The organism is Paenibacillus sp. J31P190, from assembly GCF_059692075.1.
On the sequence record NZ_JCAUAS010000017.1, the window covers coordinates 57,672 to 115,342 of the forward strand.

At 45.5% G+C, this 57,671-nt stretch carries 39 protein-coding genes (2 of these 39 cut by a window edge); 9 read left to right on the forward strand and 30 right to left on the reverse strand.

Features of this window, described 5'->3' with window-relative positions:
* The 4 genes from AC58U0_RS25300 to AC58U0_RS25315 form a co-directional block, all read right to left on the reverse strand.
* A protein-coding gene (locus AC58U0_RS25300) for a fibronectin type III domain-containing protein (RefSeq protein ID WP_497381763.1) crosses the window boundary here: on the reverse strand, window positions 1-3,241 show its beginning. Its footprint begins 3,932 nt before the window's first position; only the first 3,241 of its 7,173 coding nucleotides appear in the window; its start codon is at window positions 3,239-3,241; the stop codon falls past the left edge of the window.
* A gap of 111 nt (window positions 3,242-3,352) precedes the next feature.
* A complete protein-coding gene (locus tag AC58U0_RS25305; RefSeq protein WP_497381675.1) occupies window positions 3,353-4,273 on the reverse strand; it encodes an ABC transporter permease in 921 nt (306 codons plus the stop codon).
* Window positions 4,274-4,353: 80 nt separating this feature from the next.
* The gene (locus tag AC58U0_RS25310) at window positions 4,354-5,907 is read right to left on the reverse strand and encodes an ABC transporter substrate-binding protein (RefSeq protein ID WP_497381676.1); all 1,554 of its coding nucleotides are present in this window, start codon (window positions 5,905-5,907) and stop codon (window positions 4,354-4,356) included.
* Between the two features lie 57 nt (window positions 5,908-5,964).
* Window positions 5,965-6,855 (reverse strand): carbohydrate ABC transporter permease, encoded by an 891-nt coding sequence (locus tag AC58U0_RS25315; RefSeq protein ID WP_497381677.1) that lies wholly within the window; start codon window positions 6,853-6,855, stop codon window positions 5,965-5,967.
* A gap of 238 nt (window positions 6,856-7,093) precedes the next feature.
* Here AC58U0_RS25315 and AC58U0_RS25320 point away from each other — a divergent pair, with 238 nt between their 5' ends.
* Complete coding sequence (locus tag AC58U0_RS25320) at window positions 7,094-9,337, forward strand: AraC family transcriptional regulator (RefSeq protein WP_497381678.1); 2,244 nt, start codon at window positions 7,094-7,096, stop codon at window positions 9,335-9,337.
* Between the two features lie 59 nt (window positions 9,338-9,396).
* Here AC58U0_RS25320 and AC58U0_RS25325 read toward each other — a convergent pair whose 3' ends face one another.
* The 9 genes from AC58U0_RS25325 to AC58U0_RS25365 all read right to left on the reverse strand — a co-directional run bounded on the left by AC58U0_RS25325 (window position 9,397) and on the right by AC58U0_RS25365 (window position 21,604).
* The gene (locus tag AC58U0_RS25325) at window positions 9,397-10,437 is read right to left on the reverse strand and encodes an alpha/beta hydrolase family protein (protein ID WP_497381679.1); all 1,041 of its coding nucleotides are present in this window, start codon (window positions 10,435-10,437) and stop codon (window positions 9,397-9,399) included.
* A 38-nt stretch (window positions 10,438-10,475) separates the two neighbouring features.
* Window positions 10,476-11,435 carry an alpha/beta fold hydrolase gene (locus AC58U0_RS25330; RefSeq protein WP_497381680.1) on the reverse strand — a complete coding sequence of 320 codons (960 nt, stop codon included), beginning with the start codon at window positions 11,433-11,435 and terminating at the stop codon, window positions 10,476-10,478.
* Between the two features lie 273 nt (window positions 11,436-11,708).
* A complete protein-coding gene (locus AC58U0_RS25335; protein ID WP_497381681.1) occupies window positions 11,709-12,581 on the reverse strand; it encodes an NAD-dependent epimerase/dehydratase family protein in 873 nt (290 codons plus the stop codon).
* A gap of 507 nt (window positions 12,582-13,088) precedes the next feature.
* Window positions 13,089-13,961, reverse strand: a complete 873-nt coding sequence (locus tag AC58U0_RS25340; protein ID WP_497381682.1) for a sugar phosphate isomerase/epimerase family protein — start codon at window positions 13,959-13,961, stop codon at window positions 13,089-13,091.
* Between the two features lie 44 nt (window positions 13,962-14,005).
* Window positions 14,006-15,241: an alpha-L-fucosidase gene (locus AC58U0_RS25345; RefSeq protein WP_497381683.1), complete on the reverse strand. Its 1,236-nt coding sequence runs from the start codon at window positions 15,239-15,241 to the stop codon at window positions 14,006-14,008.
* A 120-nt stretch (window positions 15,242-15,361) separates the two neighbouring features.
* A complete protein-coding gene (locus AC58U0_RS25350) occupies window positions 15,362-17,056 on the reverse strand; it encodes an ABC transporter substrate-binding protein (protein WP_497381684.1) in 1,695 nt (564 codons plus the stop codon).
* 120 nt (window positions 17,057-17,176) lie between these two features.
* Window positions 17,177-18,076, reverse strand: coding sequence for a carbohydrate ABC transporter permease (locus AC58U0_RS25355; protein ID WP_497381685.1), 900 nt, complete (start codon window positions 18,074-18,076; stop codon window positions 17,177-17,179).
* A 74-nt stretch (window positions 18,077-18,150) separates the two neighbouring features.
* Complete coding sequence (locus AC58U0_RS25360) at window positions 18,151-19,077, reverse strand: ABC transporter permease (protein ID WP_497381764.1); 927 nt, start codon at window positions 19,075-19,077, stop codon at window positions 18,151-18,153.
* A gap of 280 nt (window positions 19,078-19,357) precedes the next feature.
* Window positions 19,358-21,604, reverse strand: a complete 2,247-nt coding sequence (locus AC58U0_RS25365) for a helix-turn-helix domain-containing protein (RefSeq protein ID WP_497381686.1) — start codon at window positions 21,602-21,604, stop codon at window positions 19,358-19,360.
* A 141-nt stretch (window positions 21,605-21,745) separates the two neighbouring features.
* On the opposite strand from AC58U0_RS25365, the gene AC58U0_RS25370 reads away from it, so the two are divergent.
* Genes AC58U0_RS25370 through AC58U0_RS25380 form a run of 3 tightly spaced genes read left to right on the forward strand, consistent with a single transcriptional unit; the run spans window position 21,746 to window position 25,430 of the window.
* Window positions 21,746-23,230: a spore germination protein gene (locus AC58U0_RS25370; protein WP_497381687.1), complete on the forward strand. Its 1,485-nt coding sequence runs from the start codon at window positions 21,746-21,748 to the stop codon at window positions 23,228-23,230.
* A gap of 26 nt (window positions 23,231-23,256) precedes the next feature.
* Window positions 23,257-24,318 (forward strand): Ger(x)C family spore germination protein, encoded by a 1,062-nt coding sequence (locus AC58U0_RS25375; RefSeq protein ID WP_497381688.1) that lies wholly within the window; start codon window positions 23,257-23,259, stop codon window positions 24,316-24,318.
* Window positions 24,318-25,430 (forward strand): GerAB/ArcD/ProY family transporter, encoded by a 1,113-nt coding sequence (locus AC58U0_RS25380; RefSeq protein WP_497381689.1) that lies wholly within the window; start codon window positions 24,318-24,320, stop codon window positions 25,428-25,430. The genes AC58U0_RS25375 and AC58U0_RS25380 overlap by 1 nt, the downstream gene beginning before the upstream one ends.
* Before the next feature lie 66 nt (window positions 25,431-25,496).
* Here AC58U0_RS25380 and AC58U0_RS25385 read toward each other — a convergent pair whose 3' ends face one another.
* Window positions 25,497-25,655, reverse strand: a complete 159-nt coding sequence (locus AC58U0_RS25385; RefSeq protein ID WP_497381690.1) for an alpha/beta fold hydrolase — start codon at window positions 25,653-25,655, stop codon at window positions 25,497-25,499.
* Window positions 25,656-25,725: 70 nt separating this feature from the next.
* Window positions 25,726-27,099, reverse strand: coding sequence for an MFS transporter (locus AC58U0_RS25390; RefSeq protein WP_497381691.1), 1,374 nt, complete (start codon window positions 27,097-27,099; stop codon window positions 25,726-25,728).
* Between the two features lie 358 nt (window positions 27,100-27,457).
* Here AC58U0_RS25390 and AC58U0_RS25395 point away from each other — a divergent pair, with 358 nt between their 5' ends.
* On the forward strand, window positions 27,458-28,039 hold the full coding sequence (locus tag AC58U0_RS25395; protein ID WP_497381693.1) for a TetR/AcrR family transcriptional regulator: 582 nt from the start codon (window positions 27,458-27,460) through the stop codon (window positions 28,037-28,039).
* A gap of 245 nt (window positions 28,040-28,284) precedes the next feature.
* Here AC58U0_RS25395 and AC58U0_RS25400 read toward each other — a convergent pair whose 3' ends face one another.
* From AC58U0_RS25400 to AC58U0_RS25435, 8 genes are all read right to left on the reverse strand, one after another.
* Entirely contained in the window at window positions 28,285-29,304 is a 1,020-nt protein-coding gene (locus AC58U0_RS25400) for a M14 family zinc carboxypeptidase (RefSeq protein ID WP_497381694.1), read from the reverse strand.
* Between the two features lie 51 nt (window positions 29,305-29,355).
* The gene (locus AC58U0_RS25405; RefSeq protein ID WP_497381765.1) at window positions 29,356-30,228 is read right to left on the reverse strand and encodes a carbohydrate ABC transporter permease; all 873 of its coding nucleotides are present in this window, start codon (window positions 30,226-30,228) and stop codon (window positions 29,356-29,358) included.
* Window positions 30,229-30,236: 8 nt separating this feature from the next.
* Window positions 30,237-31,145 (reverse strand): ABC transporter permease, encoded by a 909-nt coding sequence (locus AC58U0_RS25410; protein ID WP_497381695.1) that lies wholly within the window; start codon window positions 31,143-31,145, stop codon window positions 30,237-30,239.
* Window positions 31,146-31,215: 70 nt separating this feature from the next.
* Window positions 31,216-32,769 carry an extracellular solute-binding protein gene (locus tag AC58U0_RS25415; protein ID WP_497381696.1) on the reverse strand — a complete coding sequence of 518 codons (1,554 nt, stop codon included), beginning with the start codon at window positions 32,767-32,769 and terminating at the stop codon, window positions 31,216-31,218.
* Between the two features lie 411 nt (window positions 32,770-33,180).
* Window positions 33,181-40,071, reverse strand: coding sequence for a fibronectin type III domain-containing protein (locus AC58U0_RS25420; protein ID WP_497381766.1), 6,891 nt, complete (start codon window positions 40,069-40,071; stop codon window positions 33,181-33,183).
* A 356-nt stretch (window positions 40,072-40,427) separates the two neighbouring features.
* The gene (locus AC58U0_RS25425; RefSeq protein WP_497381697.1) at window positions 40,428-41,648 is read right to left on the reverse strand and encodes a metallophosphoesterase; all 1,221 of its coding nucleotides are present in this window, start codon (window positions 41,646-41,648) and stop codon (window positions 40,428-40,430) included.
* A gap of 189 nt (window positions 41,649-41,837) precedes the next feature.
* On the reverse strand, window positions 41,838-44,054 hold the full coding sequence (locus tag AC58U0_RS25430) for a helix-turn-helix domain-containing protein (protein ID WP_497381698.1): 2,217 nt from the start codon (window positions 44,052-44,054) through the stop codon (window positions 41,838-41,840).
* A gap of 95 nt (window positions 44,055-44,149) precedes the next feature.
* The gene (locus tag AC58U0_RS25435) at window positions 44,150-47,233 is read right to left on the reverse strand and encodes a glycosyl hydrolase (RefSeq protein WP_497381699.1); all 3,084 of its coding nucleotides are present in this window, start codon (window positions 47,231-47,233) and stop codon (window positions 44,150-44,152) included.
* Between the two features lie 305 nt (window positions 47,234-47,538).
* On the opposite strand from AC58U0_RS25435, the gene AC58U0_RS25440 reads away from it, so the two are divergent.
* The 3 genes from AC58U0_RS25440 to AC58U0_RS25450 are packed head-to-tail and all read left to right on the forward strand — an operon-like array spanning window position 47,539 to window position 51,303.
* The gene (locus AC58U0_RS25440) at window positions 47,539-49,050 is read left to right on the forward strand and encodes a spore germination protein (RefSeq protein ID WP_497381700.1); all 1,512 of its coding nucleotides are present in this window, start codon (window positions 47,539-47,541) and stop codon (window positions 49,048-49,050) included.
* 4 nt (window positions 49,051-49,054) lie between these two features.
* Entirely contained in the window at window positions 49,055-50,179 is a 1,125-nt protein-coding gene (locus tag AC58U0_RS25445) for a Ger(x)C family spore germination protein (protein ID WP_497381701.1), read from the forward strand.
* 32 nt (window positions 50,180-50,211) lie between these two features.
* Window positions 50,212-51,303, forward strand: a complete 1,092-nt coding sequence (locus AC58U0_RS25450; RefSeq protein WP_497381702.1) for a GerAB/ArcD/ProY family transporter — start codon at window positions 50,212-50,214, stop codon at window positions 51,301-51,303.
* A gap of 83 nt (window positions 51,304-51,386) precedes the next feature.
* Here AC58U0_RS25450 and AC58U0_RS25455 read toward each other — a convergent pair whose 3' ends face one another.
* The 4 genes from AC58U0_RS25455 to AC58U0_RS25470 all read right to left on the reverse strand — a co-directional run bounded on the left by AC58U0_RS25455 (window position 51,387) and on the right by AC58U0_RS25470 (window position 54,680).
* The gene (locus tag AC58U0_RS25455) at window positions 51,387-52,667 is read right to left on the reverse strand and encodes an L-cysteine desulfidase family protein (protein WP_497381703.1); all 1,281 of its coding nucleotides are present in this window, start codon (window positions 52,665-52,667) and stop codon (window positions 51,387-51,389) included.
* Between the two features lie 359 nt (window positions 52,668-53,026).
* Complete coding sequence (locus AC58U0_RS25460) at window positions 53,027-53,470, reverse strand: carboxymuconolactone decarboxylase family protein (protein WP_497381704.1); 444 nt, start codon at window positions 53,468-53,470, stop codon at window positions 53,027-53,029.
* A gap of 37 nt (window positions 53,471-53,507) precedes the next feature.
* Complete coding sequence (locus AC58U0_RS25465) at window positions 53,508-54,416, reverse strand: RNA polymerase sigma-70 factor (protein ID WP_497381705.1); 909 nt, start codon at window positions 54,414-54,416, stop codon at window positions 53,508-53,510.
* 24 nt (window positions 54,417-54,440) lie between these two features.
* Window positions 54,441-54,680 carry a hypothetical protein gene (locus tag AC58U0_RS25470; protein ID WP_497381706.1) on the reverse strand — a complete coding sequence of 80 codons (240 nt, stop codon included), beginning with the start codon at window positions 54,678-54,680 and terminating at the stop codon, window positions 54,441-54,443.
* A 185-nt stretch (window positions 54,681-54,865) separates the two neighbouring features.
* Here AC58U0_RS25470 and AC58U0_RS25475 point away from each other — a divergent pair, with 185 nt between their 5' ends.
* On the forward strand, window positions 54,866-55,063 hold the full coding sequence (locus tag AC58U0_RS25475; protein WP_497381707.1) for a PspC domain-containing protein: 198 nt from the start codon (window positions 54,866-54,868) through the stop codon (window positions 55,061-55,063).
* Between the two features lie 58 nt (window positions 55,064-55,121).
* On the opposite strand, the gene hutH is transcribed toward AC58U0_RS25475, so the two are convergent.
* From hutH to AC58U0_RS25490, 3 genes are all read right to left on the reverse strand, one after another.
* Window positions 55,122-56,663 (reverse strand): histidine ammonia-lyase, encoded by a 1,542-nt coding sequence (hutH, locus tag AC58U0_RS25480; RefSeq protein WP_497381708.1) that lies wholly within the window; start codon window positions 56,661-56,663, stop codon window positions 55,122-55,124.
* Window positions 56,664-56,814: 151 nt separating this feature from the next.
* A complete protein-coding gene (gene hutP, locus AC58U0_RS25485; protein ID WP_057306748.1) occupies window positions 56,815-57,276 on the reverse strand; it encodes a histidine utilization transcription antiterminator HutP in 462 nt (153 codons plus the stop codon).
* A gap of 290 nt (window positions 57,277-57,566) precedes the next feature.
* Window positions 57,567-57,671, reverse strand: partial view of an MFS transporter gene (locus AC58U0_RS25490; RefSeq protein ID WP_497381709.1) — the final stretch only. It continues 1,299 nt past the right edge of the window; only the last 105 of its 1,404 coding nucleotides appear in the window; the start codon falls outside the window, past its right edge — the gene reads right to left on this strand; the stop codon is at window positions 57,567-57,569.

Here is a 57,671-nt window from a genome sequence, read left to right on the forward strand (position 1 = left end):
ACTTCATCACCAGATCGTAGGTACCCGCTTTCGGTACGTTAAAGCTCCACGCAACCTTCTGTCCCTGCTGATCCCAGGTGCCCAAGCCCTTCTTACCGGACAAGAACGGCCGTGACGCATACACGCTGATTCCGGGATCCGCATCCGTATAGGACTCCGCTTCAATCCAATCAAAGGATAGTTGGTTCCTCATCGCATCCGGGTCCGTCAATGAATCCGCATCCGCAAAATTGCTGCCTCCGACCTTGCTCAGTTTTACGGTGCCAAGGTCCCCCCGGATGATAATGTTCGCATTCGCTTCGAGGTAAAGATCTTTCGGATGACCGTGCTTTTCAAAAATAAAACCTGGAGGCGCTTCCACGACGTGGTACAAGCCTGCTGCATTCCCTAGTTTCCCCCAAGCGACGGGAATCCCTTCCATATCGCTGTACACCTGCAGCGTCGTCGAGCCTTGAACCCCGTCGAAATCGGTCTGCAAGGTTACGGGAGCCATCGCATGCGGCATTAGCGCATTGCCGAGCTTAAACGCATGCTGTCCTTTCTCGACATGAAGGGTAAGCGAGTTGCCCGCTGTGCTCCACTGTACGCCCCGCAATCCCATTGCTTCCGAGACCAATCCGCCGCTCGGGATGTCCCTGCCGCTGTCTGCATCACGCAAGCGTGCGATTCCAGGCACATTTACATCTACCTGTGTATCTGACGGGCTCGACACGGATAGTTGGTCGCCGCCGTAAACAACCGTCGCAGGCTGACTGCTCTGGATAAGGGTGACGCCGTCTTTCACAAGCTTCGTGCCATCTACGAGAAGCACGGTACTTCCTTTCACTGCCACAGCGGTTCCGTTGAATCGAATGCCGCCTGCGTCCACTTCTCCGCCCGAGGTCGTTCGCACGTAGACGACTGAACCATCTTCGAATGAAAGTTTCGTATAAGTTCCGTGATTCTCAGAGACCACGTTCTGAGGCTGCGTTCCCTGCTTAAAGGCTTCCATTGTAGAAACAAAAGTGGTCGCGTTCGTTTTCGGCGTAATGAAAGCCGCATGCAGCTGCTTTTTGTTTGCATAAACCGAGTCTTTATCCGGTTTCCTTTCCACTCCGGCCGCGTCCAAATATTGATCCTCAAACGTCGTTCTAAGCCCCTGAGGCGCCTGAAAACGGACTTTCATGCCGGCTTCATTCTTCCAAATCGTCGCGCCTGCCTGATCGGCGTCGAGATCCATTTGATTATCGGCATGGAGGCGCCATTCGAATTCCGAGCCCTGCGGATTAGCCGACTGCAGCTGATCAATGACGACAAACATATCGGGTCTGACATAAACGATACTCCGATTCGCCTTATTCAGCTTACCCGCATAGGCGCCGGCGGCATCGCCGCTCGTTGCATCAAAATCCGGATGCGTAACGAAACTCATGATCTTGCCGTCCGCATCGATATTATCGATCGGCTGCCCTTGCTTCCCGTCAACCGTAATTGCGTTAGCGGCAAACGTCTGTTTCGTATAGTTTGTATTGTGAACGCTGCCGTAGTAGTCATAAAAACCACTCTCGACAGCAAGCGATTCGCCGAAGGCGTTGACAATGAGACCATTCTGATCCGCAAGGCTATGGTTGTAGGTGCCGAATGGGCTCGATTTGAAATAGAGCGACACGCTGTCGGGATCGTATAATTTGGAGTGCATCGTCACAAGACCAATGTCCTGAAACCACTTGGAGTCCGGTAAATCAACCGGGGGTCTCGCTTCCAGATTGTCGTCCCCATAAAAGTAGTTGCTCAATTCCCCGTTCAAGCCCGTTCCAATGGCTCCAGCCGCCCATTTCATTCGGGGGTCGCTGTACATTTGCGCGAGACGGTTATATACCGTCACACTGGGAGAGCCTGGCGCGTATTCGCTATCGTCTCCAAAAATCCCTTTCGGGCTGCCTTTCGGGAACGCATAGAGCGGATATAAACCTTCGTTACGCGAATAGGCTTTGTCATAGAGATTGAAACCGCTTGCACTCAAGAGGACGTCTATGAACTGTTTCGAAAGCGTAGACGACCATTGCCAATAACCGGTCCCCTGCGACCAACCTCCATCCTCCCCGCCCCACGGAGGCAAAATATTGATGTAAGCGGGAACGACTTGCCGAAACCATGATTCAGCTTCCGGTGTATCGTTCAGCAGCGCCGTAGCGATGATGCCGACAAATCCGAACGCCGTCCACCCGTGTGAGTCATACGGTTTACTCTGAATCGGGTATTTGACTACGATTTCATTCACCAGAGTTTGGGTGCGCGCTTTCACCATATTCAGTACCGTCTGTTTCTCCGATGGTGAAAGCAAGTCGTTCAACCAGTCGTAAGCCATAGCGGAATCTAACGCGATGAGCCTATGTACCTGATCATGAATGAAGTAGCTCGTTGTTCCATCCGGATTCCAGCTGGAGAGGTCGAGCAGCCGGGCTTTCGCATACTGTCCAATTTCTGGGGAACCCGTCAGAAAGTAAATGAATGCGGCATTAAACATCTTATTGACAGCCGCTTCCGAATACGTACGGAGGACACGTTGTGCGGCTACAAATTCAGGCGCATTATGATTATAGGTAGCCGGATAGGGAAAGCTCGGTTCGATCAAGTCGCACCGATGCGGTTCCTGGATAGTCGGCGTGCATAAATTGGCATTCACCGACTGACTTATCCTTTGAAACATATCTTTTCCGACCGTAAATCGCAGATTTCGAAAATCGGCAAGTGTCGATGCATTCGCCCAAATGCGCGGATGCGTGGGGCTGATATTGCCCAATAACTGATCGATGGAAGGAACCACAAACGGAACATTCTGCTCCTCAATCCGGAACTTTCGAATGTCGCTCCATTCCGACCAGCCTGAGGCCGGTTTGTGAAATCGGACGCGCCAATACCAGGTACCGACGTCAAATACATGATTAAAATTGTAGAAATTCGACGTTAGTGTTTCTTGTTCATATACAACACCAGCTACTGTAGAACTGCGGCTAATCTGCAAATCGTAATTATCGGCCCCGCTAACGGCAGGCCATCTAAAGTCGGGCGGATTTTGCATCGTAACAAGAGAATCCACCGGTCCGAATGGCATATTAGTCCCCGATAATACAGACGCCGGCCATCCCTCAGCCGCTTCCGCAACGGGAAGACGGACAAACGGCAAAGCGTTGAAACAACTAAACAGCATGACAAATACCATAATAAGTGCGAGTTGACGATTTGAATTCCGTAACACCATCTTCAATAATCAGCTCCTTTTTCAATTTGCATATCCTTGCATCCAGTCCTGCCAATCCAAATTAACTCCTTTCGAAATGTCGAACATCCCCCCTTTCATCGCAACCTTCTCTTAGAATAAGGCGCTTTCTTTTTTCATTCTTTTTACGGATTCATTCGTGATCAGAATAATGAGGAAGCAAAGGACGGACTGGTATAAGCCGACTGCCGCCGCCATACCGAATTCCTGTAAATCGAGAAGCGCTCGAAACGAAAAGGTGTCGATAATATCCGTTTTATCGTATAACAGTCCGTTATTTCCGATCAGCTGGTAGAACAAGCCGAAGTCGCCTCTCGCAATTTGGCTGACTTTAAGCAGCACCAGAATGATCATCGTCGGAATGATGGACGGGATGGTAATATGGATGATCCGTTGAAGTATGTTCGCTCCGTCGATTTTGGCCGCTTCATACATTTCCGTATCAATCCCGGCGATACTCGCAAGATAGATGACAGTACCATATCCCACCGACTTCCATGCGCTAAAAAAGATCAAAATATAAGGCCACAAATCCGGATTATTATAGAAGTTTACCGGTATGAAGCCGAACGACTTCAAGAACGTATTCACTGCACCGAACTCATAATTGAGAAAATTATAGACAATCGCTCCGGCTACGACCCATGAAATGAAATAAGGCAGAAAGATAACCGACTGCAAAAATTTCTTGACGTATTTGCCTGCCAGCTCGAATAAAACAATGGCGATACTCATTTCCAGCACGTTGTTCACAATCATGAACAGGAAGTTATAAACGATCGTATTTTTCGTAACCAGGAACGCTTTGCCAGAATGAAGGAAGAACTCGAAATTAGCTAGACCGACCCATGGGCTGCCAAAGATACCATCCTTGTAAGAATAGGATTTAAAGGCAACCACCATTCCCGCCATCGGGAAATAACAGAAAATAAGAAAAAATAAAAAAGCCGGTAATATCATCAGATACAGCGTGCGATTTTTCCGCAAATCTCCTAATAAACCTTTCGTATGCATACGAATCTCCTCCTGATAACCAAAAAAAGAGAGTGACTGTTGCATGATCACCGCAGCCTCTCTCGTCCTTTCTTAATTCGTTACTTATTATTCTTTACAAATTCGTCCAGCTGCTTCTGTGCCTCGGCGATCACTTTATCCAGACCCGCTTCTTTATTTTTGGTGTTGAGCGTCTTGACGGCTTCCACCGGATCATTAATGACACCAAGCGTAATTGGATTGCGGTATTGATCCTTGACGTTTTTGATCGCTGCCAATTCATTCTTCACATTCGTCGTATCGAGCACAAAGTTAAGCAGCGGATTCGTAATCGCTGTTTTCGTCCAAGCAGCTTTAATGGCTTCAACCTCTTTCGGTTGATCGGCAAGCGGCTTAATTAGCCCTTGTGTTCGCCAGCCCCAAGGTGAACCAGAATCAATCTTGTAGCCGGAATCGGTTCCGCCCAACGCCTGTATTTTTTTATCCGCCGTCAACTCGTAATGCTTGCCCTTGATACCGTAAGTCGTAAGGTTAAAATAATCCTCATTGTTCCGGAATAAATCGAGCAGCATCAAAGCTCTCTCCGGGTTTTTGGCATTGGCGTTGATTGACATCCCATTACCGATATACGAATTCACATAGGTCGCCTTGCCGTTATAAAGATCAAATAGCTCGACTTTCCATTCCGGATGTTTCTGATTCGCTCCCGTTACACCGAGACTCATATCCTGAATGTTTCCTGCCATCGAGGCACTTTTGCCGGCAAGGAACGAATCTTTGACTGGCGTTTTATTGAGCAGAGCGTTCTGGGACCAGTAGCCTTTCTTGTTCCAATCGGCCATTTTCTTCGCAAATTCCAAGTATTGCGGGGTTTGTGCAATGTCAATCAGCTTCCCGGACTTATCTTTTAAGTCAACTGAAACGAGAGAATTACCAATAATGAGCTTTGGTGTAAATTCGGTGCCGACCATGAAGTCATACATCGTATAAGCATTTATACCTTCATCGAAAGGCACCATGTTCGGTTCGTTTTTGGATATTACTTCCAAATATTTTTCGAAATCATTGATCGTTTTCAGTTCTGGGATGTTGTACTTCGCTCGCAAATCCCCTCTGACGCCGACAACCGCCATAGAGAAATCTTTGGTTGAGGCAGGTACCATATATATTTTATTCTGCACCTTCGCCTGCTCCCAGGCTTCTTTCGGCATTTCCTTCATCGTCTGCGGTGCATATTTATTTAACATATCTGGCGTAAGCTCAAGGAAAGCCCCTTTAATCGCTTGCTCGCCATACTTGATCCAGTTCGCTGAGAAAACCAAATCGAAATCTTCACCTGTTGCGAAAAGCAGCGGATACTTCTGCAGGTAATCTCCCCAAGACAGGAAAATAGGCTCTACGCTTGCGTTAATATCACGTTTCAGCATCTTATTGACTTCATCGTAGACAAGCCCGATGTCCTTGGGCTGATCCCCGATCAGGTACATTTTCAGCTTCACTTCTTTGGAAATATCCGGTTTGTTGGTTGCGGTTCCGCTACTCGCACTTGCTGTTGGTTTGGGCGATCCCGTTCCTTGGCCCGAGTTTGTCGAGCAGCCTGCCATAAGCATAACTGCCGCCAAGCTGACAGCCATCAGCGTCTTTACATGTTTCATTGATAAAACCTCCCCTGTACTTGTTCACTCATCTATGATCAACGGCTGAAGCCGGAGTCATCCTTTAACGGAGCCTATCGTGATACCTTGAATAAAATACTTTTGAACAAAAGGATAAAGCAGAACGATCGGCCCCGTCGCGATTACCGTCATGGCGAGCTTGAAGGATTCCTTCGGCGTATCCATGACGACTGAACCCTGCGAAGCAACCGAGGAGTTGGCGAAGGCGATACTGCTCAAGATTTTATAGAGAAAATATTGCAGCGGATACAGATTCTCTTTGTTGATGAACAAGGTGGCATGATACCAATCATTCCAGTAATTGAGGGAAATGAACAGACCCATCGTAGCCAGAGCCGGCTTGGTCAGCGGCAGTATCATGGAAAGAAAGATGCGGAAATCGCCGGCACCGTCCATCTTGGCCGATTCGCTAATCGCATCAGGGATCGTGGAGCTAATAAAGCTTCTCATAATAATGATATAAAACACGTTTAATAAAGGAGGCACAATCAAGGCCAGGAGCGAATCCTTCCACCCTAAATACTTGACGATCAAAATGTACCAAGGCACAAGTCCACCGGAAAATAAAGTAGTAAAGAAGAAATAGAAAGAAAATACATTTCGGTTCTTAAAATCTTTTCGCTGCAAAACATAAGCCGTCATCGCCGTTATGAACAGTCCGATTAGCGTACCCACGATCGTGACCAATATCGTAATTTGGTAAGCGGAAACGATCTGCCTCGGATTTTTAAAAATAAATTCGTAGGCGTCTAATGAAAGTAAACTCGGAATGAGGCTGTATCCGTTTTTAATAATATAGGACTCCTCCGTCACTGAGCCTACTACAATCATCAAGAATGGAATCAAGCACATGATTGCGAACAGCGTTATGAAGAAATAGCCGATAATTTGGAACACGTATTTCTCTAAAGTATGCTTACTCTCCATGGAGCCCTCCATCACTTCGCTTTGTTTAGGACAACCGGTTTCCTAATTTCATAGTAGACTACGATCAAGTTCCCCGTATACTTCACAAACCAGCGAAAAGTCTCCATTTTTTTGTGAATGCAACTAAACGAATTTGTTCAGCTTTACACTTTTTGTACGTACACTTACCTGTTTACAAATTATTCATTATAATAATGAATGCAACGATCCCGAATAACGAAGGAGCACGGACAATACGATGAAACTCACAGAGGCTCGCACATCCAATAAGCTATACGCCAACATCTTCCTTTCGCTCATCGTTTGCATCATCCTCACTATCGTGACCTTGTCCTCTACACTCTACGCGAGCTTCGAGAAGATCGCCTTATCAAACATCTTTGCATCAGAAAAGAGCAGCTTGTCCCAGACGAGCTATAGTGCCAAATCGATGATCGATAATTCGACCAGCTACGCGTTGCAAATTTACGCCGATCCGCTTTTCGATAAGCTCTTGCACTATACGTCCCCAGGCAGTGTGGAGACAAACGCCGCTTTAATTCGCTTGAATGCTTATTTGAATATGAACTATTTTATCCATTCCATCTACATCTACAGCAAAAGCTCCAAAACGTTTTATTCTGCCACCTTGTCCTCTGTCAACACGATTCAGAGCTTCGACGATTTCTACGATTCGGACGCGCGCAAGCTGATCGAGCATTTCAGCAATTACAAACGATTGGCGCCTATTCCCCGGGCAATACCCGTTCAAACTCCGTTTCAGGAAGTCAGAACGGCCAATGTGTATACGTTCGTCTTCTATGATCTGCAAGGCCAATCCAAGGATCTCGACAATATGATTATGCTTAACGTGCCCGAACGTTGGATGAAGGAAGCCATTACAAGCCTTGATATGAACAAAAATGGGTCAACATTCATCATCGACAGCAAGGGAACGCTGGTGACCAGCACCGATTCGATGCCTTTCCTGGCGGATCTGAAGGATAAGCCCTATGTGCAAAAAGCATTGGCTGCTTCCTCCAATCAGGCATCCGATTATTTTGTCGATGATGTGGAGGGTGTGAAATCGTTAGTCGTATACTCCAAACATGAGGTTACCAACTGGCTTTTCATCCGGGTACTTCCTTATAACACCATTATGGGGAAAGTCGAAACGATTAAGAAAACCGTTTTACTGATCTGCTTCGTCATTTTGTTACTCGGGCTCAGCATTTCCTTCTTCTTATCGAAAACTCTTTATAAGCCGATAGAGAAGGTCACATCCAAATTACATGTACTGATGAAAGAAAAACGCAATAATCACGATAAATTGAAGCAAAATTTCTTACGCCAGCTTGTTCATAACAGCGGGTTTAAGAAACCGCTTGATATAGAAACCAAGCTCGAAGAATTCGATATTGCGATGGATCCAACCAGTGACTATGTGATCGTTCTTTTCGTAATCGACCGTTTTGATTCGTTTTCCAAGCAGTATCACTTTGAAGACCGCGTGCTGCTCAAATACGGCTTGATGAACATTGCTTCCGAACTGTTCGCTAAAGCCGGCAGCTGCGAATGTATTGATATGGATGAGAAGACCATTGCGGTTCTACTAAATGGCAGCTTCCAGAATGAACAAACATGGATGGACACGGTAAAAAATGTGCAAGACTCCGCTGAGCAGTTCCTAGGTATCTCACTGTCCGCCTCCATCAGCAGAGCCGGCGACAGCCTGGTTGAAGTGTCCGACTTATACTCGGAGGCTCTGCAGCAGTTGAAATACAAATTCACAGACGGTTACCGCTGCATTTTGCATAGCCGTCAGCATCGTCCGCAAGCGCTCACTCCGTTCATCCATCCTGTTGTGCTTGAGAACAACATGTTGGAGACGCTTAAACTTGGCAAAGCCGAAGAGTCTAAGAAATGGTTCGGTGAAATCATACAAGCCGTCGAACCTCCCTCCTATATCGTTTACAACATGTTATTTAATCAGTTGGCCTTCTCACTCAGTACAATAGCGCTCCAAATGGATAAGAACTCTGGCCTACCTCTGGATTACGATTTCAGTTCCTTTATCCATCACATGCATAAGCTGGAGACGCTTCAAGACGTACACGATCATTTCTGCGAGTTGATCGATCAGCTATGCTTGGGCTTCAAAGACAAGAAAAGCTCAAAACATGATAACCTGATCGCATCCATTGATACAATCATTCATCAAAACTACTCCGACCGGGAATTGTCCTTATTTAAAATCGCGGAGCTCCTCGACTTATCCCCCGCCTATCTGGGACGTATTTTCAAAAAACTCGCCAACCAGTCGGTTCCCGACTTTTTGAACGAATACCGTATCGAACGAGCCAAGGAGCTTCTCGTTTCCACGCATGCTCCAATTGAGGAAATCTCGCAGAAGACCGGCTATAACAACAGTACCTATTTCTATAAAGTGTTTAAAAAATATACTGGGATTACGCCAGCCGAATATCGAAATAACGGAAATTAACACCAAAAAGGCTTACGCATGAAAGATACAAGCGTAAGCCTTTTTGATGGTTACATCTATTATTCGTCTTCCTTCTTCAACCATTGATCCAGGAACCGGTAGGCCAGCAGCCGTATCTCCTCCGGAAAATCATGTCCGCCAGTTCCCATGTAGGACTGAAAGCGGTCTTCCTTACCTAACCAACGGTAAAGCCTCGAGAGTTCTAACATCCCTTCCCCAACCGATTTCCAATGAGGAAAAATATGATCGTCCTGTCCCGCGTAGCTGAGAAAAGGCATTGGGGCGCATAAGGCTACAATTTCATGAAATTCAAACGGGATCCTGTCCTGCTGTAAATCCGCCGAAACTTTCGGGATATGCGTGTATGGATAGGACCGGTAGCCCCAATGTTCGGGATGCGGATCGCCCGCAAAGGGACTGAACCCGCAGCTTGAAACAACTGCCTTAATTCGATCATCCATGCCAGCCAGAAAATAAGCGTTATAAGCGCCAAACGAATGTCCGATCGCCCCGATGGCAAGCGGGTTAACATAATCCAATGAACATAAAACATCAATGCCCTGTATGTGATCTGTTATATTCTTGGCTACTGTCGACCACTCAGGATACTGTTCATAAAAAGGCTCACTTTCAAATGCCGCTCTGCCCGGATAAATCCGTTCACCCGCAGTCAGTGCATCAGGGACCAGCACCACATAACCGCGCTCAACCAGTTCAACGGCATACATACGATTAATCCCGCCAGTAGAAAGAGCAATAAAGTCTTTCCCTTGCTCATTTGTCGAATGGAGTGCAATAACAGCAGGGTAACCTGTTTTTCTTGGACGATTGAATACATTTTCATCTGGAATAAGGATGTAAGCGGTAATTCTATCCCCATAAACGGTATCATATTCTACATGAAGCCGGATATGACTTGAGTGCTTGGTCTGGGAATTGACTTGCACTCGGACAGGCACCCTTGCAGGCAGTTCGCCAATGTAATCAAGCCAGGTCCGGCGAATGTCAGACAGCTTCTCTGTCCATTGTTCATAACTCTCAATCCCCTGCAAAAGCGGCGGAATGCCCATTTGGTTAATTTGGGATAATACATAGGCCAAAGTTGGTTCCCTTCTTTCTTGAAAAATGGACTAACACGTTAAAGCTCCAACATAAACTTGAGTATTTTATCATTGAGTCCAGGCAGGCCCTCATGACCAAAGTCAGGGTAAATTTCGAGTCTCTTATGGGCAGATATCTTGTTATAAGCGGCAAACTGAGTCGAGGGTGGACAAATGCTGTCCATTAAGCCAACACCCATCAACACTTCTCCTTTGATTCGTGCTGCTAAATGCTGAATATCAATATAACCCAGCCTAGTAAAGATCTCTCCCTCCTGCATATGTTGAGGATCAAAATAACGAAAAAAAGTTCTAAGCTCCTGATAAGCGTCCTTAGCTTGATCCATTTCCCATACCCGCTTGTAGTCACTTAAAAAAGGATAGACAGGCGCAAGCTTCTTAATTCGCGGTTCTAGCGCTGCACAGGCTAATGTAATTCCTCCACCTTGAGAAATACCAGTGACCCCAACTCGATCTTCATCGACTTCGGACATGTCCATCACGATTCCCGCCAGCTGTGCCGCATCCAAAAAAATATGTCTAAACAACAAATTATTGGGCGTATCACTTAACCCACGAATGATGTGACCGCTTTGCGTTGTCCCTTTTATTCCGCCTGTATCCTCCGATGATCCGCCTTGTCCACGACAGTCCATCGCAATTACGGAAAACCCAAGTGAAGCATAAATTAGTTTATCGTGCCAATCCGCCGCATTTCCTGAATAACCATGAAACTGAATGATTGCCTTATGCGGCTCTGCGATATGTTTCGGACGGACATATTTCGCATGAATTCTCGCCCCCCGTACACCTGTAAAATATAAATCGAAACAGTCCGCAAACGGTACCTGGAAATTACTTTCAACCAGCTCAACATTCGCGTTGACCGATTTCATTTCGTCGAGCGCGCTACTCCAGTACTCATCAAAATCTACGGGCTTCGGATTGCGCCCTGCATATTGCTTTAACTGCTCTAACGGCATATCCAAGATCGGCATGTTCTTCATTTCTCCTTTAAAATAGAATCCAACACTGGACGACCGGTTCCTAATCTCATAGTAGTCTATGCCTCAATCCCCCATATACTTAACAATCTATAGAAAGAACTGAAGTTTTTAACATAAATGACTATACTAATTTGTGCATCTGTACACTTTTTGCACTTCTGGTACAGGAGATTCACAATCGTGATTATCCACAGTTAATTAGAAAACGGAGCCCGCAAACCCTGCGCGACTCCGTTTTTTTGATTGAAACTCCATCTGTCTATATTACATTGCCGGGATTTCAGAAGGCACCTTCAAGTGTGTTACATCGATCCCTTTTTCATCGCGCGCTTTTAAGTCTTTTAAAAACTCAAGGAAGCCATAACGAGGTTTCCAACCAATTGCCTTTTCAGCTTCAGAAAGGTCATGTTGTTCCACTTGCTCAGGCAATTCGATCTCGTATTTATTAAGCAAATGAATGGCGCCAGGAACCTGTGTTTCACACCACTCTGGACCATATTTTCTAAAGTCTTGGATTACTTCTATCGGCATGCCATGATTCGTATGAACAATTGTACGAAAGAGCCCCACTCTCTTCTCCAAAACTGCCTTGACAGAAGCAACTGTAGCTTCAGCAACATCCCTTCTATCCACACCATTACGAAGCAAACGTTCCCCGAACTCTAAATAAGGGCGAGGTATGAACTCATGGTAACGAAGCATGGCTATCGATGCACCGGTCATTTCATGATAAGTCTTACACAGATCTTCCCCAATAACTTTACTAACGCCATAGACTGACCACCAACCATATGCCATTGAAGAAGCATATACAATAGATTGAATCCCCGCTTGCCTGCTGGCTTCCAGAACATGGAATGTTCCATCCACATTTACAGCAAAAATCGTTTCATCGCTTACTGGTGGATTATGCGCACAATGCCATGCTGCTAAATGAACAACAGCATCCATTCCATTTACAGCTGTACGTACATCACCAGGGGATCTCGTGTCACACCTAACGAATTCAATTTCTCTCAAATCGTCAGCACTTGGAGGCATAACGTCTGCCATCCTAACCGAAAAACCTGCTTGAATTAATGCTCTACAGACAGCTTGACCACCATTGCCGGCAGCACCTGTAACAAGTACTTTCATGATTTCACACCACCTAACTTCAGTTCCATCCTTTAGCGATAATCGGTTTCTTTTTATTATTCAAAACCCTACTTAATAAACTCAATTTCTTTTTTCGTTTGAGAGCGAGTTTAACACCTTCAATTAGTAGTATTGATCTCAATTCGTCGCGACGATTGAGCGTGTGTAACCTCTTTATGAACTGCTTGTCCATATTGACCATCCTCTCAAGTGTCAGTAAATGAGTAGCAGGACTTCTTATTCTGTTATATATACATTATAAGCTTGCATTGGATAAAATGTTTGTCACATTATAGATGAGTACTGCGCTTATTTTGTCGACAAATGGATATATCCACGAACCCATTCACTTATTTGAAGAGACACTTCATTTACCCCCGTTTTAGAAGTATCGACGGTCGGCATTGGTGGTGTGTATGCTTTGTCAGCATTTCAAGAAAAAGGCCGCCAATCCATACTGGACGGCTGCCTTCTCCTAGTTGAAATGCTTGATCAGAAGTCTTTCACTTAAATTTCATTCCACAATTTTCTTAAGTTATTCATGCCTATCCGTGAACCGATTTCGCAGTCTTCCATCCCTTCGAATTCTACGGTTACATAGCCGTCATAGCCCGTATTTTTGATCAGCTTTATGATTTCTCTGATCTCGATGTCCCCATGGCCGACGATTGCGCCCCTTAAATAATTTCCATTTGTAGTCCGGAACCAATTGCCTTCCCCCGGGTCTTGATAGTACGGTCTGAAGTAAAAGTCTTTAAAATGGATTAAGGAAGCGTAAGGCAGATTTTTGCGTACGCCGACAAGCGGGGCTTCGTCCACACACATAAAATTACCTACATCCAAAGTCGTTTTAAAATTGGGGCGGTTCACTTCGGCTAGCACACGCTGCACCCGGTCGCTCGCCTGCACAGAGAAACCGTGATTTTCAATCGTTGTCGTTATGCCGTAGTTTGCCGCATAATCGGCAATAATTCGGCTTCCACGAACGATGAGCGGTAAGCTATTTTCAAAGTATTCGATTGTCATTTTCTCCGGAGGCAGTGTAAAGGCAGTAACATCATGGCGCATATGCCTCATGCCCAATCGATGCACAAGATCAACGTGCTGCTTGACGCGGTCCATCTCCGCTTCGAACTCTTCCTCCGTCTCCTGCACGAAGTTAGCGGGAATGGAATAATTCGATAAATCGATATCGACCGATCTCGCCTTATCTCTGAGCGCGTCCGCCAGCTCCAGATTATCCACAAGCGTATAGCCATACGGAACAAGTTCCAGATGCTCGCCGCCGTTGTCTTTCACCCACTGAACAACATCCAGAATGGTCATTATTCCCGACTTCAAGGCCGGCAATAAACTATAAGAACTAAGCCCGATTTTCATCTTCATACCTCCAAGTATTCATCGATTAACGTTCGAACTTCGAATCAGCTTACCGAGTAAGCGGCAAATTTGCGTACAATCGGTATCGCTGCGCACTCGGTAAACCGGACTCTCAGTTCGCTTGTCTTTACCGCTCTAAATTTGTCGATTTTTTTGTGTCCGATGGCGCTTCCTTTTACAAGCTCCACCCACTCGCCCTTACACTTCGCTTCAAGCACATATTCCCGTACACGTTCGCCGTGAGCGATGTCTTCCATCAAAATAACATGATCGACGGATTCCTCGGCCTCCAAATGAAGCGTAACTTCTGTGCCTCCTCCTGTTGTGACGCCAAGCGGAGTATCAAACCGGCGACGGATTTCATCGCCCAGTTCGATAACACGCTGCACGTCCACTTCCGGCAGTAAACCGCGGTCATCAGGGGCAACGTTTAACAGCAGTGTCGCGCCATGCCCCACAGAGCGGTAGTAAAGATCCATCAAGTGTTCCAAGCTGTGCAGGCTGCTCTCGTCTTTAGGATGCCAAAACCAATGGCGTTTGCGGATCGGCACATCGCACTCCGCAGGCACCCATGAGGTAGTTCCTTCCATCCAAGTAAGCATGTCGCTCGTGAACATACTCTCTCGCGCGCTCTCCGCCGTATTCCAGCATGGGTATGGGGCAACGCCGTCTTCGTTTCCAACCCAACGAATCGTCGGCTGCCCCATGTTGAACACCATCGCATCCGGTTGGTACTGTGTGACAAGTCCGATAATTCTCTGCCAGTCGTACTCCCGGCCCTGAGAGCCTGCCCCATCAAACCATACCTCGACAAGCGGACCGTATTGTGTCAACAGCTCAGTCAATTGTTCCGCATAGAAATCGTCGTATGCCGCTTTGTCCGAATAGCACGGCTCATGACGGTCCCAAGGCGACAAGTACAAACCGAACTGCAAGCCTTCCTCCCGGCAGGCATCGGACACTTCGCGAACAACGTCCCCTTGTCCCTCTTTCCATGGGCTCGACTTGACCGAATAATCGGTCGTCTTCGTTGGCCATAAGCAGAACCCGTCATGGTGCTTGGCAGTCAAAACAAAATATTTAAACCCGGCCAGCTTTGCTGTCCTCACCCACTGGCGCGCGTCCAGCTGCGTTGGATTGAACTTAAGCGGTGAGTCTGTTCCCTCTCCCCATTCCTGATCGCAAAACGTGTTCATGCCAAAATGACAAAACATGCCCAGCTCCAAATCCTGCCAGGCCATCTGCTGCAAGGTCGGTTTCGCTAAAACGTCAGTATCCATAAATGAGCCACACTCGCTTCCATTAATTTGTATGATCATCGCCTTAGTTATAGCAGTCAGAAATCGCATAGTTCCGCCATCAGATCAGATCCGAAGGCGGAACATAAGAAAGCTCTTATATTACTTTTTGGCAATTGCCTTTTGATAGATTTCGATATACTTGCCTAGCTGCAAGCCGTCAAAACCTTTTACATAGCTATCCCAATCTTTCTCAATGTCCTTGCTGCCCGTAATGAACTGCGCCATGTTGGATTTAATGTAATCGCGGATTGTCGTTTTCAGTTGGGCTGCCACTTCCGCATCTTCCAGAGCAATGAACACACTGGATGGATACATCATCTTCGATTGGAAAGGTTCATATTTCGCCGATTCACGCTTAAGTCGAACTTCGTATGCCCCTTCAGCAAACGGATCTTGAAGGGCTGCCCACGAATCGCGGTATTGGAACGTTCGAAGAGACGGACCGATCTGTTCCCAACCATCGTTGTGTGTCGGTTTGGTATCAGCTTTCGTAATAATCGCATATTTCGCCGGTTTGCCGTTCATATCCAGCTCGCCGTCCTTCGCTTTGCGCCATCCTTGGCCTTCTGGACCGCGCTCTTCAAGCACGATTGCTTCTTCCGTGTACAAATAGTCGGCCAAACGGATTGCGGCAATTTGCTGTTCTTTCGTCGCTTTATTCGTAATCGCCATCTGCGAGTTGCCCACTCCCGCATAATACCCTGCTTGCTGCACACCGTTCGGTCCTTTGAGTGGAGGAACGGTTACGTACTCTCTATGGCGTGGGTGCTTTTCGTCCGGCGAGTGCGCGTAACTGATCAAAGCCGTTGTAATGCCTCCCATCACATTGGCGTCCTGACGGTTGCCCAACTGCTGAATCGCGTCGGAGTTTTGCGTAAAAGACGCTGGATCGATCAGTCCTTCCTTATATAACTTGTTCAGGTACAACAATCCCTGCTTCCATTCTGCCTTATTGGCGGACAAATCCACTTTGCCGTCCTTCAACTGGAGGAAAGTGCCGCTGTCTTTGTCCACCTGGTCGTCGATAATGAACGAGTTCATCAAAAAGGAGGCGATGTTTCCTGCCCACATGTCGTCGGAACCCGTAAGCGGAATCTCGTCTTTTTTACCGTTGCCGTTCGGATCTTTTTCCTTAAATGCTTTCAGCACTTGGTAAAACTCATCCGTCGTTGTCGGCATTTTCAGCCCGAGCTTATCGAGCCAAGACTGGTTAATCCACAGCTTCTGGGCGTAGTTGCAGTGATAGCATTCGTTTATTTGCGGAAGCGCATAAATGTTGCCATCCGGTGCCGTGATGGAGCTCTTCAGATAAGGCAGATCGGCCATCGCTTTCTTGAAGTTCGGCGCGTATTTATCAATCAAATCGTTCAGCGGAATAAACACGCCCTGCTTGCCGTACTTCATCTGCTCGTCTTTGGTCAAGGACCCATGTAAAATCACTTCCGGATAATCGCCGCTTGCCAGCATCAGCTGTTTGCGGTCGTTAAGCGCTTTGTCAGGTACGAGGTCCCATTTAATTTGAATGTTCGTCTTGTCCTGAACGTATTTCGTAAATGTATTGGTCTCCATATTCTCGATGCTGGCGAGCTGAGGTGCAAACATTTTAATCGTCATCGGCTTCTTTACGATCGGGTATTGTCCAACAGGTGAAAACACATCGGTCGCGACAGGCGCGCTGGTTGAAGGTGTGTTTGCCGCAGGCGTACCTGATTCTGTGCTGCAAGCGCTCAAAACGAGCGAAAAGCTTAATGCTACCCCCATCGTACCCGTGTAAGCTTTATGCCATTTTTTCATATAGATGACTCCTCCCATTTTATCGAACCCTGTCATTTGAACCCAAAGGAAGTAATCTAAGCTGCAAGACTAACGTACCACCACCTTTCAAGTTAATTGAGCTGTTTGGCCGCCATAGCCTTACCCTTTCAATGAACCGATCATGACGCCCTTAACAAAATGCTTCTGCACGAACGGGTAGATGATCAACACGGGTGCACTCGCAACAACGATAAGAGAATACTTGAGCAAGTCCTTCAGCCCCTGCTGAGCCAACATTTGATCCACTTTGGACACCATGGTCGCATCAATTGTGTTCAAAATCAGAATGTTGCGCAGCACGATCTGCAGAGGAAACAAATTCGGCGATTTCAGGAAAATCAAGGCATCGAAGTAAGCGTTCCAATGGCCGACTGCATACATCAGCGTTAACACAGCCAGAATCGGTTTGGAGAGCGGAATCACGATACTGGTAATGAACCGGATGTCGCTGCAGCCGTCAAGTTCAGCTGCTTCGGCGATCTCATTGGGAATCGTTGTTTGAAAAAAGGTACGGGCGACAATAACTTGAAACACCGCCATCGCTCCTGGTAAAATCATCGCCCAGCGTGTATCGAGCAAATGCAGGTTTTTCACGACTAGATAGAACGGGATGAGCCCTCCGTCGAACATCATCGTGATGACTAGGAGTATCATAATAAAATTGCGGCCGTAGAACGTTTTTCTGGCCAGCGGATAAGCAAGCATGACGGTCAATGCAACGTTGACGGCCGTACCGGCGACTGCATAAAAGAGCGAATTCAAGTAACCGGATACGATTTGTGGATTGCGGAACACCGCTTTATAGCCCTCCAGCGTAAACTCGACCGGAAACAGCCACACCTTACCGGATACGACAGCTTGCGGCGAGCTAAACGATGAGCTAATGATGAATATGAGCGGGAAAAGGACGACAATCAGCACCACAGTTAATAGCATGTAGATACCGAGCAGAAACAACCGATCGCCCTGCGATTCCCGAATCGCTGTCGTTTTTAACATAAATGATCCTCCTTACTGCGGACTGACGCTCCTGAATTGTGCACAGCAGCGGGTTCTTGCGACTTCATCCGTCGTTACCACAAGCTCGAATTGGACAGCTTCTTAGCTATGTAGTTGACACCTACGAGAAGAATCAGGTTGACGACTGAGTTAAAGAAGCCGATTGCTGCTGAGAAGCTGAAGCTGGAGCTAAGCAGACCCACCTTGTACACATAGGTCGAAATGACTTCCGACGTGCTGACGTTGAGTGGATTTTGCATCAAATATATCTTTTCGAAGCCAAGCTTCATTATGTTACCTAAATTCAAAATCAGCAGTATGACGGAAACTGGGATCAGACTTGGGATATCGATATTAATGATCTTTTGAGGCCTCGACGCGCCATCCACTTTAGCCGATTCATACAGTTCAGGGTTAACGCCTGACAGAGCCGCTATATAAATGATGGCACCGTAGCCCGTATACTGCCAAACATCTGACCAGACATAGATCGATTTGAACAAGCTGGGAATTCCCATAAAGTTTGTGTTTTCCACGCCGAGCAATTGCAGAAACTTGCTGATGATTCCAACGTTTGGCGATAGGGTTACGATGAGAATGGACACCATGATAACTGTTGAAATAAAGTAAGGCGCGTAAGTGACCATCTGCACGCTCTTTTTGAAAAATCCGTTGCGTATTTCATTCAAAGCTAGCGCCAGTAGGATCGGGGCCGGAAAGCCGACAAGCAAGCCGTACATACTGATGCCGAGCGTGTTCTTCATATACATCCAAAAATTCGGCGATTCGAAAAATTGTTCAAAATATTTCAAACCGACCCAGGGGCTTCCCCAAATACCTTTGATGACGTTGTAGTCTTTGAAAGCAATGACAACACCAGCCATAGGAATGTACTTAAAAATAACCAAATAAAGAAGCGGCAGCAATATAACCAAATATAACTGCCAGTGACGCTTCATTTTTTTCCCAACGATGTTTAAAGATGACTTGCTCCCGGGCATTGCCGTTTTATGCTGTTTGCTTTGGTTTGGAGGTATGGACGTCCTTAACTCCTTTTGGATGATTGACATTAGCTCCTTCTCCTTTCGTCTGATCTGATGACGCTTTCATAACTTAATACTAGAGTGCGATAGCAGGATGCTGCAAGAAACAAGAATCGTGGCCCTAACCTTTTTCGCATAACCTGAAAATACGCGCAGCTCCGGTTATTAGCCGGAGCTGCTGCTTGATAACCAATATTAAACTGATGGTGAGCAAGCTCTGCAAACAGTTTTCTACCGCTTAACCAATTTCACCCAGTTGCCTACGTGCCGCTTCCTCGCGGAATTCGCTAGGGGAGCTGCCAACCACTTTCTTAAACGCGCGGCTGAATGAAATCGCACTTGTATAACCGACCTGCTCGGCTACCTCTTGCATGGAAGCTTGTGATTCCGTAAGGAGACGCTGCGCAACCTGCATACGGATATCGATCAGGAAGTCAACGAACTTCTGTCCGGTCTCTTCCTTAAACAGCTTACTTACATATTTGGCATTGATGTTGAAGTTTGAACTGAGATAATCGAGCGACATATTCGGATTGGCGTATTGTTCTTCGATGAATTTCCGCATATCGCGAATCGTAGCTGCATGCAGACGCTGCTCTAGCGCTTCCTGCAACACGGTGCCCAGACTATTCAACACAGCCAAAGTCTCTTCCCGCATTTGTTCGAGAGAATGGCAAAGATCAACGGTTTCGCTTAGTTTCGGCAAACCGTCTCGTGCCCATATGTCCTGAAACTCTTTTGTCATTCCCGCCATTTCCCGACCCAAATAGTAGATGAAATAATTCATCAGATTCGTAATCTCGTCCTTCGTCAGCAGCCCCTGTTTCATTTCGCCAAACAGCTCGTCGAACTTCGTCTTCCAGTCTTCGTCGAGCAGTCTGAACGACTGGACAATGGAGCGAATCGCGTTCAGATGCGAGAACACTTCGGCTTGGCCGTGATTTGCGATGTGCTTGCTTGTAATGAGACGGTTTTCCCCTAGCACAATTTTGTGTTTCAGTGCCGTAAGCGCCCCTTTGTATGAATTTGCAACATCGGAAAGTTGTACAACCTGCTCGCCGATACCGATCGTTACCGTAAACTTAAGGTTATCCTGTGTCCACAGTCGGACGCTCTCAAATAGCTCGAGAATCACAGAATGCTCGCTGGCCTCCTCTTCGCCCTCAAGGAAGACCATAACGCTGAGCTGAGACGCGGAAGTCCACTCTGCCCACAGCTCGAGTCCATGCTTGGGGGCAAGCTCCTGAATGACGCTGCGAAGCGCGAATTTCAGCAGATTCTGGTCTATGCGTGAGTATTGGCGGCAAAAGTCGTTGTATTTATCCATTTCGATCACAAGCACAACTTGTCCGTCGGAAGGGCGCGGAAGCTGCAGACTGCTCGTTTCTTCTATCCATTCGTCGATCGTTAAGCCCGTACCGCCTTCAATGAGTTGATGGAACAAGTACCTCGTTCTAAGATGCATGTCCTCTTTGTGCTTTTGCTGATACTGATTAGATTGCTCAATAATATTAACGAGTGCAGACTCGATGAACGAGAACTCATCCCCGCCCTCCTTGGACACACTGCCTGACAGCGGAAGACGGTACCCTCGAATACGCGCAACAATCTGCTCAAGCGGTTTCGAATTGCGTCTGGTCACATAAACTAGCCATATGAATCCAAACACAATCATGGCGATCCCGATAATAAACCACACGTTATACAGCGAGGAGACGATATGAAACACCTTGCCGTTGACAAGTCCACTTTGATAGGACCATCCCGTATAGCTCGATACATAATTAGAGAAGACCCTCGCTTGTTCCTTAGAGTTCGAATCTTTAAACAAATCATTGCCTGAAGCGTCCTGGACCCCGATAAAGCTTGCTTTCGAATCGTACAAGTCGGCGATATTTTTTTGCAAAGAATCGGTCGCCACGTTGACAACGATCATTCCTTTCTCGCTCGTTATGAACGGCGCCCCCCGAACAAGACTGACAACAGGCTTACTGCCTTTCACCGTAAACTGTTCAAAGTCTCTAACGCCCGACCAGTGTTTGGACAGCTGCGGAATCATGGCTCGTTTAATGAACGGTTCATCCTTATAATTGCTGAGTTGATCGCTTGTCGCATTGCTGAGAACGAAATTGTCCTCAAAACGCACCAAATAGATCGAATCGATAATGGGATAGGAAGAGATCATTTCCTGCATTTTTTTAACCGCGCTTATGTTTATGTAAACGTTGTCTTTTGCATCATTATTAAAGAAATCAATCAATTGCTTATTATTAATCGATTCGGTCATCACCATATTGTCAATCGCTTTGAGGGAAGTGTCAATCAGACGCATCGCCTGTAGTGACAACATTTTGTTGGCGTTCAGCGCCTCCTTCCGGCTTTGCTCGCTGAGCAGCTGAAAAAATACGAAAAACGTAAACGTGACCACGATAAAAAAGATAGGTACATACGAAAGCAGCAGCCGATGAAATAACGTTTTCCCCATGTTCAGCCTCCAATTTAGAATACCTGCTATTGTTTATTTCTTTATTCAGATGTTATTCCCTTCCCCTAACGTGAATCGGCTCCCTTTTTACGAATAATTTCCATATCCATGTTCATAATAAGTGGAAGATATGACTGAGAGGTGTTGATTCCAATTCCAGAAAATATACACACGGTTTTGAAAGATACCTTCAAATCGAATGATTTTGTGCAAACTGTGCATACTATCCACGCTACCCGGATTCACTTTACATATTGCAAAGCCATTGTAGACCAGGAACTTATTCAGAATGAATTATTGCACCGGATTCAAGTCTCAGAAGCAGAAATAAATCATCTTCTTGTGTTAAAAAATGTGATTCCGCTGGAGAATATCAAGTTATCATCAAATGTGGACGAAATTTCACAAAGTTTGATGAAAGGCTTCATTTATGTTCAGCTGGAACCTGATTTAAATGAAGGGCTTTTAGTCCATGTTGCTGATCTAAGACGCGGGTATCGGCTTAATAATGAAGCGGATAACGAATACAGTGTCATTGGTCCGAAAGTCGGCTTCGTCGAAGATATCGATACCAACCTAAATTTACTTCGAAAAGAGCTTATTTCTGAGAATTTACGTTTTGAGGAGTACATAGTAGGTTCACTTTCCCAATCAAGAGTAACGATTGTTTATTTGGACGGTGTTTGCAACCCCCAGCATGTAAATACAGTAAGACAAAGAATTGAAGATGCTGGTGATGATGTGTTATTTGATAGTTCTATTCTTGACCAAATCATAACGGATAACGCAAATTCACCATTCCCTTTATTTATGTCTTCGGAACGCGTAGACAGGGCAAAATATAGTATTTTAGCCGGCCAAGTGGCCATATTTAGCAGCGGGTCTCCTTATTTCATAGCCGGACCTACCACCGTGTTTGATTTTTTCGTCTCACCCGAAGATTATTATCTGCCATGGGTTTTGGCTTCTTTCTTTCGATGCATAAGGTATTTTGGGGTTGCCTTCTCTATTCTTGCAACTCCCTTCTATGTTGCCGTGTTAACTTTTCATTATTCCGTCATACCGCAATCTCTTCTAGGCCCGATTATCCAATCTAGAGCGAACGTCCCCTTTGCGCCGTTTCTTGAAGTATTGCAATTAGAATTAACCGTGGAACTACTACGTGAAGCTGGCGTCAGATTGCCAACCAAAGTCGGACAAACTTTAGGGATTGTAGGCGGTATCGTACTAGGGCAAGCAGCCGTGCAAGCCTCTCTCACGAGTAATGTATTAATTATCATTGTTTCTCTTTCTGCACTTTCCTCATTTACTACACCCATCTTTAAAATGGCTAATACTATACGTTTTCTAAGGTTTCCATTGATAGGCTTAGCGGCAGCATGGGGTAGTTTAGGCATAATAATTGGGCTCACGCTTCTTTTAGGCCATTTGTTGAGATTGAAATCGTTGGGTACTCCCTACATAGTTCCTTTGTTCCCATTTCGTTTCCGTGAATTCAAAGATAGTTTTATTCGCTCCTCGCTCAGTCTTACTTTTAATCGACCTCGTTACTTTCGCCCGCTCTCGTTGAAAAGATATAAGGTAAGCAAATCGAAGGATATTCCTGACGATTACAATAACGAATAAATTTCTAAGTAAGGGAACTAGAGTCAATGAAAAGATATTTCCCCCTCCTTTTCTTTTGCTTTATTTTATCGGGATGCGCAAAAGAACAAATAATAGATCGGGTTAAGCTCATACAAACTATGGGATACGACTTGCAAGGAAATACATTTAAGATGAGTGCCACCTATTCTGCATATGAAAAGAAAGCGAAATTGTTTTTGCTTGATGGAAAAGGTAAAACGTTAACTGAGGTACTTCCAATTTTCACTTCGCAATCGGATCGCCAGATTGCAATCGGTCAATTGCAGACATTAGTCATTAGTGAAAAAATAGCAAGAAGAGGAATTTCAGAGCTTGCCAGCACCGTTGTTCGAGACCCCCTTATTAGTAATCGCTCTACACTTGTTTTATCAACTGATCAGGCTAGAGATATCTTAGCTGAAACTTTAAAATATCCATCCATCTATTTATCAAATCTGATCAAACAAAATATGGAGAACGGGAATACACCTTCCACAAATGGCCATATATTTCTTGACCAATACTTTGGAGAAGGCCAAGATGTTTTTTTGCCCATTTTGGTAAAAGACCCTAAAGGTGTTTTGCAAATGGATGGTGTAGGTGTTTTTCATGGTGATAAATTAAAGCTTTTGCTGACAAATCATAAAGGTTTATTCATTAAACTCCTTACAGACGATAAAGTCAACATCAAGAAAAGCACATATATCTTCAATAATGATCAAAACGAGCAAATTTCATTTAAAATTATTTACGCGAAACGAAAAATGATCGTACAAAATGAAAAAGCCTTAATCTCACTTAAGCTCGATATTGACCTCGGAAAATATCCAGTAACCTTAAAAGTTTTTGAAAACAACAACGATATGCTTGATTTAAAGAAACAAATCGAAAATAACTTAACAGCCGAAATTAAAGCCACGCTGGAAAATTTCCAAAAGAATCTTGTCGATCCCATTGGGATAGGCAATCTTCATAGATCTCGCCAACGGAATTGGAATGAGCAAAAATTTACTGCTCAAATTTACCCAAACATACAATTTGATGTGCAGACAGATGTTAGAATATTATCATTGGGAGTTGGACATTAGTGCAGAACGCGGTAAAGGAAAACTACTTGATCTCCGGTTTCTTTGTATTTTTCCTCATCCATGCTTCTATGGTCGGAGTTGGTGGCTTTAGTCTTCAACATTTAATTTTTGAATTTGCAGGCAACGATGCTTGGATCTCCGTTCTTTTAATGGGGTTAAGCCTTCATGTCATCATTTGGATGATATTTAAGATGCTTGGCCATCCAGCCAAAGATGTCATCGACTTACATCGCATACTTTTTGGTAAATTCATTGGGAATGCCGTTTCTTTAGTGATGGTCGGATACTATTTTATACTGGCTCTAACGCTCTTTCGCGGCTACATCGAAATCATACAAGTTTGGATGTTTCCAACCCTTAGAACCTGGATTCTGGCATTCCTATTCATCTGTATCATCTATTACATCGTTTCTGGAGGATTTCGAGTATTAGCCGGCTACTGTTTTTTCGGGGTTATTTTCTCGATGCTGATACCATTGTTACTGTACTTCAATATCCAATATGGACATGTTATTCATATATTGCCTATACTTAATCATTCTATAAAAGATCTGCTCACGTCTCCTAAATACTCAGGCGTCATGTTTATGGGATTCGAAAGTTTACTCATTTATTTTCCATTTATAAAAGCCCCCGAGAAAAATGTAAAATGGGCTCATCTCGGTTTATTTTTAAGCACACTCAAGTACTCCTTACTAATGTTTGTAACCCTCATATATTTTAGTCAGGGGTTATTAAGGCATACCTACTGGCCAACCTTGGTCATGATAAAAGTGATTGAGTTTTCACTTATTGCAAGGGTTGAATTTATTTTTATATCTATTTTGCTTATGATTATTATCCCCATGCTTTGTCTCTCGATTTGGAGCTGTACAAGAATTATTAAAAGAGTTACGAATCTTAAACCTTCATTGTCACTATTCTTTATCCTTATAGCATTCTTTCTGGCCTCTCTTCCATTCAACGATCGCGTTGAGATCGACTGGTTAGGAAAAAATGTTGTTGAGATTGGATTTTATTTTATTTATGGGTATATCCCGCTACTCTTTATCCTTCATCTAATTCGAAGCAAAATCTCAAAGAAAAAATCAAAGACTATACGACCCGAATAACAAAAAACCAGCCAAAACACGAAATGGTGTTGGACTGGTTTTTGGTGTTATCGTTACTTAGTCGGATTAATCTCTATTTAGAAACATGGAAACATGTTTGGCAAACAAATCCGCGTATTGAAACAGGAATCCGTGACCGGAATCCGGATAAATAATCAATTGTGCATTAGAAATGCGCTGGGACACAATATAAGAAGTCTCAACTTTCACTCTGTTTAACTGCATTCATGATTAATCTTCTCCCCTGAGATAATTTTTATTGTCCAAAAGTTAATTTCCACATAAATCATAAGTCTTATGCCATTTGTGGCTTTCTCAATGTCGTTCTGAGATAACCAATTGCGCAACCGATGGATAGAATTACCACTATCGTTAGACCCCAATAGATGTTGCTATAAGCACTCGCTTGAGGGATGTTCTTCTGCCAAACAAGGGCACTTGCTGTCATAGCAACACCAAAAGCTCCGCTAAAAAATTGGAGAAGTTGAAATAGACCGAGTCCTGATCCAATCTGTGATGGCAGCAGTATTCTAGACATTTCATTAGATACACTGCTATTCAAAATAGTGATACTAACGCTCATTAGCATATAAATTAACATAATCGAAACAAATGAAGTTCCTTCGAACAAGGCGAACAAAATGACAGAAGCGAGAAGGAACAAAGGTAGAACTCTGATAATCGTGTTGTTTCCGCGCGCATCAATGATACGGCCAACCCGTCGGGATACGAACACGGCTAATATCGAGCCCGGAAAAATGACAAGACCGGCTTGAATAGCACTTAGGCCATACTGTTTAACAAGGATCTGCGGCATTAGGAATAGTGTAGCAAAGCTACAAAGATACGCTGCTATCCCCACAGCTCCTAGAATGAGAAAAGACCGATTCAAGAATAGTGATGGGAGTACGAAAGGCTCTTTAACCGATCGAATGCGGATGATAAATAAGGCAAGAGCGACAAGTCCGAACATCAACATGAACCATGAGTGGTTGGTTAAGAAAAGCAGAAGTCCTGTCGTTCCAACGCCAATAAATAGTGCGCCTAGGGCATCAAAAGACCCTTTACGCGGCTCCTCCTTCGGAATGAGAACTACAAAGAAAGGCACTAACAGCAAAGTAACTGCAGTTACGACGAACAAAATATGCCAACCTAAGTATTGGACAATGGCTCCGCCGACGACTGGACCTAAGCCAAGACCTAGCGATATGGAAGACATAATCAGAGCCATTGCCTTACCCCGCCGCTCAACCGGAACATACCGGGAAATCAAGTTTAGGGACAAGGCAGGGATTGAACCTGCTCCAGATGCTTGCAGAATGCGGACGATTAGCAGCATGAGGAAATTGTTACTGAACAATCCGGCGATTGCCGCAAGGCTGAGAAATAATATTCCGATAATAAAGAGCCTTCGGATTGGAATGAAGTCAGCTAATCGGCTATACGTTATGGATGCCATCGCGAAAACAATAGAGTAACCCGTCACAATCCAAGAGGTAGATGAAGCAGACAGATGAAAATCTTTTGAAACAGCAGGTAATGCCAAATTAAACATCATCGTGTTCATGATGACGAGTACGATCGCTATACCGAGTAGAAGGGTAACCACACCTTCTTTCATAACACCCTGATCTTTCACATCGATAGAAGTATTCTTCATCTTAAACATCTTTGTTTACCCCTCCCAAAGCTTCCCAAAATTCTTTAGTTCTAATTTTCCCACCGTGGTGGATTTAATTAATTTTTCAATTCAATTACTCATAAATACCCTCCATTTGAATTTGATTTCAAGTCATAATAATTAAAGAACGATCATTCTCAAATAGACAGAGAGATAATCGTTATCGGCTGCGTTATCTAAGCTCAACTATACGCCATTCAAGAATGATCAGTCAACTATAATATTTGGATATGAGGATACACCTTTGGTTTTTCGAAGTTGAGGTCAACAATATTCAAAGTAATTTAGCTATTTATTTTGACTAAGCGTTCTTAAATTACTATACTATCCTTAAGGAGGTTATCCTATGCCTAGACCAAAAGAATTTGATCAAGAACTCGCTTTAGATAAAGCCATGGAGCTATTTTGGCAGCAAGGCTACGAAAGAACTTCTATTCAAGACCTTGTGGAAAAGACGGGTGTTCACCGTGGAAGCCTGTATGATACATTCGGAGACAAAAATCAATTTTTCTTGACCTGCCTGGATCGGTTCCGTCAAGTTTCCAACCATAGACTTTTTTCTATCTTAGAGGAATCCGGTTCTCCTAAAGTGGTGCTTGCCCATTTCTTTGATAAGGTGATCGACAGTGCCTTGAGGAACGAAACGCAGCGAAGGGGATGTTTTATTGCAAATACGGCCATGGAGCTTGCAGCAATTGATCCCGGCATCGCCAGTAGGGTTGAAGCTTTTAACCTCGATATGGAGTCTCGATTTTACCAGTTTCTATTGAAGGCGCAAAAACAGGGTGGAATGAAATTCCACCATACGCTACGCGAGCTTTCAAGGTTTTTGGTTAATACGCGCAACGGCCTTTATGTACTAGGCAAAACCGCTTCAGATCGGCAATCTCTGCAGGATGTTGTGAAAGTAGCCTTATCTATTTTGTGAATCGATAAAGCCAAATATAAGTTTCTAATATCTCAAGTTGAATAAATTCAACAAATTTACTTACAATAAAACAATAATCTAATAAAAGAGATTTCGAAGTGACGTTTGAACAGGCCGCGCAGTCGCGTCAAGCCACTTTATCGGACCCATAACATAAAGGGCTGTCTCAAGTAGATTTATACCTACTTATAGAACAGCCCTGTTTCGGAGCTTATAAATGTGGTTGAGGTCGTTCAGAATATACCCTAGTCTTCTTTCAAGTTAAATCGGAACATTTCCTCAAACAATACGAAGTGGCTGTCCAGAATCTCCTCCGTCGTTAATTTAATTCCTGGAGCCGCTAACCCCATATTGGATTCGAAAGTCATGCTCATTCCACCGCATATGTGATGGATCGCAGATGTTAGATTAAACGAAGGATTAGACTTCCTCCCATCATCCACGACCAGTTGATTCCTTTCCGTAAATGGCAGTTCCTGCAACGCAAAAGCATCAACAAGTCTATGATTAAACTCCTGCTGTTTTTGCATGACGACATATGGCAAATAAGGAATTTCACAAAAATGATTTTCATTATTTGCACCACCATGCAGTAATATGGACATATCTGGTGCTTCCGCATCGGCAAGCGCGAGCAGCGCACGGGTCTCCTCTGCCATCGGAGCAAAGAAATTGTCGTGCATCAAATTAACGCCATCATCGTTAAAATAAGAGCCGAGATCGTCCGCAGCATCCTTGATGGGATGAACCGCTTTGCAGTCTGGCCATGAACAAAGCGTGCCGTCTTTCCAGGTTCCCTGCATATAATAGACGAACTTCTCGTATGGGACATCGATCAATGAATCGACCGGCAGCCTTGCTCGTCCATCGGGATTCATGCAGGGGATGAGCAGCAGCCGGAATCTATGGGCATTTTCAAATAAATAATCATGCCGTTTCCCCCGGTAATCCGTCCCTGTTTCGAGCAGTTGGATGAGGTTCATTACAGCGACGATCCCCTCCAGTTCGCCGCCGTGAATGCCTCCGACAATCAATAGAACGGGTTTGTTTTCCTTCCTTTTAAGTGCGTAATGCTCCGGTTTTCCTGCCCCGCAAGCCGAATTGTAATTGGCTCTCCGTCCGAAGTCCTCCTTCTCGCCGTATTCAACTATATAAATGTTTCGTCCGCCTGCCGAGGAAGTTAGCCCGCTAGCTTTGCCCATCGTGACATTCAACAAACCTGCTTCAATTTCCGTCAATTTGCTCTTCCAAAACGATTTAACCATCGTTTATCCCCCTCCACCATTTTCCAAGCTTCTTTGATTTCCCCCTGTGATTCATCCTTTTACTGACCCCATCATTGAGCCTTTAACAAAATGCTTCTGAATGAAAGGGTACACCAAAAGAATTGGAAGTGTGCCCACGAGAATAACAGCATACTTCAGCGATTCCAATACGACCGCCTTTTCTCCGATTGCCGTACTTACAGTGGTGTCCGTAAGTTGGCCGATCAGGACGATATTCCGAATCGTAACTTGAAGCGGATATAAGCTTGCATCCCGTATATAGATAAGTGCGGAGAAGAAGTTGCCCCAGATTTGGACGGCATAGAACAACGAAATCGTCAACATCACGGGTTTAGACAGGGGGAGAATAATTCTTAGCAGGATGCCAAGATCAGACAGTCCGTCGATTTTACCGGACTCCTCAAGCTCCCGGGGAATGCCTTGAAAAAATGTGCGCATGATGATCAGGAACCAGGAGGAAACGAGACCGGGCAATAACATTGCCCATATAGTATCTAACAAACCAAAGCTGCGAACTACGAGATAAGTTGGGATCAATCCGCCTGTGAAAAGCATGGTGAACACGATGATCATCATAAACGCTCTGCCGAAGACGAGATTTCTTCGCGACAATGAATAGGCTCCCATCGTGGTGAAGATAAGTGAAAGTGTGGTTCCGAGCACAACATAGATGAGTGTATTTTTGTAGCCAACCAGAATACGGTTGTCCTTAAGAACGGCTTTGTATGCGTCGAAATTGATACCTTTTGGCCATAGGCTGATCTGATTTCCAGTCACATATTCGGAAGAGCTTATTGAAACTGCTGCCATATGAATGAAGGGAAACAACATGCAACACGCGAAGATTCCCATCAGCAGGACGTTAACAATGTCAAATAGACTAGTGCGTTTAATCAACTTCATCTTCTCCCTTACCATAGGCTTGTTTCTCCAAATCTGCGGCTGAGCTTATTGCTCGCATATACTAGGATGAAACCGATGATCCCCATAAATAAATCAATAGCCGTGCCGTAACTGAATCCGCTTTGCAATAGGCCCACCCGGTAAACGTAAGTAGAGATGACGTCCGACGTGTCGTAAGTCGCAGCATTGGACAATAGAAATACTTTTTCGAAACCGATTTCCAAAACATGACCGATCTGCAGAATGAACATAATAACCACCGTCGTCGCAATTCCGGGAAGCGTCACATGCCAGATCTGCCTTAACCTGCCAGCACCATCCATTTTTGCCGCCTCATACAGCTGCGGATCAATGGTCGTTATTGCGGCAAGAAAAATAATAGAGCCCCAGCCCACTTGCTGCCATATTTCCGAGCTGACATAGATCGTTCGAAACCATTCGGATTCCTGCAAAAAATTGATGGTCGGAAATCCCAACCGTTGAAACATATGGTTGAGCCAGCCGGTGCTCGGCGATAGTAACATAACAATAATGCTTGAAACGACTACCGTAGATAGAAAATAAGGAAGGTAACTAACCGTTTGCACGAATCGTTGGTATACCTTACTTCGAAGTTCATTCAATAAAAGAGCCAGTATGATCGGAGCGGGAAATCCAAAAAGGAGCTTATATCCCCCGAGCACTACGGTATTCTTGATAATGATAAGGGCATCGGGATTTTCAAGGAACAGCTTGTAATATTTAAGACCTACCCATTGACTCCCTGTCAGACCCTTGAACAAATTGTAGTCCTTAAAAGATATGACAATTCCGAACATGGGAACATATCTGAACAGAATGTAATAGACCAGCACGGGTGCCAGCAGCAGCAAAAAAATCTGATCGCGCTTTATTTGCTTTATAATGGATGGCTTCAAAGCTGGTTCTCCTTCCTGAGGAGAAAGGGCTGAAACACCGTCAGCAGGCGTTCGGCCCTTTCGTTATCAATCACTGCTTATTATTTTTTTTGAGTCGGTCCAATCCAATCTGATAGGCATCAATCAGCTTCTGCGAGCCCATCTTGTTCAGCTCAGCCAGGAAAGCATCCCACTCAGTCATTGGCTTCTCACCCAAAATAAATTTGGCTACAGATGATTCATAATATTTGTTAATTTGTTCCTCTACGAGTGAAATAGCACTTTTCTCTTCGCTTGTTAATGGAGGCAGCGCGTTGATGACAGGGAATTGATACTTAGCAGCTTCCGAGTAGGAATACTGTTCATTTTCATTACTAAGCGACTTCGAGGCCTCAAAATCAGCCAGCCCATAAGCGCCTGTCGTAAACATACCCATTTCTTTACGCAGGTCATTAGGCTCTTTGAATCGTGGCAGAAACTTACGTTTGTTGTTTTCAACTGTATAGGTTTCTCCTTCTTTACCCCAACTGAGAATGTCCTTCCCTTCTTTGGAATAGATGAAGTCAAGATAGCGCAATGCGGCGTCCAAATTTTTCGTTTTGGAGGATACGGCGAATCCGAATTCTTCAAAGTTCGTATTTGGAATATACGCCTTGCTGCCGTAGCCGACCGGCGGTGCCATGAATTTCAAATGAGCGCCATTTCCGCCATTCTGAAGCTGCGTGTTCATGATTTCGATCTGACCGATAAATTGAATGGTCATGAACGATTTGTTCGTTGTAATGAATTGTGTCCATGCCTTATAGTCCATCGAGAGCCAATCCGGCGGCGTCAGACCTTCCTTATGGAATTTGTTCAAATATTCTACCATTTTCTTGAAACCCGGATCGGTCACCCCATGCTTGATTTTACCGGTAGCCTTGTCCTCGAAGAAAGTTGGATAGATTCCGAACGCTGGAGCAAAGTATTTCAAGGTATTAATGCCATGCCGGAAAACGAATGGATAGCTGTCAGGGTATAGTTCCTTTAGTTTCTTTGCAGTTACGTATACCTCATCCCACGTCTTCGGCTCCTGGAGGGAATGCTTCTTGAAAATATCATCTCTATAAAAATAGACGGTCTGGTTTCCTGCCCCCATACCATCATTAAGCACATGGTACATTTCTCCACCCGGCGACGTCATTCTTTGAGCAACATCGGGTCTGGAAACCAGGAAGGATTTAAGATTAGGCATCTTGTTCAGATGTTTGGATAAATCCAGGAAAGCGCCCTGCGGCCCATACTTTTGAGCGTCAGGCGGAAAAACAGACATTAAATCCGGCATGTCTCCAGATGCGATGGCAAGTGCTAATGACTCTGGACCCGTTTGCGTCTCCTGATTGATTGTGATGTTCGTCTTCTCCTTGACCCACTTCCATACGGCCCAATCTTTCTTAACAGGCCAGGCACTTGATAGCTCGGTTAATAAACGTAGCGTTGCCGCTTCAGCTGGTTTAACTGAGGCTGTTGCACCCGCTGATGCGTTCGGGCTAGGGGGAGAAGTTGAAATTTCAGTACCGCTTTCTTTACCCGTACAGCCTGCTAGTAACGCTGTTATTACGGTGAATACAAGGGCTCCATTTTTCATTTTTTTTCTTTGTATCAAGTTGAATACACCCTCCTTTTTATTTGTCCTTCGGAAAAACGGATTGTTCTGCATCAAGCGATTATGTATTCGTTTTCAAAAGCGTTAACCTGCCTGATATCGTCATCATAAGACATCACTTCAACATCGGTAAATCAACAGAACTGATCATTTTGCAACTACTTTACGCTTTTCTAATAATAATACCAATTTCCGCAAAAAAGCTTATTCATTTATGGGGCACGTTTCTTACTACACTGTACAACTTGCCTAGCTTATTCCTAATCACATAGTCATTTACCGAGTCGAATCATTATCTATGTATAAAAAAATAAATTCTGACGTGTAAATAAGGGGTAACCTCTCGGTCAACCCAAAACTTACAAATAATGAAAAATCCGGCACCCCTAGGTGCCGGATCCATAAAAAGACTCACATCTGAAAAACAATCGTTGGGCTTACAGCGGTATCGGCTACGTTTTCCTTTCTTATTCCTCCGTATGCGATACTAAACGTAAACGAGCCGGGCAACAGCTCCTTGCTCGTCTTGCCTCCGCTTGTCGTTCCAAACGTTCGCCAGCTGTCCGCGTAATAGCTAGCGCTGCCTCCGTTTAGCGGATTCCCTTGACTGTCTTTCAACTGTACCTTGACGTTCACCGTCTGGAAGTTGACGACAGCACTCACTGCCGTATCCTGCTCCTTCTGCAAGCGCGTGCCTTCGTACGTCATCGCGAAGGAATAGGATCCGGGCAGCAGTTCTTTACTGATCTCGCCATTCACTGCAGTGCCGATCGTCCGCCAGCTCCCCGCGTAATAACTGGCGCTGCCTCCGCTAAGAGGATTCCCTCGGCTATCCTTCAGCTGTACCTTGACGCCTACCGTCTGGAAGAGGACAACGGCGTCTGTTCCCGTGTTTTGCGACTTCTGCATGCGTGTTCCTTCATAGGTTATCGCAAAGGCATAGGACTTGTTCGGCAACAATTTGCTAACCGTTCCGGATGCGTCAGTGACTCCGAAATCTTTCCAGCTGCCGTCATAATACGATATGACGCCGCCACTGAGCGGATTGCCGCTGCTGTCCTTGAGCTGCACCTTGACGGCGGTCGCTGCAAGCGTAAAGCCAAGCTGCTTGACGGGCTCTATATTTCCCGCCAGATCCGTCGACTTGAAAAGCAACCTGTAGGATCCTTGCTTGTCGAACGTGACGGGCGCAGTATAAGTTTGCCAGGAAGTCCCGTTATCCTGGCTGAACTCGGTTTTCGCCACGCCCGATGCGTCATCGCTGCCAGAGAGCGTGACCGTGACCGGCCCCATGTACGTGCCGTTCGGTCCGTCCGGCTGCGACGGGGATGCACTAGCACTTGTCATCGGAGCCGTCCGATCGATATTGCTTACCGTATAGCTCGTCACATTAGACACCTTGCCACCCGAACTCGTTCCTCGTGCAAAAACCGTGTCATTTACCGATAGAACGATAGGGGCTGCGTATGTCGTCCACGAGCCGCCGGAGCCTATTTTATATTCCTTTATCGCCGCGTCGGCCGGGTAACCGATCATTAGGGTGACATCCGTATTGGTCGGTGTTGTCTTATCTGCGGTGAAGGTGGCGTCCGGCGGAGCAACCGATTTTTTATACAGCGCCACATAATCAAACAAGTACTTGCTCGCGAATCGGTTCGTGCTGAACCGGAACGAATCGATCGAAGTTGCGGACGAGTTGTTGTAGAATTTGACTCCGCTGACCGTGTATACGCCGGTTGTTGGATTAACCGAGCCTGTATCGGACGACGTGCTCGTATAGCCCTTGAGGGCATCCATTTGCACAGTCAGGTCATACGTCTTCGCTGCTGTATCCAAATCGAAGCGGAGCGTAACCCACTGGTCGCGCGGAAGCGGGAAGCCGGTGGGCTTAGGGATCTTGTAGGCCGTCGCATTGTTAAAATAGCCGAATGTACCGTCCGAGAAGCCGGTAAACCGCACGGCATCGTTACCTGCGCCGCCTAGCTTGAGCTCGAAGTTGCCTATGTTTGGACTCGTTTCGCTCAGCTTCTTAAACATGAATCGGGTTTCGAATGTGACCTTCCCGCTTTGCGCCGTGTTCGTTCTCGTCACAATCGGGTCTTCCGTAAAGTCGCTGTCGGACGCGTAGGTTGAATCCTTCACCTGCAGAACTTTGCCGCTTGAATCCGGAGATGACTCGATCGTTACCGTCGACGTCGATCCGGTTTTCAATGTCGCCTTCCAATTAGTGGCTGTCACATTACCCGTCGTCATGTCGTCGAACGATTCATAATACTCCCCGCTGCTGATTACAGCTGGCAGGGTCACCGTCGTACTCGGACCATCTGTCGATACGTTGCCCTTGCTATCTGCAGCCTGGACCCGGAATGTGTAGGTGCCCCCCGGCGTCAGATTGGTTACGTCATGCCCGTACACGCCACCAGTAACCGTACCCGCTTCTACGAAGTCCGTCTGTCCGACCTCTTTCCGATAGATGAAATACGAAGCTACTTTTCCCGAGTTATCTGTTGCGGGATCCCACTCCAGCCTTGCAACGCTTGGGAAAAGCTGAACCGGCCTGACAGCGGCCTGACCTTCCCAAGAGGGAGGTATCGTATCTTCCGTAGAATCGTACATCGTCACGTAATCGAACAGGTACTTGCCCGCGTATCGGTTCGTGCTGAAGCGGAACGAATCGATCCCCTCGAGGGATGGGGTGTTGTAAAACGGAATCTCCATGACCTTGAAGACACCGGTCGACCGATTCAGCGAGCCATTTTCCACTAATCCGATATAGCCCTTAAGCGCATCCGTCTGCAACGTGAGGTCATACTTTTTCGTCGCCGTGTCCAGATCGAAGCGGAGCGTGATCCACTGGTCGCGCGGAAGCGCGAAGCCGCTCTGCTTCGGAATTTTGAACGACGAGAGGACGTCTTTATCTAACTTCCAGAATCCGAATGACGCGTCTGAGAAGCCGGTGAACCTTACAACATCCGTCCCGAAGCTGCGAAGATTAAGCTCGAAATTATCGGAGTCTGGGCTCGTGTCACTCAGTTTCTTAAACATGAATCGAGTTTCAAAAGTGACCTTCCCGCTTTGCGCCCTGTTCGTTCTCGTCACAATCGGGTCTACCGTAAAGTCATCCTTGTTCGCGTTGGTCGAATCTTTCACCTGCAAGACGTTGCCGATGAAGTCAGGAGACGGCTCGATCGTTACTGTCGACGTCGACCCGGTTTTCAAATCCACCTTCCAGTTACTGTCGGTTACATTACCCGCCGGCAGATGATCGAACGATTCATAATATTCGCCGACGTTAGCCGCACTCGGCATCGTGACCGACAAGCTCGGTCCATCGATGGTTTCGTTGCTTTGCTCATCCGCCGCCAGCACCCGAAACGTATAGGTTGCTCCCGGCAGCAGGTCTTTCACATCGTATGCGGTCACATGCCCCGCAACCGTTCCTACTTTCATGAAGGACGACTGGGCTCCATCCTTTCGATAGATCGAATACGTGGCTACATTGCCCGAATTATCCGTTGCAGTGCTCCACGTTAATCTTGCGGTTGTCGTAAATAGATGACCTGCCCGGAGGGATGCCGACTCTCCCCATACAGGAGCTGTCGTATCGATCGCCGCAAAACTGAGCGGCACGCTTTCGAGAGAACGATTATCGCTTGTATCCACGGCCACAATGGTGACCGAATACGGTTTCCCGGCTGTCAAACCTGTGATCGTTGCCGTCGTCGTGCCGTCCGGGACAACCAGCTTTTGCACACCGTTCACATAGAGAACATATTCCTTCATTCCGACATTATCGGTCGACGGCGTCCAACTAACTGTTGCAGTCGAGTCTGCTTGAGAAACCAGCTGCAGATTGGCGGGAGCTAATGGTCGTACCTCGTCCGGCTGCTCTTCGATCAATCCGACCCAATCCAGATTCATCGCGCCACCAGCGTGCCACATTGTAATGTCGATAGGACCTGCTGCCAACTGCTGCCCTGTCTTGACCCGCAGCCCTTTCCAAACATCGGGAGTAGACCCCCAGTTGGGATTGCCATTCGAGTCGGTCGTGATCGGCGCATTAAGATAGTACGCCTGATTTCCGATCATCGCCAATCGGCCTACAAGCGTGCCGACCGGCAAGCCTGACGTATATTTCAGGACAAGATCGTATTTGCCGGCTTTCGGAATATTCATCGTCCACTTCGCCCACTGTCCCGGTTGATCCCAACCCGCTAAGCCGACACCGCCGGACAGGAAAGGACGGTTCGAATATTTGGTAAAGCTCTTGCCGCCAAAGGCGGCGAATGATTCCGCTTCCTGCCAATTGACATACAAACTCGACCTCATCTGATCCGGATTAGACCAAAGTTCGGTATTGGAAGAGGCTTCCGATCCAATCCTCCTCATCTTCAGCATCCCGGTCGCGCCTTGCAAAATGACGCCTGCGTTCGCTTCAAGGTAAACGCTATGCCGCTGCCCATGCCGCTCGAACAGCAAGCCGGATGGAGCCTCCTCCAACTCGTACAGCCCCGCTTCGTTCGTCAATTTCCCCCAAGCGACGGACGCCCCTTCCGAGTCACTATAAGCATGCAGCGTCGTCGATCCCGACACGCCGTCAATGACGGTCTGCAGCGTCAAGTCGGGGAGCGGCTGCGGCATCGCGATATGGTTCAGCTTGAAATCGCGCTGCCCCTTCTCGACATGAACGGTCAGCGTGCTTCCGGCCTTATCCCAATGCGCACCGCGCAGTCCCATGCCGTCCGTCACCGATCCGCCGCGCGGAATGTCCGTTCCGCTGCCGCCATCGCGAAGACGATCGACACCCGGAGCATATAGAGCCACCTGCGAATCCGATGGACTCGATACGGACAGCCGATCTTTTCCGTACACGATCGTAGACGGTTGATCGCTCTCGATCAACGTGACGCCGTCCTTGACGACCTTCGTCCCGTCGACAAGCATGACGGAATCGCCTTTCAGCGCTACAGCGGTTCCGTTAAAGCGAACGCTGCCCGCATCGATTTCATCTCCTATCGTTGTCATCCGGATATAAACGACTGTACCGTCGGCGAACGTCAACTTCATGTAATTCCCATGGTTTTCCGAAACAACATTCTGTGGCGATGAATCCCGCTTATAGGCTTCAAGCGTCGAAACAAACGTCGCTTTATCCGTCTTCGGCGTGATGAATGCCGCATGCTTCTGCTGCTCGCTGGCATAGGCCCCGCCAGGCGTTAGTACCGCTCCGCCAACGCCAAGAAATTTATCCTCATACTCCGTTCGCAGATTTTGCGGAGCGTGGAATCGGACCTTAAGGCCCGCTTGGCCCTTCAGTATCGTCGCTCCCGCATGATCCTGATCGAGAATAAGCTCATCCTCGGCATGCAGACGCCACTCGAACTCGTTGCCTTCCGAACTCCCCGATTGCAGCTGATCGATGACGACGAACATATTCGGCCTGACATAGATGACATTGCGGCCCGCTTTGGACAAGGCATTGCCATAAGCAACGGACGCATCGCCGCTTACCGCATCAAAATCGGGATGCGTGACGAAGCCGACCACTTTGCCATCGGCATTGATGTCATTAATCTGCTGACCGTACTTCCCGTCGTATGTAATCGCATTGGAGGAGAATGTTTGCTTGTTGTAATACATGTGATGGTCAGTTCCGTAGTCGTCGTAAAACCCGCTCTCAATCGCAAGCGGTTCGCCGAAGGCGTTGATGATGAAGCTGTTCTGATCGGCATGCATATGATTGTAGCTGCCGTATGGGCTGGATCTAAAGTAGAGCGACACGGCGTCCGGGTCGTATAACTCAGAATGCATCGCCACGACCCCGATATCCTGAAACCATCTAGAATCCGGCATATCGACCGGCGGTCTCACAGCCAGATTACTATCCCCGTAGAAATAGTTGCTCAAATCCGGGTACATACCTGATCCGACCGCCTGTGCCGCCCATTTCAACCGGGGATCTCCGGTCATTTGGGCAAGACGGGTATAGGCGGACACGCTGTAGCCTCCCGGCGAGTCTTCGCTGCCATCGCCGAAGATGCCCTTCGGACTGCCTTTCGGCCACGCATAGAGCGGATAGAGGCCTTCGTTCCGGGAAAACGCTTTGTCATACAAATTAAATCCGGTTGCAGACAGAAGGACATCCATAAACTCCTTGCCGAACAAGTTCGAATACTGCCAGTATCCCGTTCCTTGAGACCATCCACCGTTCTCTCCGCCCCAAGGATGCATAAAGTTGATGTAAGCGGGAACGACACTGCGGAACCAGTCTTCGGCAGCTGGAATATCGTGAAGCATCGCCGTTGCGATGATGCCGATATAGCCGAATGCCGTCCAACCGTGTGAGTCGAATGGATTCTTCGCAATCGAATGGTTATTGACGAGATCCTCCAACATCGTTACGGTTCGGGTTTGAACCATATTCTGAATCTTCGGCTTCTCTACAACCGGCTCCAATAGGTCGTAAAGCCAGTCATAAGCCATCGCGGACTTATATGTAATGTAGCGATGAATTTGGTCATGGGATTTGTAGCTGGTTACCCCATTCGTGTCCCAACCCGCAATATCAAGCAGGCGTTGTTTCGCCTTACTTCCGACCTCCATGTTCCCCGAGATGAGATAGACGAAGGCCATATCCATCATTTCATTGACGACTTTATCGGAATAGGCGCGGTCAACCGACGTCGGTGCCTTCGGCGGATCTGTATTCAAATTCGCCATTGCCCAAGTATACTTCGCATCATAGAACTCCTTGCCCGAAGTCTGAGCCAAACTTCGGAACGCGGGCAGCGTATCGGCTTTGGTCCAAATTCTCGGATGCTGATTACCGACCTGGCTCATGAGCTGTAGGGCGGAAGGAACGACGAACGGGACATTTTGCTCTTCGATACGAAACTTGCGAATGACGCTCCATTCCGACCAGCCGCCCGCCGAAGTATGGTACCTCACTCGCCAATACCAGGTACCGCTATCAAACACATGCGGGAAATTGTAATAGTTTACGGCCAGCTCTGAATTCTCGTAGACAACACTCGAAACCGTAGCGCTGCGGCTCACCTGCAGGTCGTATTTGTCCGAGCCAGGAACGACCGGCCATCTAAAATCAGGCGGGTTCTGCGTCGTCACGAGCGAATCCTCCGGGCCGAACGGCATATTAAACCCCGTTAAGACCGCAGGAGGCCATGATGACGCCGTCTCGGCGGCCACGGAATTATTCAAAAAGGGGCCTACATTAAAAAAACCTGAAACCAACACAAATATCATCCCCATCGCCAATCGCCTTGCCTTTATCCAACCCCTCACTTTCAAATCATCCCCTCCATCCATTATTGAAAAATCGTTTTTGCTGATTCCTGTTGAGTGAATCCGCTTTCAATTATTCACCCTCCTTTCGTTAGGATAATCGTAATTGGCAGGAATCGGCTCGTATATGAACGGAACCAGTGATCGTTCAACTTTTTTTCATTCTTCCAAAAAAAATGCCAACTTCCGTAAAAGAGCCTAAGAGCCCCAATAAAAATATGATGGGAATGATGCCAGGATAAACGGAAGAGCTGTCCCGAGGGACAGCTCTTTGTTATGGTTGCACTTCGTGTTCAAGCAGCCTCTCATACGTACTCGAGTCAACGGATGTCTTGTGCGCTTGCCACATCGCGTGGCTAAGACTTCATAATCTTCTCTTGCTTCTTGTTTTCCGGGATCGGAGCTGGCTCCGCACTTTGGTCGTTCGCGGTAAGATCGATGCCGTAGTCCTTGGCGAACACCATAAAGGTATCAACAAGAACGTTCTCGGCGTGTTCGTCGAGCTGGAATACCCGGGCGCCTCGCAGACGATTCCGATCTGCGCCGGGCAAACCGTAAGCGCCGAAGCCCGTGCTTCCGGCATAGCCCAGCAACACGCCGTAGTAGTTGCCGTGATACGTATTGACGTGATCATGGCCGCAAAAGATGCCCTTGACATCGCCTCTGGCCTGAATTGCTGAGAACATGCCGCTATTGATCGGACCAGGGCATTCATCTTCGTTCCGTTCCCCCACAATCTGGTGCTTGCCGACGGCCCTTGCATGGTCAGCCTCGGACCTTCCGTCCACGCTTGCGTACCACATGAATCGGTGCTCCCAGAGAGGGATATGAATGAACATAAGCGAAGGCACTTTATAACCCTGTTTCTCCTCCAGCTTTTTGGAGGTTTCGTAATACCACGCCACTTGATCGAACCGCAGCCAGTCCCAGACCGGATATCCTTCGAAGTCTTGCCCAGCTATCGTATGAGGCGCATACCTTCCACTATCCAGCAGCCAGAGGTTGAAGGCCGCCTTCGACCCTTTGGAGGACTGAATCAATAGGTTGATATTCCCCGTCCCAGTAATCCCTCCTTCTCCGGGCTGGTTCACATTATGTTTGTACGCCATATAAAATTGCAGCATATCCTCTTCGTCCAGACCAGCGCTCGGAGTCGAGTCTTCGTCGTGATTCCCGAAGGTTACAGCCCACTTGATTCCGCGCTGCTCCATTGGCTGAGCAATGTTGTTCATTGCCTGCTTCATCTCTATCGCCGAATTACAGCCCGAGCTAATGTTGTCGCCGTTAAGGACGACAAAATCCGGCTTTTCAGCGTCAAGCACTTTCTCCATCAGCTCCACAGTCCGCCGATCGATATGCTCGTCGTCCTGCATGTCGTTGAACTGGACAATTTTGAACTTTCCGTCGTTGTTGAATTGCAGCTTCACATTGTCGTTGGTTGCGGCTTGTACCTTTCCTCCGCCAAACAATTTGGCGGGAACACCTGCCGATCCGAGCGTGATCGCCAGCGCACCCGCCCCTCCGACTTTAATAAAATCCCTCCTGCTCATGCTCTTACTTGTTTCATCAGGGCTCATCGAACAGATACCTCCTACTATTTATGAGATAACCACACTCCCAATCTATCTAAAAAATGTGTGATGTGTATTAATTCGATCTAAAGGTTATGTAAATCTATTAATCCATGACATTTAACTCGACTAATCAGATGTACATACCGCTTAAGAAAAAAAACGGATAAAGCCATCCAAAATGGCCTATCCGTTTCAATTGTTCGATGTGGAGGCGTCGATTCTTTTCCGATATTCGCTCGGCGTAATTCCAGTATATTTTTTGAACATCCGGTTGAAAGACGTTATATTCTGATATCCGACAGCCTTGGCGGCATCATGAATTTTAATCTGATTATCCGTGAGGAGGCTTGTCGCTTTCGTGATTCGGGTTTCATTAATATAGTCAACAATGTTCTTGCCAGTCTTCGCCTTGAAATAAGAAGACAAGTATCCGCTGCTCATCTTTAGCTTTTCTGCCAAAATATCCAGATATATTTCTTCTGCTAAGTGCTCATTTATATAGTCAATCACGAAGGATGTGACCGGGTACTTCTCTTCCTTTTTTTCCCGAATAGCTTCCGATGTTTGCGTAACCCAATCAAGCAGAAGCAGCTCCAGATCGCTTAACGTGCTGCATTGCAGGATTCTTTCTCCCGCTTTGTCCAATATAATCTCCAATCGAATGGAATCAAGATGATATGGAATAGTCGCACTCTTGATCTTGTCGATCAGAGATTCGGCGAACCGCAGCATCACGGCAGCCGTCAACTCCTTACTATGCCATCTGGCAAACAGACGTTCCATAAGTGCAATCAGCTGCTGAGTATTCCCTTCTCTCAAATGAACTTCAAACTCTTTATCCTGATCGGGCGAAAAGCCGACGGCCATTTGCGTCACTGCGCGCTTGCGAATAATCTGCGTTTCGTAAATTAACAGACGTTCTCCAACTAGTTCCTGAACTTCCTCGTAGGCTGCAGTCAACTGAGCTGAATCCGTATAAATCGAAGAGAGCGCAATGGTAACGATGCCGTACTCCCGATCATGATTGAAAACAGACTTCATTTCGCCAAGCAGATCGGTTACAACAGTCATTTGATCCGTAAAAACGAGACTTAATATCTGATCGCGTTCAATTTGAAACGTTAGTGAATCTGGATATATCGGTTTTAGCCTGCTGTCTATGTAGGTCTTCATATAATAAAGCCATTGCTCGATGGATGACTTTGAAATCGAATTCCTGTGGTAAGGCTGGATTTGAAAAAGAACAAAAACGAACGGCTTGTTGGCAAAATCAAGCTTCCAAGCTTCATGTTCTTGATATCGGATAGCTTTAAGATGGTTGATAAAGGAGAGTTGTTTCCGAATCATATGATTGCCGTGAATTTCATTACTAATAATATTAAATTCCTTGATGTTCGATCGATACGGCACATTGTCGTTCATTTGACGCAAAGACTCAATCACTCTCTTCAGCGGGTTATTGATGCGTGCCGTAAATAAGAACGAAAAAATGATGCTGAGCGATATCGCTGCCGCCATAATGACAATCAGTGTAATGCTCAACCGGGACTGGTTTGCAATTCGTTCAACGGGAACCCGGTAGAGATACTTATTACCTGTTCCCTGTCCTGTCATCACAAAATGATATTTGTTATCCCGAATGAAGTCTTTGCTTCCGTATTTCTGAAGATCGTCAAAGGAAATGCCCGGTTCATGTTCCGCACTCTTAAATAAAATTTCTCCAGATTCGTTGTAAATCATAAAATCGTTATAGATACTTCGATGTAACGCTTGGTACATTTTCATGGCATCGAGAAAAACGACCATGTAAAAATCATCTTTATTTTTGATAATGATCGGCATCATTTCACCCAGCCTCTGCGGCTGGTTCTGAAAAATGGAATTAGTGACAGGAGTAGATGGGAAAATTCGGCTTGTGTAGGGTTCTTCGAACTGTTTTCTCCAAAAGTCCAAAGGATATTTATCGCTTGCGTAAAATACATTAAACATCGATTCTGCTTTCGTGCTCGTACTTTTCTCCAACACGAGTTCATCCTTCTTCGAATAAAAAACGATGTTATCGATAAACAGGTAGGGATTCGCTGCAAAACCAGATATTTCACGTACAATAACAGGAAAATTGACATAGCTAGGATTATTCTGCAACCTCTGAACTTCTTCACTGAAAAAAAACAGAACCATCTGTTTTTTGACCAGATCCAAGTGTTTTTCATAGCTCTCACTCGTATTTTCGAGCATCAGCGTGTTGTACTTAACAATCTCCTGTCTAACATTCTGCTTTGAAACCGAGATAGAATAAATGATAAGAGTGGCAAGTAGAAGAATGATGCATAGAAATCCTGCAATGAGCCGTATAAAAAGCGAATTGGATCTATTTCGAATGAAAAGGATCGGTTGAAGAGTTTTCATGCAACCCCCACTTTTATCATGATTAATCAATCACTTTATAAATGCTTGTTGATACATATCTTAACAAACAGGGTGAAAGGTGTAAACGGTCCTTTTCATGACATTTCCTCCATACGGTAAACAAGAATCTGCCCCATCAAACCGTAAGGTTGCAGTATATATTCCGGTGTATAATCAGTTCCTGAAGGATGAAACGACCACCAATCTATCCACGCTCGATTCGACTTGGATTCGTGAAGCGGACCCAGAAGGTTGCGGGGACTGCCGATAACCTCAATATCAATCCGATTGATTCCTTGGATGAGCCAATCAGTGAGCTCAACCGTCCCCGCAGCTCGCCACGGAATGGCCTGTTCATATCGTCCGTTTACGTTGAGATTCAAGGTGACCGCTTCATACGCGCCTAATTCCAATACGATTCGTTTACCTTCCCTTATATCCGCATCAAGGTCGAAATGGTAGATTAGGCTTCCACAGTAATACGGATAGCCTTGCAGGCACCAATCTCCGAATCTGAGCGCCTCAGGCTCCATGACGAGACATCGGCTGTTGTCGACAGCGAAGTCACCGATTAGGAATGCATCCTCGATTTCCATATCATGCGTGTATTCACTGATGACCTCAAGCACATTGATTCCTTCGAGTAGAGCTGGGAGCCTGACTATTGCCATAGAACGGTCTAGATACCAGCCATTCGGCTTTTCCATGATTTGCTGACCGTTCAGCAGAAAACGGAAACGCTCCGCCTGTTCGAAAACCAGGTACGTGTCCGTCCTGGGAACATCCTTCACCTCGAAGAGAAAACGGAAAGAGACAATCGTGCCATCATTCATATGAGGTTGATGTACCCAAAAATACCGTTGAAGATGGCCGTTCGCATAAATTTGCCTCATATTCAGTTGTTCACGAACTTTTTGCTGAGCTTGCCATACATCCATCGTCTCCGACCATTCTTCATCCCGCAGGCGATACTGGCACCTATCCAGAACAAGGGCGTTTGGATGCGTCCGTGTAAAAGAAGCGACCGTCCTCAGACTGGTCAATGGCTGAAGCCCGTCTGCATTCCGCTCCTTCGAGCGCACACCTTCACTGCACGGCGATATAACGTACAGTTTGGATTCTGCCGGACCAAAGCGTTCCTGGAATACGGCACAGTTGTCTCTCGTATTCATAGGTTTTTCGAATACTTCTCCTGTGAGCACATTCCACTCTTCTAACCATCCGCTTCCTTGAATGCGTACTTCTACCTCGTGTGCCGATTCCCGATCATTGTTAACAACGAAAACAACCGTACAGTCCTGAAACTCACGGTGCATATACAATAGCCTATCCGCCTCTCGTCCGTTTTGGTCCAAAAGGCTAACGGAGCGGGGGACGATTCGTTCTATTTCGGCTGAAAGGTCGTTATTTGACTGAAGCTGCTTAAAACGCGGATGGCCAATCAGGAGTTGCCATTCATCAGCAGGCTCTCCATCTACTAATGTGGGTAAGTTTCCAAAAGACAATACACATCCACCGGCATTCAGGTAAGAAAGCAGCAATTCATACGTTGAACTCAACAAATTAGACAGTGATGGCAGTACGACGATTTGATAGCTGGCTTGACCAACGAATAACCGTTCCTCCTGTGCGCGACCGATCTCTTTCAAAACCAACTCGTCACCCAAGTCAAAATCGTAGTGTTGTCCAAGCAGTTGGCGAACAAATTCGTTGAAATCCTGACTGTATTCGCAAAGCTCATCGATATTACCCGCTTCATTGCGCCATTCCTTCGCCCGCACATCTCTCCCTAGCTTCGCCCAAACCGAAGTCGCCGGGTGGATGACCAGCACGTCCCTTGTCACACGGCCTTCACTCAGCACCGCTCCGAGCCGGGCAAAGTAATTTTCCAACACATGGTTATGCGCCCACCAATTTACGTTGTAATTAAACGAAGGCGGATAATCCCGCTTGCGGCATCCGCGAAGCGTATAAAGTGCCAGGTGATGGGTCAGAAAGTTGACGCCGAGTACAAACTGCCAATCACCGATCCATTTGCGGCTTTCGAATGACAGATCCCATCCCGTTACACCGTATGTTTCCGTGATGACTCTTTTCTTACCGTACTGATTCGCGATGCTCGATACCTGCTTGATGGTCAAGCTTTCCTCTGTTTGCTCACACAATGTATCGATACCCGGAATGTCAAGATAGCGATAATGAGGCATAATGGAGCCACAATGTCTGACCGCACCTACCAAATCAGCCTCATCGCAGAAATGACCGGTAAATGAAATTCCATTCACTCGGCACCAATCTCCAATTTGCTTCGTATAAGCATCACTGAACATTTCCGTGACCGTCTTCCAGTAGTCGTGCCGGATCTTAGATGACGGCAGACCGTAATAAAAAAAGTAGGGAAGCGTTTCCCAAATCTCATAACCATTCTTTTCGATAAACACTTGGGGTAACAAGTCCGACCATGAGATCCAGGTCATCTCCGGCGCTTTAAGTTGTTCCTGAAAGCCGAGAATACTGGGTTCATCCGTGAAAATGCCTGGTACCGTGCGCCCAAACTCTTCTCCAACGGCTTCTTTGTAGCGTTCGTACGTCGTCTCGATAAATATTCGCGCTGATTCTGGATTCAGGTTATCCGTGTAGGTGTCTCCGTGGCACCACTCGTTTGGAGAAGCGATATGCCTGCGAAAGATCAAATAAACGTCATCCTCACCTAATAAACTGCATGCATGAAAGTCCTTCATCCAAGTACAGCTTAACAACTCGTTCCCGCTAATTTTCGCTTGATATACGGCTTTTATGGAATCATCTAGTTCAAAGATTCTGCAAATGGTCAGCGATAGAGCCTTTGCACGCACAGCATCGCCGCCGATTTGGGGCACCTTGCCGCCTCCCATACCTGAAGAATAGCGGTCTTCGTCATATAACCAAGCGTGAATGCCTTCCACTTTCGCTTTAGCGACCGTTTCTTGAACACGTTCCATGAACTCTTTGCCCATGTATGGTGTTTCAAGTCCTTCCCGCACGTGAATCATAAAACCGCCCATTCCCTGTTGTTTGAAGCCCTCAATTTGGGCATTCAATTCGCCCTGCTCAAGTAGGCCGTTCCACGACCAGAAAGGCACGGAGCGATATTCCATAGGAGGATTCGAGAACTTTTGCTGCAATTCCGATTTCTTCATTTCGTGCCCGCCCTTATTCTTCATTTCAATAGAAGTGCTTCCCATCTATTGTCATTTTCATCATTTATTATGGCAGGACCTTTCAGTGAACGCTTTCCCTTTTCCACGATTTTATTGAATAATTCCGCGAATCCGTGTAACCTGAGCATTTATTTGAGCTCAGAAATGGAGAATGTCAGCCCTACGGTCCGACACTACTAGGTTATTCAACAGATATCATTGGAGTTGGATGAGACGGATTTTTGCATAATAAATCCATTTTTTGAAAACAATAAACTCATATTTAATTAAGGAGATAAAGATGAGTGGACCATGCAAAGCCATCGGATATACCGATAAAGCTTCAGTTAACGGATAACCTAGAATATTTGAAGAACATATTCTACGATTGTCCGGACTTAATCTTTAAGCATTATTCCTACCAAAATATGAAATCCTGCCTTGTATTTATTTGTGGTTTAGCGAAAGAAGAAAGCATTTCATTTCATATGTTAAATCATCTTCTTGATCATGTTGAACAAGCAGAATCAAAACATATTGAACTTGAAGAAAACGCGATATCAATGATACCCGCGGTTGAAACAAGAGAAATGAATATGATTATCAGCTCAATTTTAGATGGGTGTTCGGTTTTGTTTATCGATCAGATCGACAAGGCGCTATTGCTAAGAGTCGAAGGCGGCATGTATCGTGATATCACCGAACCAACGAACGAAACGGTTATCCGCGGATCCAAAGAAGGCTTTATCGAAAACATTTCTGCTAATATCTCTTTGCTTCGTCAAAAAATACGCTCCCCTCATTTAAAAGTGGCTCTCAAGGAATTGGGCAAGCAAACGAAAACCCGAGTAGCGGTTGTCTATATGGGCAATATTGTAAACCATGAGCTTCTTCAAGAGGTTCATCGAAGATTGGACCTAATCGATATCGATAGTATTTTGGAAAGTGAATATGTAGAAGAGCTCATTGAAGACAACCCGCTGAGCCCTTTTTCACAAATTCAAAATACGGAACGTCCAGATAAGGCGGCTGGTAATTTGTTGGAAGGCCGTGTTGTCATTATATGTGACGGGTCGCCTTCCGTTCTTATCGTTCCATCCACCTTTTGGCAAATGCTTCAAAGCAGCGAAGATTATTATAACCGATTTTATTTCGCGATTACGCAAAGATTCGTCCGTTACTTATCCGTATTGATTTCTTGTCTTCTTCCCGCTTTGTACATTGCAGTCTCCACCTTTCATATAGAAATGATCCCTACAAAGTTTCTACTTACATTCATGGCCAGCCGGGATAAGATTCCTTTCCCTGCCCTAGTCGAAGCTTTTATGATGGAAGTACTAGCGGAAGCTCTACGGGAAGCAGGTCTCCGTCTACCTAAAGCAATTGGGCAAACGATCAGTATTCTTGGCGCCATCGTAATCGGAACCGCTACTGTTGAAGCCGGGATCGTTTCGGCACCTATGGTTATTATTGTATCCATTACCGGGATTGCCGGGGCCACCATCCCTGGAAATAATATCGCCAACACGATCAGATTGCTTCGTTTTCCATTAATGATACTTGCGGGCATATTAGGATTGTACGGCATCATCATAGGCTTGGCGTTCATTGTTGCTCATTTATGCAGTCTGCGATCTTTCGGAACACCTTTTATGGCGCCTTTGACACCCTTATCCATTACAAAGTTGAAGGATGTGTTCATCAGGGCTCCATGGTGGATGATGACCCGGCATCCTGGGAATTTCAAACCGCAAGATGATGTCAAAGTGCATCCGAACATTTGGAGTAAACGCTTATGGAGTCGAGGGAGAAAATGAATGCATGAAGATGTACAAATACGTGACTGCCATTTTGTTGTCGGGAGTTATCCTCATAGCCGGTTGTTCAGATCGAAGAGAAATTAACAATGTGGCTGTTGTGTTGGCTACGGGGATTGATAAAGTAAATGACAAATTCCAAGTAACGGTCGAAGTGGCTATTCCCATGTCGAAGGGCGAAGGCGGCGGTTCATCGGGTAAGCAAAATCCGTATTACCTCGAATCAAATACAGGGCGAAATATTGAAGAGGCGATTCAAAATATGCAGAACCGTACGTCACGAATCTTACGATTCTCCCATCAACGAGTCATTATTATTCATGAAAATATCGCCAAGAATGACATTACAGACGTATTAGATTTTATAAACCGACATCAAGAATCAAGGCTTTCAAGCCAAATTTATATGACCAATAGCAATCTAAAGGACATCATGAACGCACATACTGAGTTGGACCAAATTACGACAGAACATATCCGTGAGATCGGAAACATCATGGGATTCGCGATCACGGCTAGGGAATTTCTATCCGACATCTACAGTAATAAAAAAGATCCTGTTGCACCCTTGATTACTTATAAAGAGGGGAAACCATCCATCCAATCGTTTGCTGTATTTCATAAAAACAAAATGCAATTTGAAACGAACAGGGATGAAACGTTAGGACTGTGCTGGATGAAACGAAACTGCCTTAATGGCAAATCGATAACCTTCCAACTACAGGAGAAAATTATTTCTATACGAATAACATCCCAAAGCTTGAAGATAAAGACTTCGTTCCAAGGAGAAACCCCCGAATATTGGATTAAAATAAAGGGCAAAGGTATCATTCGGGAAGGGGAAAAGTTTTTCAATTTGCAAGACGCAAGAAGCGTTCATCAATTAGAACATCAAATTGAAAGCCAAATCAAAGACAACATCGAGGGCATTCTAAATAAAAACCTAAAAAATCAAATCGATACTTTGGGATTTGGGAAATATGCACATGTATATAATAATTTGCAATGGGAAAAAAAGTGGAAAAGGCGATGGGATCATATGCTTCCCGGAACCAAGACGAACATCGAAGTAAAATTCGTCCTTGAACAACCTGGCTTGCAAATCAATAGTCTAGAGAATACAGAATAAGAGTCGGACCTGTACCGAGAAGGAGGAAAAGGATGCGAGCGACTTTAACTCATTTGCAGATAGCCATGTTGCTTGCAAACTTTGTATTATCCACCACGTTCATTCAATTTCCTCTAACACAAGTTATTCCTGCTGGAAATAACGCCTGGTTGGTCCTTTTCCTCATCATTCCATTTATGATGCTGCTTATCATTGGAGGTCTAATCGGTATCCGTAAACTTCCCGTTTGGAATCTTTTTTCTGCCGAAAGGAGAAGCTATCAGCCCGCTGAGAAGGGACTCGCCTGTTTGTTCATCCTCTTTATCACATTGTTGCTTTTGAAAGATGTACAATCGTTTATAGGCGCTATACAACTAGCCCTGTTACCCTTGACATCAACTGCCGCGACAACGATTATCCTGATGTTATTGGTGGCCTATGTGGCTCGGCTTGGACTTGGTACAATCGCAAACTTCAACGAGTTGTTTTTTCCACCCATGATGCTTGTTATGATGATAAATCCTATTACTCTCCTGCCAAGAATCAATTTCTTGAATGTGATGCCGATTTTGAATGTCTCCACCTATCCGTCTATTTTGCAGGCGGCGTTTAATGCCCTCCCATGGGCTGGGGAAGTTGTCGTGTTGTTTTTCATATTAGGACAAATGCAGCCACTCAAACATGTACGGTTAGCAGCAATAATCGGAATGACATTTGGTCTTTCCATGCTGTACCTGACTATATTCTTGGAAATTGGATTATTTGGCAGTGATCTATTGAAAAATCAACTTCATCCCACCTTGGCCTTGACAAGAGAAGTTCAACTGACCGAAGCATTTGACCGGAACGATTTGCTTCTTTTTTCATTCTGGATGCCTACGGTGTTTGCGAAGCTATCCCTGGAGGTCTATGTATTATTCCGAAGTATTCAGATCCTGACAGGTCTTACCTCCATGCTTATGATCTATCCTACGGCTATTGGCTTTGGTTTGTTGAGATTGGTTTTCTTCGCCGACACGATGGATCACTTCCGTTTTTTTCTGCAAAATAAAAATTGGGGCGGACCCATCATCTTAGCAACGGAACTGCTCATTGTGTTAGCATTTATCATCATGGTTCGGTCGAAGAAGCATAGTTCCCTTTAAACAAATCACTTTCATCATGCCGCTAAACTACAAAAAGGCCACCGACGCACCGGCAGCCTTCCTTCATTTTTACTACAACAGTTCTATATGTCTTTATTCAACATCATTTCGAGAATAAGTTTATCAATCTCAGATGTTGCTTCATTACCAATACGGCAAAAGTTGTCGATCGTTTTCTCCGCTTCATTTTCGATAAATCCATTCGTCGAGGAAATAGTCATCCCTTTTGATGCGAGAAGCGCAGATTGTACCGCTGCACTCGTACAGGTCGCAACTTTCATAGCGCAGCCGCCTTTTGCTCCATCGCACATCATCCCGGATACATTACCGAGCATGTTTTGGATCGCCGCTTTAATCTCCGTTTTCCCTCCACCAAGCAGATAGGTAATGCCACAGCTTGCACCCGTACCGGATACGGTGACCCCGCATAATGCGGATAATCGCCCGAACTTGGACTTGATATGAATGGTAATTAAATGGCTCAGCGCAACGGCACGAATGAGTTTCTCCTCAGAGGCTCCAAGCTTTTCTGCCGCTGCTACAACAGGATTTGTCGCTGCAATGCCTTGGTTTCCGCTTCCCGAATTTGCCATAACCGGCATCGAGGATCCCGCCATGCGAGCATCCGATCCAGCTGCTGCAAGAGCCATAGCATGAGAGATTAAATCGTCGGACAGAATACCTTTTTGCACATTTTCTTTAATCGTTTTACCGACTTCGAGACCGTACGCATGTTCCAAACCATCTAATCCTGCTTTACGGTTTAGCTCAATGCTTTGCTTGACCAAACCGAGGTCCGCAAGATCTACCGTGTTCACGAAATCCACAATCGAATCAATTGTTAGCTCGCTGCGATCTTCTCTGGAACTCTTAAAACTCGCGTTGGCGCAGCCTCCCATATCAACGATCTGCCCGTCTACTTCTATCAATGTTATATTCGTATGATTATCCGTAATAACAACTTTCGCGTACCTTTCCTCTGCTTCAATAATAACCTCAATATATAATTTCTTTGGTGTATCGGCGAGATGGACAACAGAAATCCCTCGTTCCACCATATTCTGCGCCACTGAAATATCTTCGGGCTTAATATCGGCAAGCACTTCTAGCTGCTTCTCCGCATTACCTGCAACCGCACCTAACGCAGCGACAAAATCGATCCCTGTCAGACCAGTACCGGGAATACCAACTGCAAGTGCATTCTTAATTATACCTGCGCTTGCATAAACCGTAATTTTATCAATAGTGCCATCCACATAAGTCCTAGCCTTCGCCGCAGCTAAGGCAATCGCTACCGGCTCTGTGCAGCCAAGAGCGACAACGAGTTCGTTTTGCAGTATGCTAATGAATGTATTCGTCCTCATGATGACCTCCCCTAACACCGAAAGGCACCAAAAGACCTTCGAATGATTCTTAAAATATACTATAGTTGCTTCGCGTAGTTCAACTCGTACATTTCGAGAAAATTTGGCAGTGATGACTTCACCATTCCACCCGTCTTGAACCTGAACTTACAATTCCGTTTCAAAATGAAAAAATAACAGCGCTCTCTTTCATAGTTTTATCTTAGAATAACCAAAAAATGCAAGGATCACCCCTTGATTGAAATAATCCATATTTAATTAGAAAACGGAGCCCGCAAATCCGCGCGGCTTCGTTAAATATGCTCCGATAAAAAAGAAAAATCCGCCATTTAGGCGGATTTAATCGGACCATATTCTTTTCACTCGGCAGCAGGGAACATTCCGGTAGAAATGGCAATGCGGTTCCAAGCATTAATCGTATTGATCGCCATGATAAGCGTCACATATTCCTTTTCATCAAAATGCTCCCGCACTTTCTCATAAACGGATTGTGGTACACCATTCTCCGAGATTCGGGTCACGGTTTCTGTCAACTCCAGCAATGCTCTTTCTTTGTCGGAATAAAAGGGGGCTTCACGCCATGCAGTAAGTAAATTAATCCTTTGCTGAGTTTCACCCATGTTCCGCAGATCCCTTGTATGCATGTCGATGCAATAAGCGCAACCATTGATTTGTGACGCTCTTATTTTGATAAGCTCATATAACTTTGCATCTAAACCGCTTGTTTTAATAAAACCCTCCAGCTTCAGCATCGTTTGCAATGCTTCTGGATTTACTTTGTTATACGTTAATCTAACTTCCATTTGAATCTCCTCCGTAACGATTAATTTAGGTTTGCCTCTATAAGACAATTAAGTCCTGAGATTTGTGACAATTCAGCACGGAAGAAATATGTTGAAGTTTATCTGGATTCAAAATCTGAAAAACCTGATTGGCTTGCAGCTGTTTCTTATCCATATCAAAACAAATAACCATGTCAGCGATTTGATCCTTTACGAGTACAAGTCCGGTTTGACCGTTGATGAGAATAGGGATCCATTGCCCCTGCAGCGAGCCCTTTGCTGCAATACCTTCGAAGAGGCTCAGAATACGTTGCTTACCGAATATGGTATTGAGAGCTGTTCGTCTTTTTCCACCGCCATCAGATATCAGCACGGCATCATCGGTTAGCAAGGAGACAAAATCTTTAAAGTTCCCCGTATGGACAGCATGCATAAATTTCTTTACAAGCGGTTCTGAATCCCCGATTCCTCCAACATTCCGCTCCTTTGCTTGGTTAACTTTCACTTTTGCTCGACTATAGATTTTACGGCAATTGGTTTCAGTTTTATTTAGCATGTCTGCGACCTCGGCGTACTCATAGCCAAGCACTTCTCTTAGCACGAACACAGCTCTCTCCACAGATGATAATTCTTGCAGTAATACAAGGAAAGCATAAGAAATGGTTTCGTCTTGAACGATTTGTCCCATGGGATCATCGTTGTTTGCCATCATTAGCGGCTCGGGCAGCCAAGCACCAACGTAAATTTCTCTTTGCTTGCGAGCCGATTTTAAGTAATTCAGGCAGCGATTGGTCATCATTTTGACTAAATAAGATTTCAGGTTGCTGATGTTATCCGAATCTAACGTTTGCAGGGAGGTAAACAGATCCTGCATCATATCTTCCGCGTCCGACACAGAGCCTAACATCCGGTAAGCCACTGAGAATAGTAAATGCTTATACGTACGATAAATCGTTTCGAAGTCCATAAACTAAATATCTCCAATCTTGTATTAAAAAATGTATGTCAATTGGGGAGACGAGCACTTTCCCGTCTTGAACGATTGATACCGTTGCTGCCCCAGCCTTTTAATGAATGGCATCTCTAGCAAAAAAGCTCCAGAAAACGTCTCGACTTCCTTAGCATAGCGCGGTCCGTTCGTAAAATCTACCCTTTCGGAGCTGCCGGGTGCGGCAAACTGATTCACGGAAGAGGGGAAACGGTACATGCTTGTCACGTTAGGATGAGACAAGACTTTGTCTCACTCCCTAATCGACAAAGTCTGTACTCCCCTTAAGTAGTGGAGCTTCCCCGACTTTAGTACAGCTTCCATAACCGTCGGCGGTCCGTTTTGATAGAAGCTCAAAGAAGCTACAATAAAGTCATAAGAACGAAGCAGACATACAAAATGCTTATATTTGAGAGGAGACTTATATAATGAACAAATTATTCAGATCCACTACAGACAGTAAATTAACCGGACTTTGCGGAGGAATTGCAGAATGGCTCGGAGTTAATCCAACCATCATTCGGCTAATCGTTGTAATTACCGCTCTGTGCAGCTTTGGAACCGTCACACTGCTTTACTTCATCGGCTCTATCCTTGTTCCGAAAATGCCTTATAGTCATATATAAAACTAGAAAAGCAAAAAATCCAGCCCTATTAACTATAACGGGTTGGATTTTTCTTTAATTATTGAATAATTGTAATTGGTGAAATTTCAGTCGCAATATCTGTCGCTTGTAACATGCAAGTTATTTTTTTGATGTCGTAAGACAGCACTCTATCTTTTTCCAAAAACGGTACCTGTTCGCGGCACTTGGCATAAATCCACTTTGTCCCATTGCCTAGAAGCTCGGGATTGCGATAGTCAATAGCTTGTGAAGCACATAAAAGCTCAATAGCGATGACGGAGTAAGCATTTTCTACAATTTGCTTCGCTTTTCGGGCTCCGATCGTCCCCATACTCACGTGATCCTCTTGATTGCCTGAAGATGGAATGGAATCGACACTAGCTGGATGAGCCAAAGATTTATTTTCGGAAACCACCGAAGCAGCAGCATATTGGGCAATCATAAACCCGGATTGAAGACCTCCATGTTTTGTCAAAAAGGGAGGTAGATCACCATTTAACTGCGGATTGACTAAGCGCTCGATCCTTCTCTCGGAGATATTGGCCAATTCTGACATACAGATGGATAAAAAGTCCATAGCCAATGCGATCGGTTGCCCATGAAAATTGCCGCCCGAAATTACCCTCTCCTGCTCCTCAAATATGAGTGGATTATCAGTGACTGAATTTATCTCCACCTCAATTTTTTCCAATACATAAGAAATCGCATCACGACTTGCTCCATGAACCTGCGGTATGCAGCGAAGAGAGTACGCATCTTGCACTCTTAATTCTCCTTGATTTGTCATCAATTGGCTTCCCATTGTCAGTCTTTTCATATTTTCGGCAACCTGCAGTTGGCCTTTATGTGGTCTAATTTCATGCGTTTGCGCATCGAAAGCGTCCCTGATTCCCAATAATGCTTCACAACTCAGAGCTCCCGTCGCATCCGCCCATTTCGCCAAATTCAAAGCGTCATAACAGGCTATTGCCCCGACCGCTGTCATGACCTGGGTTCCATTTATTAACGCAAGTCCTTCTTTAGCTTCTAAAGATATCGGTTGAATGCCCGCCATTTTCATAGCCACTCCGCCATCTAGACGTCGACCTTTGAAAACCGCCTCACCTTCTCCAAATATGACTAAAGCTACATGCGACAATGGAGCCAAATCGCCACTGGCACCGAGCGAACCCTTCTCTGGTACGACCGGAACGACATCCTTATTCAGCATCTCGATCATCGTTTGGACAACCTCAATCCGGATGCCCGAATAACCTAACGAAAGCGATTTGATTCGAAGCAGCATAATCGCCCTAACGACTTCTACTGGCAATGCTTGCCCAATTCCGCAAGCATGACTGCGAATGAGATTTTCCTGGAGCTCTTTTGTATCTTCACTTGAAATATAAGTATCACTGAATTTTCCAAATCCAGTGGTAAGTCCATAAACCGTTTTTTTCTCTCGAAGAAGCTTTTCCACATAACTTCTGCTGCGATTCATTTTTTCCACACTTGTATGGTTCAAAGCCACCTTAGCCTTGTTTCGAGAGACTTCAATTACATCTTTTAATGTTAGTGTTATTCCGCTACCTACTATGATTTCTGTCTTCAATGTCTGCATCATGATCTCTCCTCGTCTGAAAATATAAAAAGGAGCCAATACCAAATAAGGTATCGGCTCCTAAATCACTAAAATTACTAATAGCCTGGTTTATTATTTAATTCACTTCTATTGTTTCATGTGCAAAGAATGGTCATTCATCACTAAATAGCTAAATATGATTAAATCCATAGCCAAAGGCTTCATGCTCAAAACCCTTTTTGGGAGCTCCAATCGTTCCGTAAATAGATACCGCGATCCACTCACCGCTTTGCTCAGAAGATTCTCCTAACTTTCCGCGAACAATGGAGAATGTCAACCCAACGGTCCGTAATATATCACCGAACTGTACCATACCTCTGCCAACACCTTGAAGAGCTTCAATGATAGCGTGGTATAAAGCGTGCACTTCGTGATAAATATCTTTATTAATAATTAGATTGTTTTTAGCCGTCGTTTCTATGGCTGCGATAACTTTGTTTAAATCCATCGCTCCAACTTTACCTACAACGTATCGATAGCCTTTTTCTTTCAATTCATTTTCAACAGCTTCATTCCATGAATGATCCCTTAAAACGGCTAATAACATAGACAATTTACCGATTGGAAAAGATGTCTTTTCTGGACTCGTCATTGGATCGCCTCCTAAAAATCTGATTTTATACTTTTTGGATCCAAAGCATCGCTTTAATTTAGATAACGTTTACATTTGATGAATAAGCGTGGATGACAAACCTGATCTTTGATTGTTTGTTGCTTTATTACAATAAAAAACAAAAAAAGATCGCGTTAAAAGTAAGTAGATACTTACGTATCCTTATTACTTTAGCCCGGATCTTCTAAATAACTAATTGCTAAACGACTGAACTGTATAATGAAATATAACATGGTGATTAGTGGATGTCAACAAGAAGAGAATCTATGTTAAGCAGCTTTAGGGGCTGGTTCTTTAACAGTACTACGCGCTGGGAGAAACCAGAAGAGCACAACAACAAGAGCCGCTGTTATAAATACTACTGAACCCATTAT

What these genes read in the sequence shown, in the direction of transcription:
- AC58U0_RS25305 (WP_497381675.1), bottom strand. Translation starts at nt 4,273, where the DNA reads ATGCATACGAAAGGTTTATTAGGAGATTTGCGGAAAAATCGCACGCTG.
- AC58U0_RS25310 (WP_497381676.1), bottom strand. Translation starts at nt 5,907, where the DNA reads ATGAAACATGTAAAGACGCTGATGGCTGTCAGCTTGGCGGCAGTTATG.
- AC58U0_RS25315 (WP_497381677.1), bottom strand. Translation starts at nt 6,855, where the DNA reads ATGGAGAGTAAGCATACTTTAGAGAAATACGTGTTCCAAATTATCGGC.
- AC58U0_RS25320 (WP_497381678.1), top strand. Translation starts at nt 7,094, where the DNA reads ATGAAACTCACAGAGGCTCGCACATCCAATAAGCTATACGCCAACATC.
- AC58U0_RS25330 (WP_497381680.1), bottom strand. Translation starts at nt 11,435, where the DNA reads ATGCCGATCTTGGATATGCCGTTAGAGCAGTTAAAGCAATATGCAGGG.
- AC58U0_RS25335 (WP_497381681.1), bottom strand. Translation starts at nt 12,581, where the DNA reads ATGAAAGTACTTGTTACAGGTGCTGCCGGCAATGGTGGTCAAGCTGTC.
- AC58U0_RS25340 (WP_497381682.1), bottom strand. Translation starts at nt 13,961, where the DNA reads ATGAAAATCGGGCTTAGTTCTTATAGTTTATTGCCGGCCTTGAAGTCG.
- AC58U0_RS25345 (WP_497381683.1), bottom strand. Translation starts at nt 15,241, where the DNA reads ATGGATACTGACGTTTTAGCGAAACCGACCTTGCAGCAGATGGCCTGG.
- AC58U0_RS25350 (WP_497381684.1), bottom strand. Translation starts at nt 17,056, where the DNA reads ATGAAAAAATGGCATAAAGCTTACACGGGTACGATGGGGGTAGCATTA.
- AC58U0_RS25355 (WP_497381685.1), bottom strand. Translation starts at nt 18,076, where the DNA reads ATGTTAAAAACGACAGCGATTCGGGAATCGCAGGGCGATCGGTTGTTT.
- AC58U0_RS25360 (WP_497381764.1), bottom strand. Translation starts at nt 19,077, where the DNA reads ATGCCCGGGAGCAAGTCATCTTTAAACATCGTTGGGAAAAAAATGAAG.
- AC58U0_RS25365 (WP_497381686.1), bottom strand. Translation starts at nt 21,604, where the DNA reads ATGGGGAAAACGTTATTTCATCGGCTGCTGCTTTCGTATGTACCTATC.
- AC58U0_RS25375 (WP_497381688.1), top strand. Translation starts at nt 23,257, where the DNA reads ATGAAAAGATATTTCCCCCTCCTTTTCTTTTGCTTTATTTTATCGGGA.
- AC58U0_RS25385 (WP_497381690.1), bottom strand. Translation starts at nt 25,655, where the DNA reads ATGCAGTTAAACAGAGTGAAAGTTGAGACTTCTTATATTGTGTCCCAG.
- AC58U0_RS25390 (WP_497381691.1), bottom strand. Translation starts at nt 27,099, where the DNA reads ATGTTTAAGATGAAGAATACTTCTATCGATGTGAAAGATCAGGGTGTT.
- AC58U0_RS25395 (WP_497381693.1), top strand. Translation starts at nt 27,458, where the DNA reads ATGCCTAGACCAAAAGAATTTGATCAAGAACTCGCTTTAGATAAAGCC.
- AC58U0_RS25400 (WP_497381694.1), bottom strand. Translation starts at nt 29,304, where the DNA reads ATGGTTAAATCGTTTTGGAAGAGCAAATTGACGGAAATTGAAGCAGGT.
- AC58U0_RS25405 (WP_497381765.1), bottom strand. Translation starts at nt 30,228, where the DNA reads ATGAAGTTGATTAAACGCACTAGTCTATTTGACATTGTTAACGTCCTG.
- AC58U0_RS25425 (WP_497381697.1), bottom strand. Translation starts at nt 41,648, where the DNA reads ATGAGCCCTGATGAAACAAGTAAGAGCATGAGCAGGAGGGATTTTATT.
- AC58U0_RS25430 (WP_497381698.1), bottom strand. Translation starts at nt 44,054, where the DNA reads ATGAAAACTCTTCAACCGATCCTTTTCATTCGAAATAGATCCAATTCG.
- AC58U0_RS25435 (WP_497381699.1), bottom strand. Translation starts at nt 47,233, where the DNA reads ATGAAGAAATCGGAATTGCAGCAAAAGTTCTCGAATCCTCCTATGGAA.
- AC58U0_RS25445 (WP_497381701.1), top strand. Translation starts at nt 49,055, where the DNA reads ATGAAGATGTACAAATACGTGACTGCCATTTTGTTGTCGGGAGTTATC.
- AC58U0_RS25450 (WP_497381702.1), top strand. Translation starts at nt 50,212, where the DNA reads ATGCGAGCGACTTTAACTCATTTGCAGATAGCCATGTTGCTTGCAAAC.
- AC58U0_RS25455 (WP_497381703.1), bottom strand. Translation starts at nt 52,667, where the DNA reads ATGAGGACGAATACATTCATTAGCATACTGCAAAACGAACTCGTTGTC.
- AC58U0_RS25460 (WP_497381704.1), bottom strand. Translation starts at nt 53,470, where the DNA reads ATGGAAGTTAGATTAACGTATAACAAAGTAAATCCAGAAGCATTGCAA.
- AC58U0_RS25465 (WP_497381705.1), bottom strand. Translation starts at nt 54,416, where the DNA reads ATGGACTTCGAAACGATTTATCGTACGTATAAGCATTTACTATTCTCA.
- AC58U0_RS25475 (WP_497381707.1), top strand. Translation starts at nt 54,866, where the DNA reads ATGAACAAATTATTCAGATCCACTACAGACAGTAAATTAACCGGACTT.
- hutH (WP_497381708.1), bottom strand. Translation starts at nt 56,663, where the DNA reads ATGCAGACATTGAAGACAGAAATCATAGTAGGTAGCGGAATAACACTA.
- hutP (WP_057306748.1), bottom strand. Translation starts at nt 57,276, where the DNA reads ATGACGAGTCCAGAAAAGACATCTTTTCCAATCGGTAAATTGTCTATG.